This is a genomic window from Martinezella dioscoreae, from assembly GCF_009176305.1.
In the GTDB taxonomy this organism is placed as follows: Bacteria; Pseudomonadota; Alphaproteobacteria; order Rhizobiales; family Rhizobiaceae; genus Rhizobium; species Rhizobium dioscoreae.
In genome coordinates, this window is record NZ_BLAJ01000012.1 from 1 (window position 1) to 56,897 (window position 56,897).

Consider the following 56,897-nt stretch of genomic DNA (forward strand, 5'->3'; position numbering starts at 1 on the left):
CATAGTCAACACTCCAACTGTAAAAATTCTGACATTTTTGTAAGCTATTGAATTTAAAAGGGGATTTGTGGGGCGCGACGGAAAACAGGTGGTTTTTGCCTCAAAAGCTGCAAAAATCTTGTCCGGAAGGTCAAATTTTGCTCTGGCGTCAGAATCTGAAGACGTTCTCCCTATTATGCGCCCTACGCATCCATTAAAGCCCTTCCTTACAAGCAACCGAACGACAGATCGGGTTTCCGGGGCAAATCCCTCGACCGCAAGCCTCAGAAAAACCAAGATTTTCCCTAAGGTTTCTGCTATGGTTGAGGCTAGATATAAAGGGGAAGGGAGGAAACAATGCATACTACAAGACCGGAAAGCATTATCGAAGTCAGCTTCGACAGCGCTAACGGCCGCCGTGCGCTCGGTATTATGAGCATGCGCCAGGCATTGGATCTGCCCGACCTGCCGAGCTTCACCTATACGCATCCTGATCCGCAGAAGGCGGCGGCTGGCATTGTCTTGAGCCGGCAAGAGCTGCAGAGCTTCCTGACCTGCCATTGAGTGGGCCGCCTTGCATACCGCGTCGATCGTGCCCGGGCGCGATCGACGCTTAAGCGACGCCTGTCTTCAGGCCGCTCTTTTTTCCATTACCGCCAGCGGCAGCAGGACGACGGCATTCAGGCCGCCTCCTTCGCGGTCTTCCAGACAGAGTGTGCCGCCATGCGCATCGAGAATCTGGCGGACGATCGCCAAGCCGAGCCCGCTGCCGCCGAGATCGCGATTGCGCGATTCCTCCAGCCGCACGAAGGGTTCGAGGACCTCTTTGCGTCGCTCTTCCGGGATACCCGGTCCGCGATCGCCGACAACGATGGCGGCGTGGTCGCCACGACGCTCGATGACAATATCGGCCCGGCCACCATAGCGCAGCGCATTGTCGATAAGATTGTCGAGTACCCGTACCAGAGCGGTCTCGGTCATCGTCACCCCGATCGACTGCCCGATCGGCGCAAAACCCGCGAGGCCCTGCCCGTCCTGCCGCTCCGCAAGGTGACCTCGAATGGCCGCATCGAGATCGACGATGGTCTTGCCTTCCGAAACGACGGTGCTGCGGGCAAAGCCGAGCGCATCCTCCACCAGCCGCTGCATGGCCTCGACATCCGCGATCGCCCGCTCTCGATGCGGCGTGTCCGGCATCATTTCCATGCGCAGGCGGAAGCGGGTGAGATAGGTCCTCAGATCATGCGAGATCGCTCCGAGGATCAGGGTACGATTACTGACCAGGGCGGCGATGCGCAGCTGCATGGCGTTGATCGCCTTGATCAGCATGCGCAGCTCGCAGGCGCCTCTTTCAGGAATATGAACCGGCTGCAGACCATTGCCTATCGAGTTGACGGTTCGCGACAGGCGCGTCAAGGGCCGGGTTTCGCGCGCCACCGCGGCAATGGCGATGACTGCGACCAGCATGCCGAGAATGCCCGAGATAAGGCCGATGGGAATTCCGCGCAATCTCACGGTCGGGGTCTCGGGAAGATTGAAGACCGCAATCTTGCCGCCGGCGACGCCGATCGACACTTCCATGATCCGGTCCGGCGCACCGACCGAGAACCAGCCCTGCGGTCTTTCCGACAGCGAGCGCATGTTGAAGTAGCGGTTGCCGAAGGCGATGTTGACGAATTCACGCGCCAGCTTGCCGGTAAGCGTCAGATCCGAAGTCTCGCTCTTCTCACCGGCTGCCGGCGCATCGGCAAGCCGTATCGCCAAACCATTGGCATGCAGCGCCCGCACGGCGATCGGCTGCGCCTCAGGCGGAACGGCATCGAGAAGACGGACCGCCGTCTTGACCTGCATGGCCGGCGACAGTTCCGGATTGAATGGCGTATCCGGCTTGAGCTGCGCGGCAACGAAAGCCGCAAGCTGGATAATGAACAATGCCACGGCGACGATCATGATGATGCGGGCGACGAGACCGAGTTTCAGCATGGCTCAGACATCTTTCACGTCCATTGTGAGGAGATAGCCGGCGTTGCGCACGGTGGTGATGATATGGGCGCCATCGGGCAGACAATGGCCGAGCTTGGTGCGCAAGCGGGAGACCGTGACATCTATGGTGCGATCGAAAGGATCGGCACCGCGGCCGCGCGTCCAATCGAGCAGTTGCTCACGCGACAGCACACGGCGGGGCCTTTCGAGGAAGCAGACGAGCAGATCGAATTCGGCCGTCGTCAGATGCACGACGCGCTCACCGTCCATCTCGATCACCCGGCCATCAAGGTCGACCGTCAGCCCCGCAAAGCTCTTTCTCCTCGACGGACGGCTGATATCTTCCGGCCGCTCCGGGCCGGAACGGCGGAGGATGGCGCGGATGCGCGCCAGGAGCTCGCGCGGATTGAAAGGCTTGCCGAGATAATCGTCGGCCCCCATTTCGAGGCCGAAGATGCGGTCTATATCTTCCGTTTTCGCCGTCAGCATGAGGATCGGTACCTTGCTGCGGGCGCGGATACGACGGCATGCCGACAGGCCGTCTTCGCCGGGCAGCATCAGATCGAGGATAATCAGATCAGGAAAGCCCTTGGACAAAAGGCGATCCATGGCAGCGGCGCTGTCGGCCGCCTGCACGGAAAAACCCTCACGGCTCAGGAACTCTTCCAGGAGCGCCCTAATCTCGCGGTCGTCCTCGACCAGAAGCAGCGATGCGGAAACCATGGCTCTTCCATGCGGGGCGAGAGGCGGTCTTGGCAACAGGGAAACGGCCGGCGTTACAAACTGTAACAAATTTCCCCTCTTTTGAAAAATCCCAGCAAAAGAAGCAGTGCAGTTTCTCTGCAATCGCGATTCCTCCGGAGCGAATGGCGGCAGCCATGTTGCCGTCTACCGACCCCATCGCCCGCTCCGGTCCGCGACAGGGCTCGCATCCATGAAATGCGAGCCCTGTCTGCATTTCAGATCGGTCTTTCCGATCCTGCCTCGACAATGCGATTTGCGTCCGGTTCGCTGCCATGCGAAAGGATTGTGCTCCACCGGCTGCCATGCCGGGCCACGGCAACAAGCATATGAGGCAAGACGGGTGAGCCAACGGCAATCACCGCAGAGATCCGGCAGGGCGGCGAAAGGCAGGCCGGAGCCAGAGGGCAAGCGCGTGACCTTGCCGCGGGCGCTTTCCAAGCTCGGCTATTGCTCCCGCACCCAGGCAGAGGCGCTGATCGCTGCCGGCCGTGTGAGCGTGGACGGGCGCAAAGTGTCAGATCCCGCCGTCTGGGTCGATCTCGAACATTCGAAATTCGCGGTCGACGGCACGGAAATCGCTGCGGAGAAAAAACTCTATTTCATGCTGAACAAGCCGCGCGGGCTGGTGACCACCCGCGATGACCCTGAAGGGCGACCGACGGTTTATGACTGCCTGAAGGAGATCGATGCCCGCCACCTCGCTCCGGTCGGGCGACTGGACAAGGCGAGCGAGGGGTTGCTGCTCTTTACCAATGATACGGTGCTGGCGCAGGCCCTGCTCGATCCGGTCAGCCATGTCGGCAAGACCTATCATGTGCAGGTCGACCGGATCATGGATCACGAGCAGCTTTCGCGCATGGAACGCGGCATCATCGACGATGGCGAACTGCTGACCGCCAGTTCCGCCCGCCTCCTGCGCAGCGGCGATCGCAATGGCTGGATCGAGGTGGAGCTGAAGGAGGGTCGCAACCGTCAGATACGGCGCATGCTCGAGGCGCTCGGCATCGAATGCCTGCGGCTGGTGCGCGTCGCCTTCGGCGATATCGCGCTCGGCGATCTGCCGAAGGGGGCCGCTAGAGCCCTGACCGAGGCAGAGATCCTCGGGTTGCACCGGCGCGCAGGAATGAAGATCAACAGATAGAGGCAGGCTGCCATGCAACCCCATGACTTCTGGCAGGAGCTGCATGCGCCTGACACGTTCGATCCCATGGCGGAGCGCACGGATTTTCATGTCGCCGAATTGCCGGACGGGCGTCAGCTGCGTCTGCCGATCCGGGTCCTTGCCGATGGCGAACATGCGCTGGCATCGCTGATCGTCAACCAGGCAAGCTTCACCGTGCTGGAAGCTCTGGCGGAGGCGCTTGTGGAGCGGATAGCAGCTTATGATATCGATGTCGTCGCCGGCTTGCCGACCCTCGGTCTGACGCTGGCAGCAGCAGTTGCCCGCGCACGTGGCCATGCGCGTTACGTGCCGCTCGGGACATCGCGCAAGTTCTGGTATCGCGACGAACTGTCGGTCACGCTTTCCTCCATCACCACGCCGAACCAGGAAAAGCGTCTTTATATAGATCCGCGCATGTTGCCATTGCTGCAAGGCAAGCGCGTGGCACTCATTGACGACGTCATCTCCAGCGGCGCGTCGATCGTGTCCGGGCTTGCTCTCCTGGCATCCTGCAATATCGAGCCTGTCGTGATCGGCGCGGCCATGCTGCAATCCGATCGCTGGCGGGATCGTGTCGATCTCAACGGGAAGCGATGGAGCGAGAGGATCGTCGGCGTGTTTTCGACACCGATCCTCGAGCAAGGTGAAAACGGTTGCTGGCGCCGGCCGGGCTGACACTTTTCGCGCCCGCGCCCCGACGAATGGAGCCGTTTCCATATTATTATATGTGAAAACCGTTCCGATTCCGGCTGCAATGCGCTAAGGGTCCGCTCAAGAAGCATCCGCCGTGCGGATGCACGAGCCTGTTGGTGGACGCGTTGCGAATTCTCTCCGAAGCCCATTTCCCCGAATTGCCCAACTACTATCGCGGCAAGGTGCGCGAGAATTACGATCTGCCCGATGGCAGCCGCATTATCATCAGTACCGATCGGTTGAGTGCCTTCGACCGCATCCTTACCTGCATCCCCTACAAGGGTCAGGTGCTGACGCAGACGGCCCGCTACTGGTTCGAACAGACACGCGATATCTGCCCGAACCATGTCATCGACTATCCGGACCCGAACGTCGTCGTCGGAAAGCGGCTGAATATCCTGCCCGTCGAGGTCGTCGTTCGCGGCTATCTCGCCGGCACCACGGGCACATCGGTTCTGACGCTCTATAAAAAGGGTCAGCGCGAGATGTACGGCATCACGCTCCCGGATGGCATGCGCGACAACCAGATCCTGCCCGAGCCGATCATCACGCCGACGAGCAAGGAATTCGACGGCGGACACGATGAGCCGCTGACGCCGACCCAGATTGTCGAGCACGGGCTTCTGACAAAAGAGCAATGGCAGACGCTGACACATTATGCTTTTGCCCTGTTCGCACGCGGGCAGGACATCGCCCGCAAGCGCGGGCTGATCCTCGTCGATACCAAATATGAATTCGGAACCGACGAAAACGGCACCATCATCCTTGCCGACGAGATCCATACGCCCGACAGCAGCCGCTACTGGCTGGCCGACAGCTATGAGGACAGATTCGAAAAGGGGGCACGCCCGGAAAGCTTCGACAAGGATTTCGTCCGCGCCTGGGTCACCGAGCGCTGCGATCCTTACAAGGACGAGATTCCGGAGATTCCGAGCGACCTCATCGAACAGACGTCCAAAGTCTATATCCGCGCCTATGAAGCAATCACGGGCATGTCTTTCGTGCCTGACGATCGCGGCGCGACACCGCTTGACCGGGTTCGCGCAAGCCTCGCTCGCTACTTCCCGTAAGGACAGTCCGAACGGACTTTCGACTGGAGCGATTCTGCGAAGCAACTCCCTAGAGTTGCGGCGTTGGCCTATTTTTGGCTACGCTGCAGCCTTGAGTGGTGCGCAAAAGGGTATGTTTTTTGCAACACCTTAGATTTTTTTTAACGGCACGCTGATATTTCGGCCGATCCCACATATGTTCGCAGCCGAGAATTCGTAAAAGCCACTGTGCTATTGCAAAACTCATTGCTAGATTGACGCCGACCGCTTCGGGTCATTGTTTGTGTTGCGTAAGACTGGAGCGCCAGCATATGGGGTCACGCCGATCCCGAAAAAAAACTGATCAGTAAATTGAATTGTGGGACAATGTGATGGTTTCCATTCGTACTGCCGCCCCCGCCCTGCTGCTTGTTTTGGCAGGCTGCGTCAGCGGCCCAGACCATAAGCCACCGGAAATGCCTCTCCCGGCCAAATTCTCGGAGGGCGGTACGAAGGCGAACGGCGATATCGCCGGCTCGCAATGGTGGACTGCTTTCGGCGATTCCAAGCTGAATGCCTTCGCCGCACAGGGACTTGCCCAGAACCTTACCATCCAGCAGGCACTGGAACGTATCAACCAGGCAGAAGCTGCCGTCGTCACGGCAGGTGCAGGCGGCCTCCCGAGCCTTACTGTCTCCGGCGACAACACGACCAGCGGCCAGAAGGGTGGCTCGAGAGTATCAAGCTCAGCTGGACGACGGAACACGACGACGGGCACTGCTTCGGCTTCCTGGCTGCTCGACCTGTGGGGTCAGTATCGCCGCGCAACGGAAAGCGCCAACGCCTCGCTCGACGCCGCCTACTCGACCGTCGACGTCCAGCGCCTGACCTATCTGCAGGATCTCGCCAACAGCTACGTCAATGCCCGGTATTATCAGAGGCTCATCTCGATCGCGCAGGAGAACCTGAAATCGCGGCGCGATACTCTTTCGCTGACCAAGTTCCAGCTCGAAGCCGGTGCGGCATCACGTCTTGATGTGGTTCAGGCGGAAGGCCTCGTCAATCAGACGCTGGCTCTGGTGCCTGGTTATGAAATCAGCTATCGCCAGCAGGTGCATCATATTGCAACGCTGCTCAACGTTCCTTCATCGACGATCATCGCGCAGATGCAGGGTAGCGGCAGACAGCCGGTGTTCCGCGGCAGCGTCCGCAGCGGCGTTCCGGCAGACCTGATCCGTAACCGTCCGGATATTCGCGTGGCAGAGCGCACCCTCGCAGCTTCGACGGCCCAGATTGGCGTTGCCGAAGCCAAGCTCTTCCCGTCGATCACGCTTAGCGGCTCGATTTCGCCGACCTACATCCATACCTCATCGGCGAGCGGTGGTCTGACCACCTGGTCCTTCGGCCCGTCGCTGAACCTGCCGATCTTCGATGGCGGCGCCCTGCGCGCTGGTGTCAAGAGCGCTGAATCGACAAGCCGTGAGAACTATCTCGCCTGGCAGCAGACGGTGCGAGAAGCTGTTGAACAGGTTGAAAACGCGCTATCCGCAGTTGCGCGTGACGCACAGACGGTCGCCGCGCTGCAGGCTCAGGTCAAGTCCTATCAGGAAGCCCTGCAGCTCTCGACGGCAAGCTATAAGGACGGTGCATCCTCGCTGCTCGACGTTCTCGACGCACAGCGCAACGTGACCGCAGCCCAGCAGAGCCTGGCGCAAGCCATTCAGCAGAGCGCCCTCGACTATATCTCGCTGAACGTCGCGATCGGCGCAGGCTATGTGCCAGCCGGCAAGGCGACCATTGCCGCAGGGCCGACCAGAGCCAAAGCCGAGGCCATCAAGGTTGCGGCCAAGAAGACGAACTAAGCACATTGACCGGGCTACGCCTGGTCTTATCGCTTAAACCGAGAACCGCCGCGGGAATCTGTGGCGGTTTTCTTTTGAGCGCAAGGAAATGGCGAAAATGAAAATGGCGTGCTACGCTTGCGCGAACACGCCATAACCAAAAACAAAAAAGGCCGGAATGATCCGGCCTTTCGCCATCCGCCTTCGCATCAGTGCCAGTACATCCGTGGTCAAAGGCAAGGGCGGAACTGCAGCCAGATTGATTATGAAAGGTCAACGAAGAGTTAACGCTGCTTCCATGATATCGACGGACCAAACGGCTCGCTTTCCAGCGCGCCAGCGCCCATCGGCTGCATGACTGGATCGTATATCGGCGTCCAAGGTGTCAATTTCAAGGCCGCTTTTTAGTTTGTTCGAAAAAACCTTGAGGCAGCCGACGCTGCTACGCCGGTAATGCCGAGGAAGGCAAGTGAGCCTTGTCAAAAAGACTCGCAGCTTTTCAGTTTCGAACTGATGCCGTTCAAGCTGCATTCATGCAATTACTTCTACAACACATGTAAAGATTGAAGAGGCACCATGGAATCCTATCAGATTCCGTGCAGCGCCAGGCCTTTATCTTGCCGAAATTGGAAAGTCTTACCGAAGAGCGCCGGGGTAGGCGCACGACAGCGGAACAGGCACCAGCCGGCGATTTCGCGGCTTGGGTGCGCAAAGGGAGAGTAATCTATGAGGTTCAAGATTCTTGCGGCGGGCATTCTGGCGGCGCTCGTGGCGCTGCCAGCCATCGCGGAAGCGGCAGAAGGCTTTGCCACCGCGAACGTCAACATGCGGTCCGGTCCGAGTACCGCCTATCCGGCAGTGACGATGATCCCCGTCGGTGTGCCGCTTCAGATCAACGGCTGCCTTAACGATACGCCATGGTGCGATGTTTCCTTCTATGGCGGCCGCGGATGGGTTGCGGGTCGTTATATCCAGGCAACCTATCAGTCACGCCGCATCTATGTCGGTCCGCAATATTACCGCCCGCTTGGCATCCCGACGGTGGTCTTCAACTTCGACGACTACTGGGGTCGCTATTATCGCGGTCGCGACTTCTATCGTGACCGCGACCGCTGGCGGCGCGGCCCGGGCTGGGTCGATCGCCGCCCCGACAGCGGCTGGGACCGCAATCCTCCAGGCTGGGATAACGGGCCGGACCGCAATTGGGACCGTCGCCCGGATCGCAATCGCGATTGGGATCGCGGATCGGACTGGAATGACAGACCGGACCGCAACTGGGATCGCCGGCCCGACCGTGATCGCGACTGGGACAGGCAACGCGACGGCAATCGCGACTGGGGCAGACAGCGCCCGGACAACAACCAGGATTGGGGTAACCGGCCGGATCGCCAGCGCGACAACAATCGCCCTGACAATAATCGTCCGGACAACCGCCCGCGTCCGGAACCGCAGCAGGCTCAACCGCAACCACAGCCGCAGCAGCCGCCGCCGCAGGCCAATCCGCGGCCGAATGCAGGCGAGCCGGGGCCTTATAGCCCTGACCACAGGGATCCATGCCCCGCGTCGGAGCCCAATTGTCGGATGTCCGTGAGAGGCTCGAACCGCTGACGGCCAGCCCTGCGACCGCCTGAAAAACCAAAGGCCGGCGACTTCGAAAGTCGCCGGCCTTTTCATGAGATTGCATCGCCTCCGAGGAGAATGCGCTCACCATCATGGGGGAGCTGCATTCAAGAGATGCTTTCGTGGAGGAAACGCGCTCAAAACTCTCGCCTTCTGCCGCGCTTCCGCCGGTTCGCAAGATTTGGGCGGTTGATCCGCGGTGGTAGCGGCATGCTTCAATGCATCTTGAGATGCGCTTCCCGCGTCGCCGAGATGAACATTTCCCGTGCCTCTTCGGCGGACTTGCGGCCGTCGATGGCAGCCCGGCAAAGGCTTCTTGCCGCCACGTAGAGCGGACCGCGCCGGTCAGGCCAGAGATTGGCCATGCAATTGAGGGCCTCGGACGGGCCTGTCACGACCTGGAACGTACCCTGAGCAAAACCGATCTCAATTGGATTGCTCCATTTGATGTGTCGCATGAACACTCCTCCTCACGCGCTACCAATTGCTTGGAACCGCCCTGCAAGACGGCCACATGTCAATACTATAACCTTGATCAGCCCATTCGAAAATATGGAAGATTGCGTGCGCCGCGCGAAGTATCGACGCATTTGGATCGCAGCCTCGCTCCGTATGAAGGCAAGCGAAGCGCTGTCCTGAGATTTCAGGAGAACGGGCATGGTCGCGGATAACGGAAGCCGCACGGGCGATCTATTTTTCACGTGCGATCCGCCTTGCCTCATCCGGGGAAAAACCGGCGCGGCGTGCGAGCCGTTCGAGGCCAAATATCCGGTCAATCTGGTCGACCAGCCACAATTCGAAACGTTTCCACATCGGCATAGCCTCCTCCGCTGCGAATCGCTCGGTCGCAGCAGCCCACGAAACATCGCGCCGGCCTGCCAAATCCTTCAGCGACCCATCAACGGAATTGGGGCGGCCTTTGCGCGTTTGAGAGCAATTCCTGCTTTGTTGCGAAGTCGCCGAACAGCTTTTTCAGCCGGGCTTCCTCCTCCTTGCAAATCCGATGACGCCGGACGAAATCCTCGACGCTCCAGACCTCGCGCAACTTGCTCTCTTCAACTTCCTCTATCTTCAGCAATGAACTCATGGGTTCGCCCTCTATCGTTTTTGTGAGGGGATAATGCTCAGGATGGCGAAAAGTTCCCTGCACACGCTTGGCAGGCGCCGGGCGAAGGCAGCGGCAAGCGAATCGGAATGTTCTTAATCCCTCCTTAAATCGCCGCATTTACAGTTCAGGCGGGACTTGATGTCTTCACGAGCGGTGCGTGGACGAATAGCGGGTTGCTCCGCCTTGAAAGCCAATGAGGGTTTTCGAGGTCGCGCGCCGACCAGGCGACGGATCAAGCTTAAGGATTTCTACCGCTCCCGTAATCAGCCTGATAGAAGACATGGAATACAAGGGCACCGAGGTACGACCGGCCGGCAATGGCAGATAAGAAGAAATCACGCCAGAGGATAGAACCATCCTTTTCCAGCGGCCGAGAACGCATCGAGGACGGATTCAATGCCGGGGAGCGCATCGTCGGCAACAGGCGCTCGGCCAAGAAATATTCGTCTTCTTCCAAAACATACTATGAAGAGCCGGAACCCGACGAAGACGAGGATGAAGACGACGAGGATGAACCCGTGGTCGAAAAGCCTCGCCGCACCCGTGCCAGCAACCGCCGCAAACCGGCACGTCGTGCGCGGCCGCGGCGCGGCTTTTTCGGCTTCATCCGTTCGACGATCTACTGGGGCCTCGTGCTTTGCCTCTGGGCCGGCATCGGCCTTGCCGGTCTCGTCGCCTATTATGGCTCGCGCATGCCGAGCGCCAGCACGTGGTCGATCCCAGAGCGGCCACCGAACGTCAAGATCAACGATCTCGACGGCAGCCTGATCGCCAATCGTGGCACGACGGGCGGCGAAGCGGTCGCGCTCGGCGACATGTCCCCCTATATCCCGGAAGCCATCATCGCCATCGAGGATCGGCGCTTCTATTCGCATTTCGGCTTCGACCCGATCGGCCTTGCCCGCGCCGTCGTGACCAATGTGGTAACCGGGCATGCCGTCCAAGGCGGCTCGACGCTGACGCAGCAGCTCGCCAAGAACCTGTTCCTTTCGCCGGACCGCACGCTGGAACGCAAGGTGCAGGAAGTGCTGCTGGCGCTGTGGCTGGAGCACAAGTACACCAAGGATCAGATCCTGACGATGTACCTGAACCGCGTCTATTTCGGCTCCAACGCCTATGGCGTCGAGGCTGCCTCGCGGCGCTACTTCAACAAATCGGCAAAGGACGTCAATCTCGGCGAAGCCGCCATGCTCGCTGGTCTGGTCAAGGCCCCCTCGCGACTGTCGCCGGCCCGCGATCCGGCCGCCGCCGAGGCCCGCGCGCAGCTCGTGCTGCAGGCGATGCACGACCAGGGCTTCATCAGCGAATCCGACATCAAGACGGCGATGGCGCAGCCGCCGACCCGATCGAAGAGCTATTGGAGCGGTGCCGAGAATTACGTCGCCGACATGGTCATGGACCAGTTGCCGAAGCTGATCGGCGGCGACGTCAAGGAAGATCTGATCGTCGACACGACGCTCGACATGTCGCTGGAGGAAAAAGCCGAGAAGGCGCTGAGCGACGTGCTCGAAAAGGAAGGCAAGAAGCTCAACGCCTCGCAGGCCTCACTCGTCTCCGTCGATGCGACGGGTGCGATCCGCGCACTCGTCGGCGGCCGCGACTATGCGCAGAGCCAGTTCAACCGTGCCGTGACGGCTAAGCGCCAGCCCGGCTCCGCCTTCAAGCCCTTCGTCTATACCGCGGCGCTTGAGATGGGCCTGACGCCGAATTCGATCCGCAACGACATGCCGGTCAAGATCGGCAACTGGGCGCCTGAGAATTACGAGCAGCGCTACAGCGGCCCGGTGACGCTGGCAACTGCGGTGGCTAAATCGCTGAATACCGTTGCCGCGCAGCTCGTCGCCGAAGTCGGGCCGGACCAGGTCATCAAGGTTGCCCGCAGGCTCGGCATCGAATCCGACCTGCAGGCCAATGCCTCGATCGCGCTCGGCACCTCGGAAGTATCTCTGCTGGAGCTCACCTCCGCCTATGCCACCTTCATGAACGGCGGCTACAAAGTGGCTCCGCATGTCATCACCAAGGTGACGGCCGCTTCCGGCAAGGTGCTCTACCAGGCCAATACCGACAATCCGGAGCGCGTCCTGAACCCGGATATCGTCACGAACATGAACGCCATGATGGCGGGCGTCATCGCCAATGGCACCGGCAAGGCGGCGCGCATTCCCGGTTGGCAGGCGGCCGGCAAGTCAGGCACGACGCAATCCTTTCGCGACGCGCTCTTCGTCGGCTTCACCAGCCATCTGACCACGGGCGTCTGGTTCGGCAATGACGACGGCAAATCGATGCGCAAGGTGACTGGCGGCGGGCTGCCGGCGAAAGCGTGGAAGGAATTCATGGTCGCCGCCCACAAGGGCATTACGCCGACGCCGATCTTCGGCGGCGGCCAGATCATCGACAACGGCCTGCCAATGGCGCAGACGGCGCCGAACAGCGACCAGCCGACCACCATCGGCAACATCATCTCCGGCGTCGCCGATGGTGGACAGCCGGTGCAGCAGCCGACCTTGCAGCAAAGGCCGTCGCAGCAGCCGATCCAGCCGCAGATCGTCAACCAGACCGCCGCCAACGACGATCCGCAGGATTTGCCGCCTGCAAATCTTGCCGACGATACCAATCCCTACAGCTCCAACCCCTATGATAGCGATATACCGCCTGCCGATGTCGGCGACAGCGGCGCTCCGGTCGCCACCACACGGTCGCACCGCTCGTCGCTGCTCGACGTCATCCTCGGCCGATAAAATTGCAATTTTGCGCCTACAGCGCCGCGCGTCATATATCGCGCGCAAAGGCCGCCGCAGCCCTTCATATCTGCTGCATAATTTTTTCCCTAAATCGATCCCGATTTAAGGAATCATGCAGCAGACGCTTGCATGGCCGCGGCAAGGCTGCTCTGATACGCGGTCGTGTCAAATCCGCTGATCCCCGGCGCATACGGGACCACATGGAATTTGGGCGACAAACCATTTGTTTTGCTGGATTTCAGGCTATTTCCTGCCTTGCAGTCAGTAAAACCGCTACTTATATACGCGGCATCACCGCAGTCATGGCTGCGCAATCCTCAAGACCATCCCGTAAGGGGCTGTCAATGGAATGCCTGACAGGGGTTCCGATAGCTTGCTTCAAGGAGAGAATGACATGGCAAAAGTAATTGGTATCGACCTTGGAACGACAAATTCCTGCGTCGCCGTCATGGACGGTAAGGACGCAAAAGTGATCGAAAATGCCGAAGGCGCCCGGACCACCCCCTCCATGGTTGCCTTCACCGACGACGGTGAACGTCTCGTCGGCCAGCCGGCCAAGCGCCAGGCTGTCACCAACCCCACAAATACCCTCTTCGCTGTCAAGCGCCTCATCGGCCGCCGCTACGAAGATCCGACCGTCGAGAAGGACAAGCACCTTGTTCCCTTCAACATCGTTCGGGGCGACAATGGCGACGCCTGGGTCGAAGCCAACGGCAAGGGCTATTCGCCCGCTCAGATTTCCGCAATGATCCTTCAGAAGATGAAGGAAACCGCCGAATCCTACCTCGGCGAAAAGGTCGACAAGGCCGTTATAACCGTTCCCGCATACTTCAACGACGCTCAGCGCCAGGCAACCAAGGATGCCGGCAAGATCGCCGGTCTTGAAGTTCTGCGTATCATCAACGAGCCGACGGCTGCAGCACTCGCTTATGGCCTCGACAAGAAGGACGGCAAGACCATCGCCGTATACGACCTTGGCGGCGGCACCTTCGATATCTCCATCCTCGAAATCGGCGACGGCGTCTTCGAAGTGAAGTCGACCAACGGCGACACCTTCCTCGGCGGTGAAGACTTCGACATGCGTCTCGTCGAATACCTCGTTGCCGAGTTCAAGAAGGACAACGGCATCGACCTCAAGGGCGACAAGCTCGCTCTGCAGCGTCTGAAGGAAGCTGCCGAAAAGGCCAAGATCGAACTGTCTTCTTCGCAGCAGACCGAAATCAACCTGCCCTTCATCACGGCAGACGCAACCGGCCCGAAGCACCTGACGCTGAAGCTGACCCGCGCCAAGCTGGAAAGCTTAGTCGACGATCTCGTCCAGCGCACCATCGCTCCGTGCAAGGCAGCGCTCAAGGATGCCGGCGTTACCGCTGCCGAAATCGACGAAGTCGTTCTTGTCGGCGGCATGAGCCGCATGCCGAAGGTACAGGAAGTCGTCAAGCAGCTGTTCGGCAAGGAGCCGCACAAGGGCGTCAACCCGGATGAAGTCGTCGCACTCGGCGCCGCCATCCAGGCCGGCGTTCTGCAGGGCGATGTCAAGGACGTTCTGCTCCTCGACGTGACCCCGCTGTCTCTCGGCATCGAAACGCTGGGCGGCGTCTTCACCCGTCTGATCGAACGCAACACGACGATCCCGACGAAGAAGTCGCAGACCTTCTCGACCGCCGACGACAACCAGTCGGCCGTGACCATCCGCGTTTCGCAGGGCGAGCGTGAAATGGCTGCCGACAACAAGCTGCTCGGCCAGTTCGACCTCGTCGGCCTGCCGCCGGCACCGCGTGGTGTTCCGCAGATCGAAGTCACCTTCGATATCGACGCCAACGGCATTGTTCAGGTTTCGGCCAAGGACAAGGGCACCGGCAAGGAACAGCAGATCCGCATCCAGGCTTCCGGCGGTCTCTCCGATGCCGACATCGAGAAGATGGTCAAGGATGCGGAAGCCCATGCCGCTGAAGACAAGAAGCGTCGCGAAGGCGTTGAAGCCAAGAACCAGGCCGAAAGCCTGATCCACTCCAGCGAGAAGTCGCTGAAGGATTACGGCGACAAGGTCAGCGAAGCCGATCGCACCGCGATCTCCGACGCGATCGCAGCGCTGAAGACGGCGACCGAAGCTTCCGAGCCGGATGCCGAAGACATCAAGGCCAAGACCCAGACGCTCATGGAGGTTTCCATGAAGCTCGGCCAGGCGATCTATGAGGCCCAGCAGGCGGAAGCCGGTTCCGGTGATGCCTCGGCAGCAGGCGGCAAGGACGATGTCGTCGATGCCGATTACGAGGAAATCAAGGACGAAGACGACCGCAAGCGGTCTGCATAAGCGCGAACCGAAAGGTTTGAGGAAACTTAGATCCGGCTGCCTTTTGGCAGCCGGAAATCCATTTCCGGGGTTCTAATCCTTAATATGGCAAAAGCGGATTTTTACGAGACGTTGGGCGTCTCCAAGACGGCGGACGAGAAAGAGCTGAAGAGCGCCTTTCGCAAGCTGGCAATGCAATATCATCCGGACAAGAATCCGGGCGACAGCAATGCCGAGCGGAAGTTCAAGGAAATCAACGAAGCCTACGAAACGCTCAAGGACCCGCAGAAGCGCGCAGCCTATGACCGCTATGGCCACGCCGCTTTCGAGCATGGCGGCATGGGCAGCGGTGGCGGCTTCGGAGCCGGTTTCGGCGGCGGCGGTTTCTCCGATATTTTCGAGGACATTTTCGGCGAGATGATGGGTGGCGGCCGCTCGCGCGGGCGTTCTTCCGGCGGCCGCGAGCGCGGCGCCGATCTTCGCTACAATATGGAAATCTCGCTGGAGGAGGCCTTCAGCGGCAAGACGGCGCAGATCCGGGTTCCGACCTCGATCACCTGCGACGTCTGTTCCGGCTCGGGCGCCAAGCCCGGCACGCAGCCGAAGACATGCGGCACCTGCCAGGGTTCCGGCCGCGTGCGCGCTGCGCAGGGATTCTTTTCGGTCGAGCGCACCTGTCCGACCTGCCATGGCCGCGGCCAGATCATCCCCGATCCCTGCACCAAGTGCCACGGCCAGGGCCGCGTGACCGAGGAGCGCTCGCTCTCCGTCAACATTCCCTCCGGCATCGAAGATGGTACGCGCATTCGCCTGCAGGGCGAAGGCGAGGCTGGTCTGCGCGGTGGACCGGCGGGCGATCTCTACATCTTCCTCTCCGTCAAGCCGCATGAGTTCTTCCAGCGCGATGGCGCCGATCTTTATTGTGCGGTGCCTATATCGATGACGACCGCGGCACTTGGCGGCACCTTCGATGTCGCAACGCTCGACGGCACCAAATCGCGCGTCACCGTTCCCGAGGGGACGCAGGTCGGCAAGCAGTTCCGACTGAAGGGCAAGGGCATGCCGGTGCTGCGCTCCAGCCAGGTCGGCGATCTCTATATCCAGATCCAGATCGAGACGCCGCAGAAGCTGACCAAACGGCAGCGGGAACTGCTGCAGGAATTCGAGCAAATCTCCTCGAAGGACAACAATCCCGAATCGACAGGCTTCTTCGCCCGCATGAAGGATTTCTTCGACACGTTCAGCGACTGAGCCGCGAATCAAAATGTTTCACATGAATCCGGCCGATGATTCGGCCGGATTTTTTATTGGCATGCGCGAATCAGCCCCAGGTCAGCGGATCGAGCCGGAGGTAGAAGGCGAGACGTTCGCGGTCCGGCTCTGCGATTTCCAGGGTTTCGAACAGGATCGAAAAGGCTCGCTCTCGTTGTTCGGGCGTCACCCAGCTTTCCTCGGCATTGGCAATCATCAGCGAGAGATCGACATAACGATCGGCCTTGCCGACACGGCCTAGATCGATCAGCCCGGTACATTGCAGGCTATGCGGATCGATCATGAAATTGGGCATGCAGGCATCGCCATGGCAGAGAACCCTGTCGATGGCTTCCTGATCGAGCCGAACCGGCAGATCGCGCTCGACGCGATCAAGCAGTTCGCGGACCGGCCTATCCTGATTCTCCGGCGGCAGGAAATCTGGGTTTACGGCATTTCGCGAAACCACATCCGCTGCCTTTGCGAACATCAGCGACAGGCTGCGATCGAAGTGGCATCGATCAATCGGCAGCTCATGAAGAGATTTCAGCTGCCGCGCCATCGATGGCCAGGCCTTCAGCAGCGCATCTCCATCCAGCTCGGCTGCCGGTATGCCGGGAATTGTTGTCATGATCAGGCATGCACCCTCCTCCACCTCGCGCCAATCGATAACTCCTGGGACGGCGACACCCTTGCCCTGCAGCCAAAGCAGCCGATCGCGTTCGCCTGCAAGATCGGCCGACCGGGCTGACGACGCGATTTTCGCATAAGCAAGGCCATCTTCGCGGCGATAGACGAGATCGCCCGATTCGCCCGTTTTCACGCGCGCCCAATCGGCGCGCGTATGCACGAGCAGTGCTTTTGCAAATTCCAATTGATGCCCCCTTTCATCCCAAACCTCCCCGAGCATGGCGATATAGGTAGTGCCGTGCGTTAATGCCAATATCGGCAGGAATTCAAATAGATCTCCTCAAAAGACAAGGATGCCGAATGGCGGGCGAATCACCCGCCCTCGTGGTCCGAGACGGCCCCTTGGCCTCTCACCATGAGGGCTCATCCCCTCGCTTTGCCCACAGCTTCCCTCAGCCTGCGGCCTCACTCCAACCCTCATCCTGCGCCCGTCGAAGGACGAGGGTGGCCCGTGACGGCGCTTACATTTCAAACCATCGGCAAAAACCTTGCACTTGCGCGGGGTTCGGCATACCCCTCGGCCATCGATTGCGAATCTTAAAGACAGATGCCGAACAAGGTTTCCATCTCGCGCCTCAAGCTGACCGACTTCCGCAACTATGCGGCGGCGGCGCTGACGCTTGACGAGCGGCACGTGGTGCTGACCGGCGACAACGGCGCCGGCAAGACCAATCTCATGGAAGCGGTCTCCCTGCTATCGCCTGGCCGCGGCCTGCGTCGCGCCGCCTATACCGATGTCACCCGGGTCGATGCGCCAGGCGGCTTTTCCATCTTCGCGGAGCTCGAGGGCATGGATGGCAGCGTCGAAATCGGCACCGGCATCGATACGACCGACGAATCAGCCGCCCGTCGGCTGCGAATCAACGGCACTCCAGCCAAGACGGTCGACGAACTGACCGATCATCTGCGCGTTCTCTGGCTGACGCCGGCCATGGATGGCCTCTTTACCGGCGGCTCCTCGGAACGCCGCCGTTTCCTTGACCGACTAGTCCTGTCGCTTGACCCCGCCCATGGCCGCCGCGCCAGCGATTTCGAGCGCGCCATGCGCAGCCGCAACAAGCTTTTATCCGAAAGCCGGTTCGATCCATCCTGGCTCGGCGGCATCGAGGAACAGATGGCAAGCCTCGGCATCGCCATGGCGATCGCGCGGCAGGAAATGCTCGGCCTCCTTTCGCGACTGATCGCCGAAACGCGCGAGGCGACGCCGTTTCCATCGGCGGCACTGGAGCTTTCCGGCTTCCTCGACGGACAATTCGACCGGCCGGCCGTCGATCTCGAAGACACCTATGCCGATATGCTGCGCGAGGGGCGTTACCGCGACGCGGCCGCCGGTCGCACACTGGATGGGCCGCATCGGGCCGATCTTCTGGTGAGGCATCGCGAGAAGGATATGGAAGCGGAGCGGTGCTCGACCGGTGAGCAAAAGGCGCTTCTCGTCGGCCTCATCCTTGCCCATGCGCGTTTAGTTGGCAATCTCACAGGCTATGCGCCGATCCTGCTGCTCGACGAGATCGCCGCCCATCTTGATGAGGGACGGCGTGCTGCGCTTTTCGATCTCATCGACGGGCTCGGCGGCCAGGCCTTCATGACCGGCACGGACAAATCCATGTTCTCGGCTCTTGGCGAGCGCGCGCAATTCTTTACCGTGGCGCATGGCGGCATTACGAAATCCTAGCGCCTCCTCGCCCTCGATTGTGCTAGACTTTTGCCATGGATCCTTTGAGCTCAGACGAAATCGCCCGCTATCACCGCCATATCCTCCTGCCGGAGGTCGGTGGCACTGGCCAGCAAAAATTGAAGGCGGCGCGTGTGCTTGTCATCGGCGCCGGCGGCCTTAGTGCGCCGGTGTTGCAATATCTTGCGGCCGCCGGCGTCGGCACGCTCGGCATTGCCGATGATGACCGCGTTTCGCTGTCCAACCTGCAGCGGCAGGTGATTCACGATACGGGCACGATCGGCGAACTGAAAACCCAGAGCGCGGCAGACGCCATCACGCGGCTGAACCCGCATGTGCGCACCATCCGCTTCGAGGAACGGTTCAGTGCCGATACGGCTGCGCGGCACCTCGCCGGTTTCGATCTCGTCATCGACGGCTCCGACAATTTCGATACGCGCTATGCGGCTGCCGATGCCACCGAAGCAGCGCATTTGCCGCTGGTGACAGGTGCTGTCGGGCGCTTCGATGGATCTGTCACCACGTTGAAGCCTTACGAGAGCGATGCGGACGGTAACCTCAATCCTCGCTATCGCGATCTCTTCCCGGCGCCACCGCCGGAGGGTCTCATTCCGAGCTGCGCCGAGGCGGGCATCATTGGCGCCTTGACCGGCGTCATCGGCACGCTCATGGCGATGGAGGCGATCAAGCTCATCACAGGCATCGGCGAGCCGCTGATCGGTCGCCTGTTGCTTTATGACGGGCTTTCATCGCGCTTCGAAACCGTGCGCTATCGCCGCAAACGCGCCCGGGTTGCTGCTGAATGAGCGATATCACGCTTCGTCGCCTCGATGATGGCTTCGATCGCTGGGATGCGTTGCTGGATCTGATCCTGACGTCCTTCGCCTATATGAACGGACGCATCGATCCGCCCTCCTCGGCGCTGGCGCTGACATCCGAAACGCTGAAAGCGAAGGCACTTAGCGAGATCGCTTATGTGGCGCTCGATGGCGAACAGTTGGTCGGCTGCATTTTCTGCCGGCCGGAGGCAGAGAGCCTTTATGTCGGCAAGCTCGCCGTGGTGCCGGCGGCGCAAGGTAAAGGTATCGGCAAGCAACTGCTGGGCCTGGCCGAGACAGCGGCGCGAGAGCTTGGCCTCAAGGCGTTGCGGCTTGAAACGCGGATCGAGCTCACCGACAATCACGCCACCTTCGCAGCATGGGGCTTTCGGAAGACGGCCGAAAATCGCCACGCCGGGTTCGATCGGACGACGTCGATCGAGATGCGCAAGGCGATTGCCTAACGCATCCTCAGCCGGTGGATGGAGCCGTCACGCCTCGCGCGGCGGGATGCGGGTGATGCGGGCACCCAGGGCGTTCAGCCGCTCCTCGATGCGCTCATAACCGCGCTCGATCTGCTGGGCATTGTTGATGACGCTCGTGCCCTCGGCGCACATGGCCGCGATCAACATGGCCATGCCGGCACGAATGTCAGGGCTTTCGAGCTGAGCGGCGCGCAGCTTGGAGGGGCCGGCAACGATGGCGCGATGCGGATCACACAGCACGATGCGGGCGCCCATGGCGATCAGCTTGTCGACGAAGAACATGCGGCTTTCGAACATTTTCTCGAACATCAGCACGACGCCATCACATTGCGTGGCGGTGACGATGGCAATCGACATGGTATCGGCCGGAAAGGCGGGCCAGGGCTGGTCTTCTATCTTCGGAATATGACCGCCGAAATCCGGCTGGATCTTCATTTCCTGGCCGGAGCGGATGATGAGATCGTCACCGTCAATCTGGCAGCGGATGCCGAGGCGCTCGAAGGTCATCAGCGTGGAGCGCAGATGCTCGACGCCTGCACGGCGAATGGTGATTTCCGAACCGGTGACGGCGGCAAGGCCGATCAGCGAGCCAACCTCATTGTGATCGGGACCGATGCGATGCGATGCACCGTCCAGCCGCTGCCCGCCGTGAATGGTCATCATATTGGTGCCCACGCCTTCGATTCGGGCGCCCATGGCAATCAGGAAGCGGGCGAGATCCTGAACATGCGGCTCAGAGGCGCAATTGCGCAGGATCGTCGTCCCCTCGGCGAAAACGGCGGCGCAAAGAGCATTTTCCGTCGCCGTCACGGAGGGCTCGTCGAGAAAGACATCGGCGCCGCGCAATCCTTCCGTGCGGAAGCTATAGACGCTGTTGACCTCGATCTTCGCGCCGAGCTGTTCCAGCGCCAGGAAATGCGTATCGACACGCCGGCGACCAATGACATCGCCGCCAGGTGGCGGCAGGGTGATCTCGCCACAACGCGCCAACATCGGTCCGGCAAGCAGGATGGAGGCGCGGATGCGGGCGCAAAGATCGGGATCGAGATTGGCAGGACGAAGCTCCCGCGCTTCGATTTCGAGCTCGTTCTTACCCAGCCAACGCACTTTTGCACCGACCGATTGGATCAGCTCCACCAGCGCCTCGACATCGCGAATACGCGGCACGTTGCTGAGCTCGACACGTTGATCGGTCAGAAGCGATGCGGCGATGATCGGCAACGCAGCATTCTTGTTGCCGCTGGGTTCGATCTCGCCCGAGAGCTTGAAGCCGCCCTCGACCACATATTGCACCCGCTCATGCGGCAGCGCCCGCGCCATGATTTCCGCCCTTCCTGATTTATGTTTGTGGTCACCTCTGGGCCGGCTTTGTGACATGCACATGACCGGCGAGAGGGAAGTGAGATCAAATTTGCAGCCGGGTATTCAGCCGCGTTTCGGCGGGCGAATCAGCATGCTTCAGTCACCGAAACGGCAGAACGCGATTGGGCGGGCGATGGCCGTCGATGAAGGTGCGGATGTTGATGATGACCTTGTCACCCATGTCGATTCGGCCCTCGAGTGTGGCCGAGCTCATATGCGGCAGGATCACCACCTTGCCTTCGTTGGCGAGCTTCACCAGCTTCGGATTGACGGCGGGTTCGTTCTCGAACACGTCAAGGCCGGCGCCGGCAATCTTGCCCTCGCGCAGGATCTTGATCAGCGCCGTCTCGTCGATGACGTCGCCGCGCGCCGTGTTGACGATATAGCTCGTCGGCTGCAGCAGCGCCAGGCGGCGGGCCGAGATCAGATGATAGGTCGCCGGTGTCGACGGGCAATTGACCGAGACGATATCGACGCGAGCGAGCATCTGGTCGAGGCTGTCCCAATAGGTCGCCTCCAGTTCGTCCTCCGTCGCCGGATTGACGCGCTTGCGATTGTGATAATGGATTGAAAGGCCAAAAGCCTTGGCGCGGCGGGCAACGGCCGTGCCGATCCGCCCCATGCCGACGATGCCGATGCGCTTACCGTGGATGCGGCGGCCGAGCATCCAGGTGGGCGACCATCCGGCCCATTCGCCGGGGCTGTCCGTCAGCACGCGCGCACCTTCCGCTAGCCGCCGAGGCACGGCGAGGATGAGCGCCATGGTCATGTCGGCGGTATCTTCGGTCAGCACATTGGGCGTATTGGTGACGGTGATGCCGCGGCGGGCGGCGGCTTCGACATCGATATGATCCGTGCCGTTGGAGAAGCTGGCGATCAGCTTCATCTGCGGGCCGGCTTCTTCGATGATCTCGGCATCGATGCGGTCGGTGACTGTCGGCACGAGCACGTCGACAGAGCGGACGGCCTCAATCAATTCGTCTTTCGTGCGCGGGCGATCATCGATGTTGAGTTCGGCATCGAAGAGCTCGCGCATGCGCGTCTCCACCGCGTCAGGCAATTTGCGCGTGACATAGACCTTCGGTTTTTTCTTCGTCGTCATGGCGAGCGGCGATGCCTTGTTCAGATGTTCTTAACCAAGAAGCAGGATAATTTTCCCGTTCCGGGCATTTCTACCAGACCCGCAGGCGAAGACAAACAAAACTCGCTGACGCGATCCGAGGATTTGCCGCTCACCGGAGCGAAAGGTCGCCGGAATGGCGCGCCTTTGTGATGACGAACGAACGGAAATCCCATGCGTGGCAACGTCTTGAAGTCCTGCGCCATTTTCGCAATCGGCCTGATGATGGCCGCTGTGTCGGCCGATCTTGCCGCCGCCCAGGCCGCCAAGGGGCCGAGCGGCCTACCGCTGCCGCGCTTCGTCACACTGAAATCGAAGCGGGTCAATCTGCGCATCGGCCCGAGCGCGGATTACGCCGTATCGTGGCTCTATCTCAAGCAGGGTCTGCCGGTCGAAATCATCCAGGAATATGATAACTGGCGGCGCGTGCGCGATGCCGACGGCACCGAAGGCTGGGTCAACCAATCTCTGCTGTCGGGCCAGCGCTCGGCCATTGCCGCTCCCTGGATGAAAGGCAAGGGCAAGGCCGTCTTCGTCAACATGCGCCGCGAATCCCAACCGTCCGCCGCCGTCATTGCCAAGCTTCAGCCCGGCGTGATGATGAGCGTCAAGGAATGCACGGGCGATTGGTGCCTCGTCACCGCCGACGGCACCGAGGGATGGGTGGCGCAATCCGAGATCTGGGGCGCTTACCCCGGCGAAGCCTTCAAGTAACGACCGCTCGCTTGGCGCCGAACGCAGCCACGCGACTTTCGCTACGCAATGCTGTATCCGGGATCGGATAGGGAGACCGGCGATCTTGGGTTACGTGCTAGGCGTTTTCGGCGTTGCCATCGTCATGTTCGCATCGACGAACATAGACGACATATTCGTCCTTCTCGGCTTTTTCGCCGATCGGAAATTCCGCCTGAGACAGATCGTCATTGGCCAATATCTCGGCATCGGCGCGCTCTATGGCTTCAGTGCCCTCGCCTCGTTTCTGGTTCTCGTCATTCCCGCTGCCTATATTGGCCTGCTCGGCCTTGCGCCGATCTATTTTGGCCTCAGGCGACTATGGGAGCTCTGGAACGGCATCGAGACCGGCGAAGATCCGGAAGATCATGCGAAAGCTTCGGCGGGACATGGAAACATTGTGGCGGTCGCGCTGGTGACGATCGCCAATGGCGGCGACAATATCAGCATCTATACGCCGATCTTCGCAACACGTTCCGCCTATGAGATCCTCACCATCGGCTGCATGTTCGCGGTGCTGACGGCCATCTGGCTTGGTGCCGCGCACTCGCTCGTCAATCATCCGACCTTGGGTGCACCGATCCGTCGCCACGGCCACAGGATCGTGCCGTTCGTCCTGATCGCTCTCGGCATCCTCATCTTCTACGAGGGCGGGACCGCAACGCTCTTCTGGCACTAAAGTATCCGTTTCAATCAAGCGGGTTTTGGTGTCCATTTTTGCTGTTTTCGCAGGAGTGCGTTTGCAAGGACAACGAGCTTTCGCATGATAGCGGTGATGGCGACTTTGGGCGGTTTCCCAGCTTTTCTGAGCGTGTCGTATTTGGCCTTGAGATCAGGATTGAAGCGAGTGGCGACAAGGGCCGGCATGTAAAGAGCCTGCCGGACGATGGCGCGGCCACCAACGATGAAGGCGCGGCCGGTCCACACTCCGGACTGCCTGTCGCTTGGCGCGAGGCCCGCAAGCTTGCCGGCTGCCTTCTCATCGAGTTTCCCCAGTTCCGGCATTTCGATGAGAAGGGTAAAGGCTGTGATCTTCGACAGACCGGGGATGGAAACCAGGATATCAAAGCGCGCCTTGAGGCTCTCGTCGATTGCGATGTGGTCGGTGATGGCCTGCTCTACTTGGGCGAGTTGCGCTTCGATCTGCTTCAGGCGGGCGGTATTCTGCCGTTTGAGCAGCGGCTGGGTGATGTTCTTGCCTCGGTTCTTAGCAGCCGTCCTATCCTTCACCAGCGCCAGACGTGCGGCATGCAACTCCTTGAGCTCACTGAAAGAAGCGGCATCCGGCGACAGGAGGCGCGGGTTCAGCAGCATGCCGAATTGCGCCAGCATCCCGGCATCCGCACGGTCTGTCTTGGCCAGTTTTCCAATCGCCTCGGCAAACCGTCGCGCCTGACGCGGATTGACCTTGGAAACTGGCAGGCTACGGGTGAGCATGAAGCGTTCGAATGCCCTGTGATAGGCACCGGTCGGCTCATAGACCACACGCGCGACAGGCGTGTTGCCGATCCAGCCAAGGATGGCGGCAAATCCCTTGCCGTCGTTGCTCACGCGCAGCCTGTCGCCATCTGATAGTCGGTACAGATCGATATGATCTTTCGAGATATCGGCACCGATGATAATCTCAGTCATCTTTTCCGTCTCCCATGCTTGTCATCCGAGCCTAGAGCTCGGGTATCCGTTCAGGACGATTGGAAAAGATGGGGGCGATCAAACTTTAGTTCGGCCCGGCATTCATCAGAATGGCGGCCTGCGCGTCTCCGATCCATCCCCCATCGCCGGAAGAGGATGGCCGTCCTCTCCGGCGCTTCTTTTTCTCACAAGAAGCAGGCACAGTCATAAGACAAGCACGTCGCGATCTTCAGATTCGCTCCCTGTGCTTTAGGTCCTTGATTTTGCGCATGTCGTTCTCGCAAAACCGCTACACGCTTTTGCGCGACACTTTAGGCAGCCGTGTCAAACGTAAAAACCGCCCGGCGCTCTCGGCAGCGGGCGGCTGTTACGATCATGCGCGGACGGATTTCCGTCAGAGCAGGCCGAATTCCTTCGCGGCCTCCGAGAGTGACCGCATCGGCCGCGGGCCGATCTGTTCGATGACAATCGCTGCGGCGAGGTTGCCGAGCTTGGCGCAATCTTCCAGGCTGCGGCCCTGCGTATAGCCGAACAGGAAGCCGGCGGCGAAAAGATCGCCGGCGCCGGTCGTGTCGACACGTTCCTCGATCGGATGGGCGTCGACGACATAGCGTTCGCTGCCGCGCACGATGACGGCGCCGTCCTTGCCTGTCGTCACGGCGGCGATCTTGCAGTCGGCTGCAATGAGCTTCAGCGCCTTCTCGAAATCGTCGGTCTCGTAGAGCGAGAGGGCTTCGTCGCGATTGGCGAAGACGATATCGACGGTGCCGGAGCGCATGAGATCGAGAAATTCGTCGCGGTAGCGACCGACGCAGAAGCTGTCGGAGAGCGTCATCGACATTTCCCGGCCATTGGCATGGGCGATACGGGCGCATTCGAGGATAGCTTCCTTGGCGCGCGGCGGATCCCAGAGATAGCCTTCGAAATAGGTTACCTTGGCATCTGCGACGACCTGTTCCTCGACGTCTTCCGGACCGAGTTCGACGCAAGCGCCGAGATAGGTATTCATGGAGCGCTCCCCATCCTCGGTGACGAAGATCATCGAGCGGGCAGTCGGCGGGAACGTGCCCTTCGCCTTGGTCTCGTAATGCACGCCCTGGGCGCGGATATCATGGGCGAAAATCTCTCCGAGCTGATCCTCTGCGACCTTGCCGAAATAAGCTGCCCTGCCGCCGAAATTCGCAACACCCGCAGCCGTATTACCGGCGCTGCCGCCGGAGGCTTCGAGAGCCGGGCCCATACGCGAATAAAGGAGCTCGGCACGTTCGGCGTCGATGAGGTTCATCGCGGCTTTGGTGATCTTGTTGTCGATCAGGAACTGATCGTCGCAACGGGCGATAATGTCGACGATGGCATTGCCAACGGTCAGTACGTCGAAACGAGTCATCTATTGGAGGATCCCGGTATTGGTGATAGCCGGTATCCGGTAATATCGGTTTTTCCGAAGTTTGGAAGAAAAATCAGCGCCGAGGCTGCCAACTTAATTCCAATCAGTCATTTGCCTGTCACTTTCTATCTTTAAATGCTTATCAAGCGGCTGGGATGGGAAGCTCGAAAGACTTCCGAGCCAGTCTGGGAAGGAATGATGCCTTCCGCCTCACCGGTACGCGGGCCGACCACGGATGAACTGGCGGCATGTGCACCGGGGGGACTTTCCGGCGAGACCGGACACACAAGCGGGCAATGCCCGCTTTTTTGTTTTTGTGGGTTCTCACACGTCGGCGAACTGCTACAACTCCCGGATCACCCTCCAGAGTCACACTTTTTTCACGACCTCGCCCGGCATGTCCGAAATCCTCACCGATGTTCTTCCGGTCTTCCTGCTCATTCTTGTCGGCTGGATGATCGTTCGCACCGGCCTGTTGAAGGCCGAGGTCGGCGAGGCGATGAGCGAGTTCGTCTTCAAGATCGCCGTGCCGCTCCTGCTGTTCCAGACCATAGCGGAGGCGGATTTTCGCGGCGCATCGCCTTTTCGGCTCTGGATCGCCTATTTCTCCGGCGTCGCCATCACCTGGACCGCCGGCCATATTGTCGCGACCCGGTTCTTCGGGCGGGATGCTCGCATAGGCGTGCTTGCCGGCGTTTCCTCGGCCTTCGCCAACACGATCTTCATCGGCCTGCCGCTGGTCGGGCGCACCGTCGGGCCGGATGGCGTCATGGCGATGTCGATCCTGATCGCCGTGCACCTGCCGACCATGATGATCGCCGGCACGCTGCTGATGGAACAGGCCGAGCGCAAGGAAAATGCCGGCGCCGGCCGCAGCACCCCCGAGCTGCTGCGGCAGGTCGGCAGCAATCTCGTCCGCAATCCGCTCGTTATCGGCCTTTTCTGCGGCCTCGTCGTTCATCTGACCAGCCTTCCCATTCCCGCGACGCTCGGAACCGCTATCGACAGCATTGCCAATATCGCCGGCCCGGCGGCGTTGATCTCGCTCGGCATGGCGCTGCGTCAATACGGAATGTCAGGCAATCTCGGCATCACCAGTGTGATCGCCTCCTTCAAGCTATTCCTTCTGCCAGCCTGTGTGCTAGCAGCCGGCCACCTCCTTGGCCTTAGCGCGGAATGGCGCGCCGCACTCGTGCTGACTGCCGCAGTTCCTACAGGTGTGAACGCCTGGCTGATTGCCAATCGCTTCGGGGTCGGCCACAGTCTCGCGGCCTCGACGATTACCTTGACGACAGCGCTCGGGGCGTTCTCAGTGTCGCTTTGGGCCTATCTGCTCGGATAGCCGAAGCTCGACCCCGCCGACAACAATGGCATCTCTCCGCTTACGGAGAGGCAGGCAGGAAAATGGTCATATATTTTGCGCATCCCGGCCTTCCCACCCGGAGCGCAGCAAAGGATGGCACATGAATATTGCAGCTCCAGTCACCAACCCCGCGTCAGCCTATTCGCAGAAGGTCTTTGTGCTTCAAGGCGGCGGCGCGCTCGGCTCCTATCAGGCGGGTGCCTTCCAGGCACTCAGAGAACAGAATATCGAACCGGATTGGATCGCCGGCATCTCGATCGGCGCGATCAATGCCTCTATCATGGCCGGCAACGTGCCCGGCGAACGGCTTGAGGCTCTGCGTTCCTTTTGGAACAAGGTGACCGTGCATCTTCCCGTCGATCTGCTGATGGAAGATCGGCGCGAGACCAATCCCTTCTATCGCTCGGTCAGCAGTTGGTGGGTTTCGACCTTCGGCGTGCCCGGCTTCTTTTCCCCTTGGCAGATTCCGGCCTGGTTTCAGACACGCGGCTCGGCGGGCGCGACCAGCATCTATGATACGGAGCAGCTGCGCCAGACGCTGATCGATCACGTGGATTTCGACCGAATCAACCATGGCCCGGTGCGCTTAAGCCTCGGCGCCGTCAATGTGCGCACCGGCAATTTTGCCTTCTTCGACAATAGGGACATCAAGATCGGGCCTGAGCACGTGATGGCGAGCGGCGCCTTGCCGCCCGGTTTTCCGGCGGTCAAGATTGGCAACGAGCATTACTGGGACGGTGGCCTCGTCTCAAACACGCCGCTCAGCTACGTGCTGCGCAATGGTGCCGATATCGATACGGTCGTCTTTCAGGTCGATCTCTTCAGCGCCGTCGGCCCGCTGCCGCAGGATCTCGAGGAAGTCGAGGAGCGGCGCAAGGACATTACCTATTCCAGCCGCACCCGGCTCAACACCGACCTCTTTCTCGAGCGTCATCGCCTGCGGCGGACCATCTCAGATCTTTATGCCCGCCTTCCCGAAGAGGCCAAGGCCGATCCGGAAATCAAAAAACTGGAGCAGCATTGCTCCGATTACGGCGTGACGATCATCCACCTGATCTATCGCAACAAGCAGTTCCGCTCGCATTCGAAGGACTACGAATTTTCTGCGTTGTCCATGCGCGAACATTGGGAGGCCGGCCTGCGCGATGCGCGAAAGGCGCTGATCGCCGAGGATTGGCGCATGCCGCCAAGCGCCGAGGATGGATTGAAGGTCTTCGACCTCGATCAGCGGACGCGCTCACGCCGGCTTTCAATCTGAACGATCAATACAAAAACGCGGCCTGGCGACCGCGTTTTTCAATTGGTCCGAGAATTTGCCTCAGTTCGTCGCGGCCGGTGCGTTCGGATCCGGCAGCGGCACCTGGGTGTCGGCGAGCGTGCGCAGATAGGCGATCACGTTGGCGCGATCCTCTTCCTTCGGCAGGCCGGCAAAGCCCATCGCCGTTCCGGCGACAAATTTCTTCGGAGCGGCCAGGAAGTGATAGAGGTGGTCATAGGTCCACTTTTCCGAACCGCCCTTGGAGAAGTCCTTCATGCCAGCCGAATAGGCAAAGCCCTCGTGCTCTGCGACCGGGCGGTCGACAATGCCCCAGAGATCAGGGCCAACCTTGTTTGGCCCTCCCTTCTCTCCGGAATGACAGGCCTGACACTTCTTGAAGATCGCTTCGCCGGCCTTGGCATCCGCCTTCTGCAGCAGCTGAGCGATCGGCGTTTCCGCCTTGGCAGCAGCCCCCTTGTCACCGCCAGCAGCCGGCTCCTCGGTCGCGACGATGGCAAAACCGGGCTTTTCCGGTGCCTCTGAATGGAAAATAAATCCTGACGCGAGCGACACGGACTTCAACACGAACAGCGTGGCCAGAAGTGCCCCGACTCCCATGTTCACGTAGGATGAATTCATCTGCTATGCTCCCCTCGCCGCCAGCATCCTCCGCTGGCCCATCTTGAATTCGCGCGAAACCTATGTCTTTTGGCTGTTTCTTGCAACTCTGTAAACGGTCTCCACCATGAGACGTTTTGACACTTTTCCCTCGGGAATAGAAGGCCCAACAATGAGTGATTCAAATTTAGACAAGACGCTGGTCCTCATTCCCGCCCGCATGGCCTCCACGCGCCTGCCAGGCAAGCCGCTCGCAGATATTTGCGGTCTGCCCATGATCGTACAGGTTGCCAAGCGTGCGCGCGAGGCGGCGATCGGTCGCATCGTCGTCGCCGTCGACCATGCGGATACCTATGCCGCCGTCGCCAATGCCGGCTTCGAGGTCGTCATGACGCGCACCTACCATCAATCCGGCTCGGACCGCATCTACGAAGCCCTGCAGGCCGTCGATCCCGAAGGTCGCGCGGAGATCATCGTCAATGTACAGGGCGACCTGCCGACCATCGATCCTGAGACGATCCGCGCCTCGCTGCGCCCGCTCGAAAATCCGGCCGTCGACATCGCAACGCTGACGGTCGAGATCAAGGACGAGGAAGAAAAGACCGCGCCGAGCGTCGTCAAGGTCGTCGGCTCACCGATCTCGGACAGCCGTCTGCACGCGCTCTATTTTACCCGCACGACCGCACCGTATGGCAAAGGGCCGCTCTATCACCATATCGGCCTCTATGCCTACCGCCGCGCCGCCCTCGCGAAATTCGTGAGCCTCGGCCCATCGACGTTGGAGCGGCGCGAATCACTGGAACAGCTGAGGGCGCTGGAGGCCGGCATGCGCATCGATGTCGAGATCGTTGACACGATACCGCTCGGTGTCGATACTCCCGCCGACCTCGAAAAGGCCAGACGCATCCTCTCCGCCGCCTCTCTCTGACGGCATTCCCCCAAGGGCAGTCCCATGATTACCAAGACCAATAAGATCTCCTTCCAGGGCGAGTACGGCGCCAATTCCGACATGGCCAGCCGTGACATGTTCCCGACCATGGAGCCGCTGCCCTGCCAGACCTTCGAGGATGCCCTCACCGCCATCGATAATGGTGATGCGGATCTCGGCATGATCCCGATCGAGAACACGATCGCCGGGCGAGTCGCCGATATCCATCATCTGCTGCCGGAATCGCGACTGCATATCGTCGGCGAATATTTCATGCCGATCCGTTTCCAGTTGATGGTTCTGCCGGGCGTGAAGAAGGAAGAGATCCGCACGGTGCACAGCCACATCCATGCGCTCGGCCAATGCCGCAACATCGTGCGCCAGAACGGCTGGAAGCCTGTCATTGCAGGCGATACGGCGGGTGCTGCCAAGCTGGTGAAGGAAACCGGCGATCGCAGCATGGCGGCACTGGCGCCCCGGCTTGCGGCCGATCTCTACGGGCTGGAAATCATCGCCGAGAATGTCGAAGACACCGAAAACAACATGACGCGCTTCGTCATCCTGTCGCGCGACGAGGACTGGGCCGAGCGCAGTGCGCCGGACGAAAAAATCGTCACGACCTTCGTCTTCAACGTCCGCAACATTCCGGCCGCGCTCTACAAGGCACTCGGCGGCTTCGCCACCAACGGCATCAACATGACGAAGCTCGAAAGCTATCAGCTCGGCGGCCGTTTTGTGGCGACGCAATTCTATGCCGATATCGAAGGTCATCCTTCCGATCCACATGTGCGCCGAGCGCTGGAGGAACTGCGCTTCTTCTCCGAAAAGGTCCGCATCCTCGGCGTCTACAAGGGTCACCCGATGCGGGGCGATCTCTAGGTCTAGTGGCGCCAGAAGCCGGCTTGTCCTTCGAGGCTTCGCTCATCGAGCTCCGCTCCTCAGGATGAGGCGGAGCGAAGGTCGCTATTGACGTAGAAGGTTAGCCGTCATGGTGAGGTGCGGAAGTCCATAGAGGGCTGAGGCCTCGAACCACGAGGGCGGCCGAACCACCAGGACTTCTATCCGGCTGCTATCCTTCGACCTTGGTAACGACCTCGATTCGATGCCCGTCAGGATCGATGACGAAAGCTGCAAAGTAGCTCGGGCCATAATGAGGCCGAAGACCCGGCTGGCCATTGTCCCTTCCGCCGTGCGCGAGCGCGGCTTCGTGAAAAAGAGCGACTGCCTCGCGGTTTGCCGCGGCGAAGGCGAGGTGGAAGCCCGCGCCTGGCGCACGAGCCTCGCCAGCGCGCAATTTGATGGCGAACTTGTCACCCCCACCCGCGGGACCATATCCAATGGCTTGATCGGGATCGCCGGGGGTCAAGTCTTCCCAAACCCTGACATAGCCGAGCGGCGCGAAAGCCGCGTCGTAGAAGGCAGCGGCTTTCTCGATATCGGATACACCGAATGAAATATGATGGAGCAATTGGCCCTCCGGTGGCTTTGGGTGCATTGATCAGTGTCTTTTGCAAATGCTGGAAGTCAACACCAACGAAGGACGGGAGGCTCCGCAAGCTGCTATTATGAAATAGTCTTTGCCTATCAACTCAAGTCCCTCATCCGGCCTCTTGAGCTTGCCGAAGGCCGGTCCCCTTCTCCCCGCCTGCGGGGAGAAGCTGATAGACGCAGCTGCAGCCTACCTTCCATCATTGGGCTTGGCGAGGATCTGAAGTCGTCCCCTCTCCCCGCGAGCGGGGAGAGGGGTATCGCACATGAGCGGAGGTCGCCGCTGTCCTCCTTCTCCCCAGCGGGGAGAAGGTGCCGCCAGGCGGATGAGGGGGCTGCCAAGACCAAAAAATCCATGAATTCAAATCGATAAGCCCCTCATCCGACCCTTCTGGCCACCTTCTCCCCAAGGGGAGAAGGAGCTTATGGTGCTCGTCCGCCTCCATATGCGATAGCCCTGCCGCGAGCGGGGAGAGGGCTAGGGTGAGGGGCAAGCAGGGCAGAGAGTCACTTATCCGGCTCACAAACCCGAAGACGATGGCCGTCGGGATCGAGTACGACGAAAGTCGGGCCGAAATCCATCGTCGTCAGCTCCTGCGCGATCGGCAGGCCGCGTGCCTTCCAATCCCTATAGTGCTGCTCGACGGCGCCAGCGCCTTCGACCATGAAGCCCAGTTCGCCGCGATTGCCGATGGCGGAGGGCTGGGGTTCGACGCTGCTTCGGCGCCAGAGGCCGAGACTTAGACCGTTGTCGAGCGCGAAAGCCACGAAGTTCGGTGACGCGAATGCCGGCTCACGGCCGAAGAGATCGCGGTAGAACGGCGTACTTTCGCTGGGGTCCTTGACATAGAAGATGATGAGGTTGGGGCTGGTCATCTGAATAGTCCTCTTGTTTTGATGGATTTAGGGGCATGCGGCTGTAGCCCGGCGGACGGAGCTCAGCCCGCCGAGGATGGCTTTGTCTGTCATGATGAGTGCGTGCGAAGCCACGTTTCCGAAGCCTGCTGCAGCCTTCGGATCAGTGTCTTGCGCTTGAATTTCCGATTTTACCGATATCGTTATCGCAAAGTCGCGGCGAACTTCGCGTGGGATGCTCCGGGGCGGTTCAGTCTTTCGCGGAATCTCCGAACCGCCCTACCTCTTATTTCCCGCAATTCCTGACGGAAAACTGCCACGCAGTTTTCCTGGAGCTGCTCTAATACATCCGCTCTTCCTCACGGTAAGGTGCACGGCCATCGAGAAAACCGAGATCCCGCATCACGGAACTCGGCGCTTCCTCGATATCGAGACGATTCCAGCGGCGGCTGAAATAGCCAAGCGCGAGCTCAGAGAGACGAGCCGGCCATGACTGATGCTTGCCTTTAAGCGCCTCGACGCCGCCGCGATGCACATGTTGCGAAATGATGGAAACGTTGCCTGCCATGATCGGTCCTCCTTCCTGATTGGATGGACCCATCATAGCCGCATCTACTGACAGTTTCTGGCAGTAGCATCACACGGAAGCGGGTCGCGATCTTTCAGATTCGCCTCCTGTGCTTTGGGTCTTTGATTTTACGCATGTCGTTGTCGCAAAACGCTGCACACTTTTGCGCGGCATGCTTTGGCGGATCAATTGTGGACCATGCCTTCACGGGCATGCCATTCCCTGGCAAGCGCGACACGCCGGCGCGGATAGCGCGCCTCCAGCACCGCAAAATCGACGATGCGGTCGGCGCGGAAATGGCGGAAGTCCTGACGCAGCTCGCACCAGGCCATGATGATGCGGGCATTGTCGAAATAGCCGAGCGCGAAGGGCCAGATACGCCGGGTGGAAATGGCGCCGTTCACATCGCCATAGGTCAGCTGCACCATACGCTCCGTGCGGATCGCCTTGCGCATGAGGGAAAGATCGGCCTTGTCTTCGGTGACACGCCGCGTGGCAACGACCACTGCCGCCTGGTCGACCTCATCGCGAAGGTCGGCGGGCAGCACGGCGGCGATCTTGGCAAGCGCGTCGGCGCCGGCTGCTGCCAAGCGCGAATCGGTAGCGCGGGCTACCCATCGCGACCCCAGCACCAGCGCCTCGATCTCATCCTGCGAAAACATCATCGGCGGCAGCATGAAGCCGGGCTTCAGGACATAGCCGATGCCCGGCTCGCCCTCGATCATGGCGCCCTGCGACTGCAAGCTGGCGATATCGCGATAGAGCGTGCGCAGGCTGACGCCGGTCTCCTCCGCCAAAACGGCACCGCTGACCGGTCGGCGATAGCGCCGCAGCGTCTGCAACAGCGTCAGCAAGCGTTCCGAGCGGGCCATGGCACAATAGTCCTAGCGCTTCCATTCCACCCAGTCGCGCATCAGGCGATGGGCGATGGCGCCCTTGGGCGGAGATGTGTTGCCGGAGGCCGAGACGCGATCGAGCATGGCGAGCGTCTCCTCCGGAGTAAACCAGCGACAATCCTCAAGCTCGGCCTCATCCATATGGATTTCCATCGACTTGGCTTCAGCATAGCAGCCGATCATGAGGGAATGCGGCATGGGCCAGGGCTGCGAGGCGTGATAGCGCACGCGGCCGATATGAATACCGGATTCCTCGAGTGTTTCGCGGCGCACTGCATTCTCGATGGTTTCGCCCGGCTCGACGAAGCCGGCGAGACAGGAATACATGCCTGGCGCGAAGTGATGGCTGCGGCCAAGCAGGCAGCGATTCCGCTCCTCATCGATGCCGAGCATGATGACGACCGGATCAGTGCGCGGGAAGATCACATGTTCGCAGGCCGTGCAGACCCGCTTGTAGCCCCCGATGCGGCTTTCCATGACGGAACCGCACCGGCCGCAGAAACGGTTGTCACCATTCCAGCGAATGAGGCTCATGCCCTGCGCGGCTTCGCCGAGGATTTCGCCTTCCAGCAGAAGATCGCGCCAGAGCGCGCGCATGTCAGCCGGTTTGTACTGGCTGGCAAGCTCGTCTGGATTGACGCGCACAGGCACGGCAAGCCGAGGCTCGCCGGTCTTGCGATAGCCGAGGAGAACGGCCTCATCCCAATTCGGATCAAGGTCGTTCAACTCATAGCGGGCAAACAGCGGGTCCAGCACCTGGCCATCATGCTTCAGGACAAGCCGATCCTGGGCGAAGGCCAGGATGTGCGTGCCTTCCTTGGCGAGCGCCTGCTTGATCGATTCCTCGTCGCGATGCTCGGCATCCCGGTTGAGCTGGTTTTCCGCAAAAGCGGTGAGACTGCTGGCTTCCGGATGGGGCGCATCCGAGGAAAAGATGGAATGGCTCATTGTAAAAGCGTTTCCCGCAACTTGGCTATGAGGCTGTTCATGTCTTCGTCCGAATAGGGTTCCGCCTTGCCGTAGCCCCAGACGGGGCCTGGCCAGTTGGCATCACCTTCGAACCGCGCGATGACATGAACATGCAGCTGACGGACGATATTTCCAAGTGCCCCGACATTGATTTTTGTCGCAGCCGTCACCGTCTTCAGGGCGCTTGCGACCTTATCCGTTTCGAAGGTCAGCAAGATCCGGTCGAGCGGAGTCAGCTCGAAGACCTCCGATTTGCCGGGCCGGCGCGGGATGAGCACGAGCCATGGCCAGCGGCGATCCTTCATCAGCCTGACGTCGCACAGGCCAGTTATGGTGACGGAAACGCTGTCATTCGCCAGACGATCGTCGAGCGTAAACTCGTTCAAGGGGGCATCCTCCAATGTTTTATCAAATGTTTAGCAGTTTTTTTTGACCTTGGCTTGCTTTTGATGACGATATTGTCGATATGTGCATCCGGGAGGTTGGTGGTGGACGAGCCACTCGCCAACCGGGTCAGGTCCGGAAGGAAGCAGCCCTAACGAGCCCGGCACGGGTCATTCGTGCCAGCCTCCCACCCTTTCCGAAAGCAGGACCCGGCTTTCCGGGCGACAAGCAGGGCACCGGGCAATAAGCAGGGCGATGAGCGACACCGAGCGACAAGCAAAAGATGCCGCCTCGACCGGCACCGGTTACCGGGTGCTGGCCCGCAAATACAGACCCAAGGACTTCACGGACCTCATGGTCGGCCAGGAGCCGATGGTTCGCACGCTGACCAACGCATTCGAGACCGGCCGCATCGCCCAGGCCTATATGCTGACCGGCGTGCGCGGTGTCGGCAAGACCACGACCGCCCGCATCCTTGCCCGCGCGCTCAACTACAAGACCACTGACATCGATCGGCCCACCATCGACCTGCGTGAGCCTGGCGACCATTGCCAGGCGATCATGGAAGGCCGGCACGTCGACGTCATCGAGATGGACGCCGCCTCGCACACCGGTATCGACGATATAAGAGAAATCATCGAGCAGGTGCGCTACCGCCCGGTCTCGGCGCGCTACAAGGTCTATATCATCGATGAAGTGCACATGCTGTCGACGGCCGCCTTCAACGGGCTGTTGAAGACGCTCGAAGAGCCGCCCGAGCATGTGAAGTTCATTTTCGCCACCACCGAAATCCGTAAAGTGCCGATCACGGTGCTGTCGCGCTGTCAGCGCTTCGACTTGCGCCGTATCAGCGCCTCCGATCTCGTCGGGCTCTTCACCACCATTGCCGGCAAGGAAGGCATCGAGGCCGAGCCGGAAGCGCTCGCCATGATCGCGCGTGCCGCCGAAGGTTCGGCGCGCGACGGTCTGTCGCTGCTCGATCAAGCGATCGCCCATGGCAGCGGCTTCGTTGCCGCCGATGCCGTGCGCGCCATGCTCGGGCTTGCCGACCGCGCCCGCATCGTCGATCTCTTCGGCCATGTCGTCAAAGGCGATGTCTCGGCCGCACTTGCCGAATTCAACAGCCAGTACGAGGCCGGCGCCAATCCCGTCGTCGTGCTGACCGACCTTGCCGATTTCACTCATCTCGTGACCCGCCTCAAATATGTGCCCGATGCCGCCGACGATCCGTCGCTCAGCGAAGTCGAGCGCACGAAAGCGGCGGAATTCGCGCAAGGCGTGGCGGTGACGGCACTTTCCCGTATCTGGCAGATGCTGCTCAAGGGCATTGCCGAGACGGAAAATGCCTCGCGCACGGCCGGCGCCGCCGAAATGGTGCTGATCCGGCTGGCCCATGCCGCTCATCTGCCGGCACCGGAAGATGCCGCGCGCAGGCTTGCCGAATTTTCCGACGGTAATGGCGGCTCCCGCCCCTCGTCGTCTACGAGCGGCGGCAGTGGCGGCGGAGCAGTGTCCTATCAGGGCAATGCCATGGCGCGTGCCGTGGAAACGCCAGCGCCAAGACCTACGCCTTCCGCACCGGTCGCTATGCTGCGCTCCGTTCCGAATACACAGCCGGACGTGCAGCCTGTCGGCCGCATCGAGCAGAAACCGGTTGAAGCGCCGAAGCCGCTTGTGCCTGTTAATTCGATGGCCGATATCGCCGAACTTGCGAGCCAGAAGCGCGATCCGAAGATGAAGGCGCTGGTGCGTACCTTCGTGCGCCCCGTCAGGCTGGAGGCGGGAAGGCTCGATGTCAGCCTGGCACCGGGCGCTCCCGGCACGCTGCTGAATGAGCTTGCCGTCAAGCTGAAGGAATGGACCGGCATCCACTGGATCGTCAGCCTCAGCCGCGAGGAGGGCCAGCCGACGCTTGTCGAAGCAGAAGCGAACGCCCAGAAGCAGCGCGTCGCCGATGCACGGCAGGACCCCGATGTCGCGGCGATCCTGGCGCAATTTCCGGGCGCAAAGGTCATCGACGTGCGGGTGCGGGCACCCGAGACGGACGAAGAGGACGAAGCGGCTGCTCCGCCGGCAATCGCCGAATCCGTCGATGGCGATATTCTACCCGGCGACGACATCGAATTCTAAGGCTAGGATGAATGCCGACGGAACCGCTTCGGCTTGAAGCGGTTGACGACCATGACGACATATCCTGCCGCTCAAACAGAGACTTGGAGAAGAAGGACCAAAGACGATGCGCGACATCATGGGCATGATGGGCAAAGTGAAGGAAATGCAGGCGAAGATGGAGAAGATGCAGTCGGAGATCGCCGACATCCGCGTCGAAGGCAAGGCCGGCGGCGGCCTCGTCACCGTCACCGTCAACGGCAAGGGCCTGATGGTCGGCCTCAAGATCGATCCCTCGCTCTTCAAGGAAGACGATGTCGAAATCCTCGAAGACCTGATCGTCGCCGCCAACAAGGATGCTCAGGAAAAGGCTGAGGCGATCGCCGCCGAAAAGACCCGCGAGCTGACCGCCGGTCTGCCGATCCCGCCCGGTTTCAAGCTGCCGTTCTGAGGTTGGACTATTTCTTTCAGCGTGCGGCCGCCTTGCGAATGAGATCGCGGCCGATCGCCTTTATCGGTTCGTTCCGCAGCACCAGCGATGTCGTCACCACACCATGGCGGGCAATGGAATCGACGATGGTTTCAAGGTCAGCCGGTGTCGGCACGAGAACCTTGAGCAGGAAGCAATCCTCGCCAGTCAGCCTCAGGACCTCGATAATTTCGGGCATTTCCGAAAACTGCTTCAGATAGGGCCGAATATGCTCATGCGTCGTGCGCAGGCGGATGACTGCCATCATGCCGAGCCCAACGGCAGCGGGATCGATGACGGCACGATAGGCTGCAATCACGCCGCGTTCCTCCAGCCGCTTCAGCCGCTCCGATGCCGCCGGCTGCGAAAGGCCGACGCGGCGGCCGAGCTCCGATACCGAGATTCGCCCGTCCTGCTGCAGGATTTCGATGATCGATAGATCTGTCGGATCCAGTCCTCTTTCGATAGTATCCATTGCTCGCCTTCAATTCATCGGTTGGGACAAGTTTTATCCGATGGATTGCAATGTCAATCGGCATCCCGGCATGCCAGCTTTTCTCCGTGTAGAACCATGGAGAAAGGATAGAGATGCGCGACATCATCACGCTACCGGGACTGGGCGGTTCGGGAGAAAGTCACTGGCAGACATTGTGGGAACGGGACGATCCGACCATGCGGCGCTTCCAGCCGTCGAGCTGGGACAGACCGATCCTTTCGGATTGGATTGCCGCGCTCGAGCGCGAAATCTCCCTTTCGCAAACGCCGCCGATTCTGATCGCGCACAGCCTTGCGTGCCAGCTCATCGCCCATTGGGCGCCCATCAAGAAGACGGCGATCCTTGGCGCGTTCATGGTGGCCGCGCCTGATCCCAAGGGCGAAATCTATCTTGCCGAAGCCGGCAGCTTTGCCAATCCGCCACGGCAGCAGCTGCCTTTTCCGTCCCTTCTCGTAGCCAGCACCGACGATCCTTTCGGCTCCTTCGATCATGCACGTCGCAGCGCCGAAAGCTGGGGCAGCACCTTCGTCGATGTCGGGCCGCACGGGCATATCAACGCGGCATCCGGACTGGGCGACTGGCCGGAAGGCAAGGTGATCTTCGAGCGTTTTCGCGCCGAGCTTGGCTGAACATAAATCGCGTATTTGGAAAGGCCGCGCCGGAATGCTATCTCTGGCGCTCCTCTTCCAGATATCGTCTGGTCTGCCTGCTCGGAGGGAATGCGATGAGCCTGTCGACGCTGCTTGTTTTTGCCGGTGCCTTATTCATTGCGGCGGGATCGCCGGGACCGAACATAGCTGCACTTGTGGCGCGCGTGCTGACGAAGGGCGCGCGAAACGTGCTGCCCTTCCTCTCGGGCATGTGGCTCGGCGAGGCGATCTGGCTGACCTGCGCCGTTGCCGGCCTTGCGACCATCGCCGAAACCTTTCATTTGGCGTTCGTGGTCATCAAGTGGCTGGGCGTTGCCTATCTGCTCTATCTTGCCTGGAAGATGTGGTTTGCCTCCTCGGATACGACGGGAGAGGAACTGCCGGACGAGCAATCGGCAACGCGCCTTTTCCTCGCGGGCTTCACGGTTACCATGGGCAATCCGAAGATCATGGTGTTTTACGTAGCGCTGCTACCCTCGATCATCGATCTGCATGGCGTGACGATTTCGGGCTGGGCCGAGCTGGTGGCGACGATGTTTGCGGTGCTCGTCGTCATCGACCTCTCCTGGGCAATGCTGGCAGCCAAAGCCAGAACCTTCCTCAAGAGCCGCCGCGCCGTGCGTATCGCCAATCGCGCCAGCGCCGGCACCATGGCGGGCGCGGCCGTCGCGATTGCCATGCGGTGATTTTAGACTGCTGCGTCGCTTTCGATGAGCGCACGCAGCTTGTGATGAATGGGCGCCGCCAGATAGCGCGCCCGATCCTCCGGTGACAATCGCCTACCGAATGTCGCCATCATTTCCGGCATGGTCACCCTCTCGTCGGCATAGGGCAGGTAGGTGACCGGCATTTCAGCGCTCACTGTGCCGCTCGCAAGAATGCGGCAATAGATGCCGGGTCGCCTCGCCTGGATGTATCGCTTGACGAATTGCGGATCGCCCATCTTCGCCGCGAAGGTTGAGCAGGGAATGCGCGCCGAAGTCACTTCCAAAACAAGATCGCCGGCTATGAATCGATCGCCGGCGGCGACCTGGCAATTGTCCAGGCCATCGATGACGAGGTTTTCGCCGAAGGTGCCGGGCTCCAACGGCCGCCCAAGCTCGGCTGCCCACCAGTCCAGCGTCAGCGAGCCCTCGATATAAACGGCCTGATCACGGCCGCCATGATGCTTGCGATTGCAGATGGCATCACCGAGCAACCCGAGCTCATCGACCATGACGGCACCGCTGACGGCGTGCTTATTGATCCCCGTCTTCGCCTTCTTGCCCGGCAGCGTTTCAGGGGCGCCGCGGCACACGGCCAGAATTTTCATCGGTCAACCGTTCCTTCCGTGATTCCGTTCCTTGAGCATATGAGCTAAAAGCCTCCCATGGCAAAGCGAGTCACCGGCCCCGAAATCGAAAAACTCATCCAGCTCCTGGCGAAAGTACCAGGCCTCGGGCCGCGCTCTGCGCGCCGCGCGGCGCTGCATCTGATCAAGAAGAAGGACCAGCTGCTCGGCCCGCTGTCGCATGCGATGGCCGACGCTTACGACAAGGTGAAGATCTGCTCGCGCTGCGGCAATGTCGATACCGTCGACCCCTGCACTGTCTGCACCGACGATCGCCGCGACCAGTCCGTCATCATCGTCGTCGAGGACGTCTCCGATCTCTGGGCGCTGGAGCGATCAGGCGCGATGAACGCCGCCTACCATGTCCTCGGCGGCGTCCTGTCGCCGCTCGACGGCGTCGGGCCTGATGATCTCAACATTCGTGGGCTGATCGCGCGCGTCAGCGAAGGCGGCATCCGAGAGATCATCATCGCGGTCAATGCGACGGTCGAGGGGCAAACAACAGCACACTATATAACCGACCAGCTTGATGGCCTCGAGGTCAAGATCACCCGCCTTGCCCATGGCGTGCCCGTGGGCGGCGAGCTCGATTATCTCGACGAAGGCACGCTGGCGGCGGCGCTGAGGGCGCGGACGGCGATTTGATTGCTGCAATGAAGGACAGGTTCATGAGGAGAGTGCGCACCCCCCTCTGTCACTTCGTGACATCTCCCCCACAAGGGGGGAGATTGGTCGCTCGTAGCACCGTCTTCGACAAACAATTTCGCACTGCAATCGCAGAGACTTCAGACCTCCGGTATGGCGCAAAGCCCACCGTCAACAATCTCCCCCCTTGTGGGGGAGATGTCCCGAAAGGGACAGAGGGGGGTATCTCGCGGCACGTTCTGCGACTGCTCCTCCTCCTCGCCCTTCTCCCCCTCCCTGCGCTTGCCGCCTCGAAAGCCGATGTCGAAGCGCAGTTTCAAACCTGGATTCAGAAGGATCTCTGGCTGGAAGCGCGAAAGGCCGGGATTTCCGAAAAGACCTTCCAGGCCGCCTTTGCCGGCGTGATGCTGAACTGGGATCTGCCTGACCTCGAGCCGCCGGGTTTCCCGAAGCCGAAGGAGCAGGCACAGACACAGGCGGAATTCTCCTCGCCCGCCCCCTATTTCAATGAGGGACGGCTGCAGAAGCTCGCCGCGACCGGGCGGAGCCTCGCCTCGCAATATGGGCCGGTGCTGCGGCGGATCGAGAAGACCTATGGCGTTCCGGGACCGATCCTGCTTGCGATCTGGGGCCGAGAGACCGGCTTCGGCGCCGCCAAGCTGCCGAATTCGGCGGTCCAGGTGCTGGCGACCAAAGCCTTCATGTCGACGCGCAAGGACATGTTCCGCAATGAGCTGATCGCTGGGCTGCGCATCCTCGACCATGGCGATGTGACGCCGGATCAGTTCAAGGGCTCGTGGGCCGGCGCGCTCGGCCAGCCCCAGTTCATGCCGACCAACTATCTGAAATATGCCGTCGATTTCGATGGCGACGGCCATCGCAACATCTGGACCTCAGTGCCGGACACTTTGGCCTCCATAGCCAACTATATGGTTCAGAAGGGCTGGCAGCGCGGCCGTGGCTGGGGATACGAGGTGACCATTCCGCAGAATGTGTCCTGCGCGCAGGAAGGACCTGATCTAGCGAAGCCGATCTCGCAATGGGCTTCGCTTGGGATCAAGCCGGTTTCCGGCAAGGCCTTCCCGGCGGACGAAATGCGCGCCAGCGGCATGATGTTGGTCCCGGCCGGCCGCGATGGACCGGAATTCATTGTCACGCCGAATTTCTACGTGATCAAGGAATACAATAATTCCGATCTCTACGGCCTCTATATCGGCAATCTTGCCGACCGCATCGCCAATGGCAGCGGCGCTTTTCAGGAAAAATGGGGCGATGTCGGCAAGATGCTGCGCTCGGATGTCGCCAATATGCAGAAGGTTCTGGAGCACAAGGGCTACGATGTCGGCGGCACGGACGGCCTGCCCGGCTACAAAACCCGGCGCTCGATCGGTCAATGGCAGGAAAAGAGCGGCATGAAGCCCACCTGCTATCCCGATAGCTCCATGCTCGGCGTGCTGAAATAGCTGCGGAAAAGGCTTTCGGCGCGAATGCCTTGCAATTTGCCGGAAAGAGGCTTATATCCGCATCAAATTCTTGATCGTGTGATGAAGAGTGGGCCGCAAGGACCCGCTCTTTTTTATTAGCGCGATCTCCCAATGCATGAACAATGCGGAGTGAATGCTTGTCGGACGTGACAAACGCAGACAATACCAATGAACCCCGGCTGATCGTCGAAACCGGCCTTGATCAGCGCGTCGCCGCGATCATCGAGCCCGTGCTTGTGGGCATGGGCTTCCGTCTGGTGCGCGTGCGCCTCCTCAATCTGAACGGCCTGACACTGCAGATCATGACCGAGCGCAACGACGGCACCATGACCGTCGAGGACTGCGAAGAGGTCTCCATGGCCATTTCTCCGGTCCTGGATGTGGAAGATCCGATCGATAAGGCGTATCATCTCGAAGTGTCTTCGCCGGGTATCGACCGCCCGATGGTGCGAAAGTCGGATTTTCAGCGCTGGATCGGCCATATCGTCAAGTGCGAAACGTCGATCCTCGTCGATAACCGCAAGCGTTTCCGCGGCAAGATCGCCGCCGTCGACGATGACGGCTTCACGATCGAACGCGACCAGGTCGCCTATGGCGAGGAGCCCAAGGTGACCATTCCGTTCAGCACGCTGGCCGAGGCCAAGCTGATCCTGACGGACGATCTCATCCGCGACGCGCTGCGCGCCGATAAGCTGGCGAAAGCCGAGGCAGCGAACCAGAACGAAGCGGACGACCAGGAATAACCGATCAACGAACCGCCTGACGGAACGGGAAACCTAAAGGCAGGAAGACGGAGACTAAGAACAATGGCAGTCAGTGCGAACCGGCTAGAACTTCTGCAGATCGCAGATGCAGTGGCGCGCGAAAAGGTCATCGACCGCGAGATCGTGCTTGCCGCAATGGCGGATGCGATCCAGAAGGCCGCGCGCTCGCGTTATGGCACGGAATCGAATATCCGCGCCGATATCAATCCGAAGACGGGTGAAATCCGCCTCCAGCGTCTGCTCGAAGTGGTCGAAAAGGCCGAAGACTATTCCACGCAGATCCCGCTAGAACTGGCCCGCGACCGCAACCCGGACGCAGCCCTCGGCGATTTTATTGCCGATCCGCTGCCGCCGATGGATTTCGGCCGCATCGCCGCCCAGTCGGCCAAGCAGGTCATCGTGCAGAAGGTGCGCGAAGCCGAGCGTGACCGCCAGTTCGACGAATTCAAGGACCGTGTCGGCGAAATCGTCAACGGCACCGTCAAGCGCGTCGAATACGGCAACGTCATCGTCGACCTCGGCCGTGGCGAAGGCATCATCCGCCGCGACGAAATGATCCCGCGTGAAAACTTCCGCTATGGCGATCGCGTCCGCGCCTATGTCTACGACGTGCGCCGCGAGCAGCGCGGCCCGCAGATCTTCCTGTCGCGCACGCATCCGCAGTTCATGGTCAAGCTCTTCACCATGGAAGTGCCCGAAATCTACGACGGCATCATCCAGGTGAAGTCGGTCGCCCGCGATCCGGGTTCGCGCGCCAAGATCGCCGTCATCTCGAACGACTCGTCGATCGATCCGGTCGGCGCCTGCGTCGGTATGCGCGGTTCGCGCGTTCAGGCCGTCGTTGGCGAGCTGCAGGGCGAAAAGATCGACATCATTCCCTGGTCCAGCGAGCCGGCGAACTTCGTCGTCAACGCGCTGCAGCCGGCCGAAGTCGCCAAGGTCGTTCTCGACGAAGATGCGGAGCGCATCGAAGTCGTGGTGCCGGACGAGCAGCTTTCGCTCGCCATCGGCCGCCGCGGCCAGAATGTCCGCCTCGCCTCGCAGCTGACCGGTTGGGATATCGACATCATGACGGAAGCCGAGGAATCGGAACGCCGTCAGAAGGAATTCAACGAGCGTACGAACCTGTTCATGGACGCGCTCGACGTCGACGAGATGGTCGGCCAGGTTCTGGCCTCGGAAGGCTTTGCCGCCGTCGAGGAACTGGCTTACGTCGATCTGGACGAAATCTCCTCGATCGACGGCTTCGACGAAGATACCGCCCAGGAAATCCAGACGCGCGCCCGCGAATATCTCGAAAAGCTCGAAGCGGAGATGGACGAGAAGCGCAAGGCGCTCGGCGTTTCCGACGAGCTTCGCCAGATCAACGGCATGACTGCACAGATGATGGTCGCCCTCGGCGAAGACGGCATCAAGACGATCGAGGACTTCGCCGGCTGCGCCGCCGACGATCTCGTCGGCTGGAGCGAACGCAAGAACGGCGAAACGAAGAAGTTCGAAGGCCTGTTCTCCAAGCTCGAAGTCTCGCGCGTCGAAGCCGAACAGATGGTCGTGCAGGCCCGCCTGCTGGCCGGCTGGATCACCGAAGCCGATCTCGCCGCCGAAGCCGAAGAGGTATCGGAAGGTGAAGGCGAGGCCGAGCAGGAAGCATGATGAGCGCAGAGGGGCCGAAGGCCGCGCCCGAAGACGACGATCTTTCGGGTGACGGCGCAAATGGCCGTATGTGCATCGTAACACGCGAAAGCGGATCGCCGGATGAGCTGATCCGCTTCGTCGCCGCTCCGGACGGAACAGTCGTTCCGGATCTGAAGCGGCAGCTGCCGGGACGCGGATGCTGGGTCAAGATCGACCGGGCGCTCGTGGACAAGGCAGTGGCAAAGAAGTTGTTCTCCCGCGCTCTGAAGGCGGAGGTGACCGCGCCGAGCGATCTCGGCGCCACCGTCGACCGCCTTCTAGCGGCGCAACTGGCCGGGATGATGAACATGGCACGCAAGGCGGGCCAGTTCGTATCCGGCTCGTCGAAGGTGGATGGCGCCGTTCGCAACGGGTCGGCACTTGCCGTGTTCCATGCGATGAACGCCGCCGCCGATGGCGTGCGCAAGATCGATCAGGCAAGGAAGGCCTGGCATCTCGGCATGGAGACCGAAGCGGAAATACCGTCCTTCCGTGTCTTTACGGAGGCGGAAATGGACGAACTGATGGGCCAGAATGCTTTTATCCATGCCGCAGCGCTTGCAGGGCAGGCGGGTGAGGGTGTAGTGAAGCGCGCAAACCTGCTCGAACGGTACCGCAACGGCGGTCAGTCCCGGGCAACGGGCGGCGCTGGCCGGCGAAAACAATGACGCGGTCACCGGCCTTTGCCGGACGCCTCATTAAGGTACATGCATTGAACGACAGGGTCTGACGGACGTTTCCGTGCCCTGTCCGAAGGAACAGGAACGGAATGACCGACAATCAAGACGACAAGACGCTGAGTGTTTCGGGTAAGAAGACCCTCACCTTGAAGCCTTCAGGCGTAAACCAGGGCACCGTGCGCCAGGACATGGGCCGCGGTCGCACCAAGGCGGTCGTGGTTGAGACCCGTAAGCGCCGCCCGCTACGTCCTGAAGACGAAAAGCCAATCACGCCGGTAACGACATCGGCGCCCTCGGTGACGCGCGTCGCCGAACCGACGCCGCAGCCGCCGCGCCCGCCGCAGCCGGCTCCGCGCATTCATCAGCCTGGCGGCCAGCAGCAGCGGCCGGCACAATCCAACCAGGGCTATCAGCAGCGCCCGCAGCAGGAGCGCTCGTCGCGTCCGGTGGTTCTGAACCATCTGTCGGCCGACGAGATGGATGCTCGCCGCCGCGCGCTGGCTGACGCACAGGCCCGCGATGCGGCAGACGCCGTTCGTCGCGCCGAGGAAGAAGCTCGCCGCCGCCAGGAAGAAGAAGCACGCCGCGTCGCCGAACAGGCCGAAGCTGCCCGTCGCGCTGCAGAAGAGGCCGCTCGCGCCGCAGAAGCAGCCAAGGTCGCCGAACAGGCCCCGGCCGCTCCAGTCGAGGCGAAGGTTGACGCTCCGAAGCCGGCTACGCAGCCTGCTCCGGCGCCGGCCGTTGTACGCCGTCCGGATGCTTCCGCCCCCCAGTCCGCCCGCCCCGGCGCAGCCGCCGCGGAAGCGCCGGCCAATCGCCGTCGCCCGGGCAACGAGGATGAGGAAGGCCGTGGCCCGTCCCGTGGTGCTCCGGTCCGTGGCAAGATCACCCGGCCTGAGCCGGCAAAGCCGGTCACCACGCGTCCGAAGACCGACGAAGAACGCCGCCGCGGCAAGCTGACGGTCACGACCGCCGATGTCGACGAAGACGGCAACGCACGCGGCCGCTCGCTTTCGGCCATGCGCCGCCGCCAGGAAAAGTTCCGCCGCAGCCAGATGCAGGAAACACGCGAAAAGATCTCGCGTGAAGTCGTGCTGCCCGAGACCATTACCATTCAGGAACTGTCGCAGCGCATGTCCGAACGCGCCGTCGACGTCATCAAGTATCTGATGAAGGAAGGTCAGATGATGAAGCCGGGCGACGTCATCGACGCCGATCTGGCAGAACTCATCGCCGGCGAATTCGGCCACACGGTCAAGCGCGTTTCGGAATCCGACGTTGAACAGGGCATCTTCAATGTTGCCGACGAGGAAGGCGAACTGGTTTCGCGTCCGCCCGTCGTCACCATCATGGGCCACGTCGACCACGGCAAGACCTCGCTGCTCGACGCCATCCGCCATGCGAACGTGGTCGCCGGCGAAGCCGGTGGCATCACCCAGCATATCGGCGCCTATCAGGTCGAGCAGAACGGTCAGAAGATCACCTTCATCGACACGCCCGGCCACGCCGCCTTTACGGCGATGCGCGCGCGCGGCGCCCAGGCGACCGATATCGCGATCCTCGTGGTGGCGGCTGACGACAGCGTGATGCCGCAGACGATCGAATCGATCAACCACGCCAAGGCGGCCGGTGTTCCGATCATCGTGGCGATCAACAAGATCGATAAGCACGAAGCCAATCCGCAGAAGGTCCGCACGGAACTGCTGCAGCATGAAGTCTTCGTCGAATCGATGGGTGGTGAAGTGCTCGACGTGGAAGTCTCCGCGAAGAACCGCACCAACCTCGACAAGCTGCTCGAAGCCATCTTGCTGCAGGCGGAAATCCTTGATCTCAAGGCCAATCCGAACCGCACGGCCGAAGGCACGGTCATCGAAGCCCAGCTCGACCGTGGCCGCGGCTCCGTCGCCACCGTGCTCGTGCAAAAGGGTACGCTGCGTCCGGGCCAGATCGTCGTCGCCGGCGATCAGTGGGGCCGTGTTCGCGCGCTCGTCAACGACAAGGGCGAGCATGTGAAGGAAGCAGGGCCGGCCATGCCGGTCGAACTGCTCGGCCTTTCCGGTGCACCGCAGGCCGGTGACAAGTTCGCCGTCGTCGAAAGCGAAAGCCGCGCCCGCGAAATCTCGGAATACCGCCAGCGCCTCACCCGCGACAAGGCAGCCGCTCGCCAGTCCGGTCAGCGCGGCTCGCTGGAGCAGATGATGTCGCAGCTGCAGACCTCGGGCATCAAGGAATTCCCGCTGGTAATCAAGGGCGACGTGCAGGGCTCGATCGAGGCCATTGCCGGCGCGCTGGAAAAGCTCGGCACCGACGAAGTGCGCGCGCGCATCGTCCATTCGGGCGTCGGCGGCGTGACCGAATCCGATATCTCGCTCGCCGGTGCATCCGACGCAGCGATCATCGGCTTCAACGTCCGTGCCAATGCTCAGGCCCGCACGCTGGCGGAGCGCGAAGGCATCGAGATCCGCTACTACAACATCATCTACGATCTGGTGGATGACGTGAAGGCAGCGATGTCGGGCCTGCTCTCTCCGGAGCGCCGCGAAACCTTCCTCGGCAATGCCGAGATCCTCGAGGTGTTCAACATCACGAAGGTCGGCAAGGTCGCGGGTTGCCGCGTCACCGAAGGCAAGGTCGAGCGTGGTGTCGGCGTTCGCCTGGTTCGCGACAACGTCGTCATCCACGAAGGCAAGCTCAAGACGCTCAAGCGCTTCAAGGACGAAGTCTCCGAAGTCAACATGGGCCAGGAATGCGGTATGGCCTTCGAAAACTACGAAGACATCCGCGTCGGCGATACGATCGAATGCTTCCGCGTCGAGCACATCACCCGTACGCTGTAAGCAATCCTTCGATTTGCTAGATATCAAAACCGCCGGCCGAAACCGGCGGTTTTTTTAAATGCCGCTAAATGGGTACGCCATGGAGATCACGACAGAGCTTGCAGGCGATCAATCCCTCACCGTCTCCTTCGTTCGCCAGCCGGCGGAACATGTCGCCGTGATGCGCCAGGCAGGACAGCGTTTTGCCCTTCGCCGTCCAAGGAATGCACAGAGCGAGACGGCCTGGTTCTTCGTGTCGGCGATCGCGGTCGGCGTAGCGCTTCCCGTCTTTTTCCATCTTCTTCGGGAATATGTATTCATTCCCGTGTTCGGGCTGTCGCGATCGATCGGCCTGGGTGAGATGGCGATCATTTGGCTCGTACCGACACTGATCTGCTACGCACTGATCTTGCTCTATTTTAGGTGGCCACACGCCGACGCCTAAGGGTGATGCAATCGCGCCTGCGCCCTGATGTCACCGTCACTGTCACGATCACGCCCGAACGTGCCGCCTGGAATTCGGCGCAGACATCGATTTGGCTTGGCTGGAGCGAGATCTTGAATATCAGCCGCCGCCGCGGACGGATTGAATTCGATACCGAAACCTTTGTCACCTACATCCCGGCATCCGCCTTTGCCGATCAGGACGCTCAGGATGCCGCTTTCGAAAGGATTCTCGGCTTCTGGCAGGCCGCAAACCCTCTCCAGCCTTGACCTTTGCGCCGGATCGAGTCATTTGACCCGCTTTATCGCGTCCAAAGGACGCTGCTAACGGAACAACCATGACCAGACCAACTTCTTCCGCGCCTTCGCAGCGCATGCTTCGCGTCGGCGAGCAGGTGCGCTCAGCGATCACGCAGGTTCTGCAGCGCGGCGAAGTGCGCGACGACCTGATCGAGCGCACCGTGATCTCCATTTCCGAAGTGCGCATGTCGCCCGATCTGAAGATCGCGACCGCCTTCGTGACGCCGCTTGGCGTTACCGACCACGGCGCCGTCATCGAAGCGCTGAACCGCCATGCGAAATACATCCGCGGCCGTCTCGGCCCGCAGCTTCGCCAGATGAAGTACATGCCGGAAGTTCGCTTCCGCGACGATACGAGCTTCGACAATTACAAGAAGATCGACGCGCTTCTGCGCTCGCCCGAGGTCAGCCGTGATCTCGACGACGATAACGACCAAGATCAATAACAGAGACAGAGAATGTCCAAGCCACGCAAACCCAAGGGCCGTCCGATTTCGGGTTGGCTCATCCTCGACAAGCCGGTGGATTTCGGCTCGACCGAAGCCGTTTCCAAGATCAAGTGGCTGTTCAAGGCCCAGAAGGCGGGCCATGCCGGCACGCTCGATCCGCTCGCCTCCGGCATGCTGCCGATCGCACTTGGCGACGCCACCAAGACGGTTCCCTACGTCATGGACGGCCGCAAGATTTATGAGTTCACCGTGACCTGGGGCGAAGAACGCGCGTCCGACGACCTTGAAGGCGAAGTGACCGCCACCTCCGACAAGCGTCCGAGCGAAGAAGATATTCGCGCGCTTCTGCCGAAATATACCGGCGTCATTCAGCAAGTCCCGCCGCAGTTCTCCGCCATCAAGATATCAGGCGAACGCGCCTATGACCTTGCTCGCGAAGGCGAGACGGTCGAGATCCCCTCACGCGAAGTCGAGATTTTCCGCCTGACGCTGCTCGCTTGCCCGGACGCCAATACAGCGCATTTCGAGGTCGAGTGCGGCAAGGGCACCTATGTGCGCGCGCTTGCCCGCGATTTCGGCCGTGATCTCGGCTGCTACGGCCATATTTCCGGCCTGCGCCGCAGCTTCGTCGCTCCCTTCGCCGAAGAGACGATGGTGCCGCTTGCCGATCTCGTGGCGCTGGAAGAGATCGAAGATACGGACGAGCGGCTTGCAGCCCTCGATGCGCTGCTGATCGACACGGCCGAGGCGCTGTCTTCGCTGCCGCATCTCGTCATCAGCGACGACCAGGCACACCGCCTGAAGATGGGCAACCCGATCCTGGTGCGCGGCCGCGATGCGCCGGTTGCCGAAACCGAGGCCTATGCCACGGCACGCGGCAAGCTGATTGCGATCGGCGAGATCGGCCAGGGCGAGTTCCGTCCGAAGCGCGTGTTCGGCTGACCTCAATCAACCGCAAATAGCGGCTATTGCGGGCGATGGCTATACGATATGTTCCCCGACGGGCCATCATGGCCCATCCAAAGGGGGCAAACATGCGCAGCGTTGCATTCGGAATAGTTGCATTCCTTTCCCTGTTCCTGACGGTGACGAACGCCCAATCCGCCGAACGGTGGGCCGGGCTGCCGCCGTTCCCGCCAATGCCGCAGCCGAAGGCGAGCGGCATAGCCGATGTCAATGACATCAAGATGTATTATGCCGAATATGGCGAAGGTGACCCGATCCTCTTCATTCATGGCGGTCTCGGGAATGCCGATGTTTGGGGCGCTCAGGTTGCCGATTTTGCGAGAGATCATCTCGTCATCGTCGCCGACAGCCGCGGGCATGGCCGCTCGACGCGCAGCCAGCAGCCTTTCGGCTACGATCTGATGACCTCGGATTACGCCGCGTTGCTCGACTATCTGAAGGTCGGCAAGGTGACGCTGGTTGGATGGTCCGATGGCGGCATCATCGGCATCGACATGGCGATGAAACATCCCGAAAAGCTGACGCGCGTGGTCGCCCAGGCCGCCAATGTCACCATCGACGGCGTGAAACCCGATGTAATGAGCAACAAGACTTTCAACGACTACATCAACGTCGCTGGCGACTATTACCGGAAGCTGTCGCCGACCCCGAACGAATATGAGGCATTCGTCAAACAGATCTCGAAGATGTGGGAGACGCAGCCGGCATGGACCGCAGCCGACCTCGGCAAGATCACGGTGCCAGTGACACTTGCTATCGGCGACCATGACGAAGCGGTGAAGCTGGACCATACCGAGATGATGGCGAAGGAAATCCCGGGCGCCAAGCTCGTCATCCTGAAGGATGCCAGCCATTTCGCCATGCTGCAGGATCCGGAAGGCTACAATGCCATGATCCGGGATGCCATGGCGGGGCGCTGAAAGGCGCCCCGGGGAGAACCCTCTTTCCATTGGCGCTCATTTGGTTTATAGGCAGCGCCAGCATCAGGCATGCCTGATTGCATTCGCGGCCAATGCTGGACGACATCCCGGCGTTTGGCGACTTCAATCTCCTCTCATAGAAAGGACCATCCGATGTCGATCACTGCTGAGCGCAAGGCTGCGCTGATCAAGGAATACGCTACCGCCGAAGGCGACACCGGTTCTCCGGAAGTCCAGGTTGCGATCCTGACCGAGCGCATCAACAACCTCACGGAACACTTCAAGGACCACAAGAAGGACAACCACTCCCGTCGTGGCCTTCTGACGATGGTTTCCAGCCGACGCTCGCTTCTTGACTACCTCAAGAAGAAGGACGAAGGCCGTTATACCAAGCTGATCAACAGCCTCGGTATCCGCCGCTAACGGAATTTCCGGCGGGCGTTCACCTGGACGCCCGCCGGATGCTTATGAAGGGTATAAACCCTTGAGACCAGTTTCCCTCGCGCCTTACGCCGGTGCGATGCGAAACCGCCGGCAGGCCGGATGGGCCGGTGCTGCCAACAACAACCGTTGACCTGTCATGGGGCAGGATTGCCGGATGCTTTCAGCCGAAGCTTCACGCTTCGGCCGACCTTCGAAAGCCTCTCGTTGTCTTGCCCGTGATGCGTCACATTTCGTGCGGTTGAAGATGTGCCCTGCCGAATTCGTCGGCCTCGGCGCCTTTTCCCGCATAGTGCAAGGACAAGATATGTTCGATATCCATACCGTCGAAATCGAGTGGGCAGGCCGCCCGCTGAAGCTCGAAACCGGCAAGATTGCCCGCCAGGCCGACGGCGCCGTTGTCGCCACCTACGGCGAGACCGTCGTACTTGCGACCGTCGTTTCCGCCAAGGCGCCGAAGCCGGGCCAGGACTTCTTCCCGCTTACCGTCAACTATCAGGAAAAGACCTACGCAGCCGGCAAGATCCCCGGCGGTTACTTCAAGCGCGAGGGACGTCCGAGCGAAAACGAAACGCTCGTTTCCCGCCTGATCGACCGCCCGATCCGCCCGCTCTTCCCGGAAGGCTACAAGAACGACACGCAGGTTGTGGTCACCGTCATCCAGCATGACCTCGAAAACGATCCGGACATCCTGTCCATGGTCGCGACCTCCGCAGCCCTAACGCTCTCCGGCATCCCGTTCATGGGCCCGATCGGCGGCGCCCGCGTCGGCTACATCAACGGGGAATACGTGCTGAACCCGCATCTCGACGAGATGGATGAATCGAGCCTCGACCTCGTCGTCGCCGGCACGCAGGAAGCCGTTCTCATGGTTGAGTCCGAAGCCAAGGAACTGCCTGAAGACATCATGCTCGGCGCCGTCATGTTCGGTCACCGCGGCTTCCAGCCCGTCATCGACGCGATCATCAAGCTCGCCGAAGTCGCCGCCAAGGAGCCTCGCGACTTCCAGCCGGAAGACTATTCCGAGCTCGAAAAGGAAATGCTCGGTCTCGCCGAAGCGGAACTGCGCAACGCCTACAAGATCACGCAGAAGGCCGATCGCTACGCTGCCGTCGACGCCGTCAAGGCGAAGGTGAAGGCACACTTCCTGCCGGAAGAAGGCGAAGCCAAGTACACGGCCGAAGAAGTCGGCGCCATCTTCAAGCACCTGCAGGCGAAGATCGTTCGCTGGAACATCCTCGACACGTCGAGCCGCATCGACGGCCGCGATCTGCAGACGGTTCGCCCGATCCTCGCCGAAGTCGGCCTGCTGCCGCGCACGCACGGTTCTGCGCTCTTCACCCGCGGTGAGACGCAGGCGATCGTCGTTGCCACGCTCGGCACCGGCGAGGACGAGCAGTATGTCGACAGCCTGACCGGCATGTACAAAGAAAACTTCATGCTGCACTACAACTTCCCGCCCTACTCGGTCGGCGAAACCGGTCGCATGGGTTCTCCGGGCCGCCGCGAGATCGGCCATGGCAAGCTCGCATGGCGCGCCATCCACCCGATGCTGCCGTCGGCGGAACAGTTCCCCTACACGCTGCGTGTCGTCTCCGAGATCACCGAGTCCAACGGCTCCTCCTCGATGGCGACCGTCTGCGGCACCTCGCTGGCGCTGATGGATGCCGGCGTGCCGCTGGCAAAGCCGGTTGCCGGCATCGCCATGGGCCTGATCAAGGAAGAAGAGCGCTTTGCCGTTCTCTCCGACATCCTGGGTGACGAAGACCACCTCGGCGACATGGACTTCAAGGTTGCCGGCACGGAAGCAGGCATCACCTCGCTTCAGATGGACATCAAGATCGACGGCATCACCGAAGAGATCATGAAGGTCGCCCTGAACCAGGCGAAGGGCGGCCGTCTGCACATCCTCGGCGAAATGGCCAAGGCCATCTCCGAGAGCCGCGGCCAGCTCGGCGAATTCGCACCGCGCATCGAAGTCATGAACATTCCGGTCGACAAGATCCGCGAAGTCATCGGCTCCGGCGGCAAGGTCATCCGCGAAATCGTCGAAAAGACCGGCGCCAAGATCAACATCGAGGACGACGGCACCGTCAAGATCGCCTCCTCCTCCGGCAAGGAAATCGAAGCGGCCCGCAAGTGGATCCACTCGATCGTCGCTGAGCCGGAAGTCGGTCAGATCTACGAAGGTACGGTTGTGAAGACCGCCGACTTCGGCGCCTTCGTCAACTTCTTCGGCGCCCGTGACGGCCTCGTCCACATCTCGCAGCTCGCTTCCGAGCGCGTTGCCAAGACGCAGGACGTCGTCAAGGAAGGCGACAAGGTCTGGGTCAAGCTGCTCGGCTTCGACGAGCGCGGCAAGGTTCGCCTCTCCATGAAGGTCGTCGACCAGGCCACCGGCCAGGAAATCGTTGCCGAAAAGAAGAAGGACGACGCGGCCGAATAAGCCGGCGCCTTCATCCAAGCTCCGGGGCGCGGGATCTTTTCCGCGCCCTTTTTATATTGAACGCCCGTTGGTTTGGCTGGATCGTGGAAGCTGCGTGCCTGGCCCCTCACCCTAGCCCTCTCCCCGCACATTCGGGGCGAGGGGACATGACTGTGCTCGATAACGGCCTCCACACCAAGCGGCATGTTTTCCGGCTCTGTCGTCCCCTCTCCCCGTCCCAACGGGGAGAGGGTTAGGGTGAGGGACAAGCCCAGAATACGACGATGGCGCACATCCGACAGACGAAACCCATTCCCATAACGAGACCACGCCCATGAGCCGCGATGCCCTGAAGACCCTGTTTCATCCCTTTGCCTCCGGCACCGTCGACGCGCCCGGCGAGGGTCAGCGGATCCTGTTCCTCGGCGCCGAGGCGGGCTTTGCGCTGCCGGAGGGATTTGCTGCCGAGCTTTCCGCCGTCCAGGGCTTCCGTCCCTTTTATCGCCAGCTGCAGGCGCAGCGCATCAACGTGACGCCGGAGATCGAAGGCGAAGGCTATGACGGCGCGCTCGTGCTTTGCGGTAAGCACAAGGGCGAAAACGAGGATCATATCGCCGAAGCCCTGACGCGCGTGAGAGAAGGCGGCCTCATCGTCGTTGCCGGCGGCAAGGAAGATGGCATCCAGCCGTTGCGCAAGCGCGTTGAGGCCTTCGGTCTTGCGATCGAGCACATGCCGAAATATCACGGCGTTGCCTTCTGGTTTACCCGCCCTGCCGATATCAAGCTGCTGACGGCGCAGCTCGCGAAGCCGGCGACGCTCGTCGACGACAGCTTCACCACAGCGCCCGGCATGTTCTCCCACGACCGTATCGACGCCGGTTCGGAGCTGCTTGCCTCCCGCCTGCCAACCGATTTTACCGGCGATGCTGCCGATTTCGGCGCCGGCTGGGGTTACCTCTCCGTCGAGCTGGCAATGAAGTCGCCGAGGATCGAACGCATCGACCTCTACGAGGCCCATTACGGCTCTCTGGAGGCCGCACGCGCCAATCTGCTGTCGCACTGCCCCAAGGTTGCCCAGCGCTTCTTCTGGCACGATCTGGCGAGCGAGCCGGTCAAGGACAAGTACGACCTGATCATCATGAACCCGCCCTTCCATGAAGGCCATGCCGCCGAACCTTCGCTCGGCCAGGCGATGATCAAGACCGCCGCTTCGGCATTGCGCGGTGGCGGACGGCTAATGCTGGTCGCCAATCGCGGCCTGCCCTACGAACCAGTGCTGGCGGAGAATTTCAAGGAGTTCGGCGAGACCTGCCGCAACGCCCGCTACAAGGTGCTCTGGGCGAAGAAATAAGGAATGATGGCGGTCAGATGGCCGCCATTTTTTGAGCGGGGCTCAGGGGCTTCGTTTCGACGCTCTTGCGGCCCATTCGCGGTTCAGCACGGCGTAGATGCATTCGTCGCCCCATATACCGTTGAAGCGATCATTCTCGATCAGAAGCGCCTCGCGGCGCAGGCCGAGCCGTTCGACGACACCGACCGAGCCGGCATTTTTCGCATCCAGCCGTGCAAAGATCCGGTGGAAGCCGAATTTTTCGAAACCGAGGGTAATCATGGCTTCCGCCGCCTCGGTGGCATAACCCTTCCTGGCATAGGCTGGGTTGGAGGTATAGCCGAGCTCGGCCTGAAGTGCGACCTTGCTTGCGAATGTCAGGCTAACGTCACCCACCAAAGCGCCATCCTCCCGCCGTATGACAGCGCATAACAGCGTATCTCCGTCCTCGGAGAAAGGGGAGCTCAGGCGGATATCGAAACGCTCTCGCAAGACCTCAAGCGAAGGTGGATCGCGGTAGAGGAAACGATATATCTCCGGCAGGGAGCGGTAGGCGCTGTAGGCGGCAAAATCCTCCGGCACAAAGCGGCGAAGGATAAGACGACCGGTCGATGCCAAAGGTTCTGCGTCGTCGATGGACGTCATCGGGAATCCTCTGAAAGGATATCCGGAAATTGATCCTCCCGGCCAAAACCGGGAGGACACGACTGAGATCGAAGGCTTACTCCGTGTCTGCGCTTGACAGCGTTTCCAGCGTTGGCATCGAGGTGATGTTATAGCCGGCATCCACAAAATGGACTTCGCCAGTCACGCCTGCTGCCAGATCCGACAGGA

The 56,897-nt window shown here is 60.9% G+C and carries 55 protein-coding genes and 1 other RNA gene (1 of these 56 running past the window's edge); 37 read left to right on the plus strand and 19 right to left on the minus strand.

The genetic code is table 11. From position 1 onward, the window contains the following. Positions 1–336 precede the first annotated feature (336 nt). Positions 337–543 carry a hypothetical protein gene (locus tag GDN47_RS27580; protein WP_092720247.1) on the plus strand — a complete coding sequence of 69 codons (207 nt, stop codon included), beginning with the start codon at positions 337–339 and terminating at the stop codon, positions 541–543. 66 nt (positions 544–609) lie between these two features. Here the strand turns inward: GDN47_RS27580 and GDN47_RS27585 are convergent, their stop codons facing one another. Both GDN47_RS27585 and GDN47_RS27590 read right to left on the minus strand, forming a co-directional pair. After that, the gene (locus GDN47_RS27585; RefSeq protein WP_145324534.1) at positions 610–1,962 is read right to left on the minus strand and encodes an ATP-binding protein; all 1,353 of its coding nucleotides are present in this window, start codon (positions 1,960–1,962) and stop codon (positions 610–612) included. Positions 1,963–1,965: 3 nt separating this feature from the next. Continuing rightward, a complete protein-coding gene (locus tag GDN47_RS27590) occupies positions 1,966–2,685 on the minus strand; it encodes a response regulator (protein ID WP_152094668.1) in 720 nt (239 codons plus the stop codon). 361 nt (positions 2,686–3,046) lie between these two features. On the opposite strand from GDN47_RS27590, the gene GDN47_RS27595 reads away from it, so the two are divergent. From GDN47_RS27595 to GDN47_RS27615, 5 genes are all read left to right on the plus strand, one after another. After that, positions 3,047–3,847: a pseudouridine synthase gene (locus GDN47_RS27595; RefSeq protein ID WP_145324536.1), complete on the plus strand. Its 801-nt coding sequence runs from the start codon at positions 3,047–3,049 to the stop codon at positions 3,845–3,847. Between the two features lie 12 nt (positions 3,848–3,859). Continuing rightward, on the plus strand, positions 3,860–4,543 hold the full coding sequence (locus GDN47_RS27600; RefSeq protein ID WP_145324538.1) for a phosphoribosyltransferase: 684 nt from the start codon (positions 3,860–3,862) through the stop codon (positions 4,541–4,543). A gap of 143 nt (positions 4,544–4,686) precedes the next feature. After that, positions 4,687–5,631 carry a phosphoribosylaminoimidazolesuccinocarboxamide synthase gene (locus GDN47_RS27605; protein WP_152094695.1) on the plus strand — a complete coding sequence of 315 codons (945 nt, stop codon included), beginning with the start codon at positions 4,687–4,689 and terminating at the stop codon, positions 5,629–5,631. Between the two features lie 350 nt (positions 5,632–5,981). Next, positions 5,982–7,451, plus strand: coding sequence for an efflux transporter outer membrane subunit (locus GDN47_RS27610; protein WP_113354112.1), 1,470 nt, complete (start codon positions 5,982–5,984; stop codon positions 7,449–7,451). 705 nt (positions 7,452–8,156) lie between these two features. Further along, positions 8,157–9,038, plus strand: a complete 882-nt coding sequence (locus tag GDN47_RS27615) for an SH3 domain-containing protein (RefSeq protein WP_113330912.1) — start codon at positions 8,157–8,159, stop codon at positions 9,036–9,038. Positions 9,039–9,265: 227 nt separating this feature from the next. Here GDN47_RS27615 and GDN47_RS27620 read toward each other — a convergent pair whose 3' ends face one another. Beyond that, complete coding sequence (locus GDN47_RS27620) at positions 9,266–9,508, minus strand: DUF982 domain-containing protein (protein WP_095433530.1); 243 nt, start codon at positions 9,506–9,508, stop codon at positions 9,266–9,268. Between the two features lie 967 nt (positions 9,509–10,475). Here GDN47_RS27620 and GDN47_RS27630 point away from each other — a divergent pair. The 3 genes from GDN47_RS27630 (at position 10,476) to dnaJ (ending at position 16,443) form a co-directional block, all read left to right on the plus strand. After that, a complete protein-coding gene (locus GDN47_RS27630; RefSeq protein WP_152094669.1) occupies positions 10,476–12,896 on the plus strand; it encodes a transglycosylase domain-containing protein in 2,421 nt (806 codons plus the stop codon). A 397-nt stretch (positions 12,897–13,293) separates the two neighbouring features. Next, positions 13,294–15,213: a molecular chaperone DnaK gene (dnaK, locus tag GDN47_RS27635; protein WP_113354116.1), complete on the plus strand. Its 1,920-nt coding sequence runs from the start codon at positions 13,294–13,296 to the stop codon at positions 15,211–15,213. An 84-nt stretch (positions 15,214–15,297) separates the two neighbouring features. Beyond that, complete coding sequence (gene dnaJ / locus GDN47_RS27640; protein WP_152094670.1) at positions 15,298–16,443, plus strand: molecular chaperone DnaJ; 1,146 nt, start codon at positions 15,298–15,300, stop codon at positions 16,441–16,443. Positions 16,444–16,513: 70 nt separating this feature from the next. Here the strand turns inward: dnaJ and GDN47_RS27645 are convergent, their stop codons facing one another. Then, a complete protein-coding gene (locus GDN47_RS27645; protein WP_233790156.1) occupies positions 16,514–17,317 on the minus strand; it encodes an APH(3'') family aminoglycoside O-phosphotransferase in 804 nt (267 codons plus the stop codon). Between the two features lie 363 nt (positions 17,318–17,680). Between GDN47_RS27645 and recF the strand changes: the two genes are divergently transcribed. From recF to GDN47_RS27660, 3 genes are read left to right on the plus strand one after another with little or no spacing between them, the layout of a single operon-like run. Next, positions 17,681–18,808, plus strand: coding sequence for a DNA replication/repair protein RecF (recF, locus tag GDN47_RS27650; protein WP_152094671.1), 1,128 nt, complete (start codon positions 17,681–17,683; stop codon positions 18,806–18,808). A 35-nt stretch (positions 18,809–18,843) separates the two neighbouring features. Continuing rightward, on the plus strand, positions 18,844–19,614 hold the full coding sequence (locus GDN47_RS27655; protein WP_145324544.1) for a molybdopterin-synthase adenylyltransferase MoeB: 771 nt from the start codon (positions 18,844–18,846) through the stop codon (positions 19,612–19,614). Further along, entirely contained in the window at positions 19,611–20,090 is a 480-nt protein-coding gene (locus tag GDN47_RS27660; protein WP_145324545.1) for a GNAT family N-acetyltransferase, read from the plus strand. Before GDN47_RS27655 ends, GDN47_RS27660 begins: the two co-directional genes overlap by 4 nt. A 27-nt stretch (positions 20,091–20,117) precedes the next feature. Here GDN47_RS27660 and murA read toward each other — a convergent pair whose 3' ends face one another. Together murA and GDN47_RS27670 are read right to left on the minus strand one after the other, a co-directional pair. Further along, the gene (murA, locus tag GDN47_RS27665) at positions 20,118–21,431 is read right to left on the minus strand and encodes a UDP-N-acetylglucosamine 1-carboxyvinyltransferase (RefSeq protein ID WP_113397407.1); all 1,314 of its coding nucleotides are present in this window, start codon (positions 21,429–21,431) and stop codon (positions 20,118–20,120) included. Between the two features lie 142 nt (positions 21,432–21,573). After that, complete coding sequence (locus GDN47_RS27670; RefSeq protein ID WP_095433520.1) at positions 21,574–22,575, minus strand: 2-hydroxyacid dehydrogenase; 1,002 nt, start codon at positions 22,573–22,575, stop codon at positions 21,574–21,576. 192 nt (positions 22,576–22,767) lie between these two features. Between GDN47_RS27670 and GDN47_RS27675 the strand changes: the two genes are divergently transcribed. Continuing rightward, positions 22,768–23,307 (plus strand): SH3 domain-containing protein, encoded by a 540-nt coding sequence (locus tag GDN47_RS27675; protein WP_113330920.1) that lies wholly within the window; start codon positions 22,768–22,770, stop codon positions 23,305–23,307. A gap of 94 nt (positions 23,308–23,401) precedes the next feature. After that, positions 23,402–24,004: a cadmium resistance transporter gene (locus GDN47_RS27680; protein WP_233790165.1), complete on the plus strand. Its 603-nt coding sequence runs from the start codon at positions 23,402–23,404 to the stop codon at positions 24,002–24,004. 14 nt (positions 24,005–24,018) lie between these two features. Here GDN47_RS27680 and GDN47_RS27685 read toward each other — a convergent pair whose 3' ends face one another. Together GDN47_RS27685 and GDN47_RS27690 are read right to left on the minus strand one after the other, a co-directional pair. Further along, complete coding sequence (locus GDN47_RS27685; RefSeq protein WP_152094672.1) at positions 24,019–24,957, minus strand: IS110 family RNA-guided transposase; 939 nt, start codon at positions 24,955–24,957, stop codon at positions 24,019–24,021. Between the two features lie 394 nt (positions 24,958–25,351). Beyond that, positions 25,352–26,344 (minus strand): adenosine kinase, encoded by a 993-nt coding sequence (locus GDN47_RS27690; protein ID WP_145324186.1) that lies wholly within the window; start codon positions 26,342–26,344, stop codon positions 25,352–25,354. A 397-nt stretch (positions 26,345–26,741) separates the two neighbouring features. Here GDN47_RS27690 and GDN47_RS27695 point away from each other — a divergent pair, with 397 nt between their 5' ends. Next, complete coding sequence (locus GDN47_RS27695) at positions 26,742–27,686, plus strand: AEC family transporter (protein WP_113354125.1); 945 nt, start codon at positions 26,742–26,744, stop codon at positions 27,684–27,686. Positions 27,687–27,807: 121 nt separating this feature from the next. After that, entirely contained in the window at positions 27,808–28,965 is a 1,158-nt protein-coding gene (locus GDN47_RS27700; protein WP_113396127.1) for a patatin-like phospholipase family protein, read from the plus strand. 60 nt (positions 28,966–29,025) lie between these two features. Here the strand turns inward: GDN47_RS27700 and GDN47_RS27705 are convergent, their stop codons facing one another. Continuing rightward, positions 29,026–29,604 (minus strand): c-type cytochrome, encoded by a 579-nt coding sequence (locus tag GDN47_RS27705; RefSeq protein WP_113354127.1) that lies wholly within the window; start codon positions 29,602–29,604, stop codon positions 29,026–29,028. 151 nt (positions 29,605–29,755) lie between these two features. On the opposite strand from GDN47_RS27705, the gene GDN47_RS27710 reads away from it, so the two are divergent. Together GDN47_RS27710 and GDN47_RS27715 are read left to right on the plus strand one after the other, a co-directional pair. Continuing rightward, complete coding sequence (locus GDN47_RS27710; protein ID WP_152094673.1) at positions 29,756–30,511, plus strand: 3-deoxy-manno-octulosonate cytidylyltransferase; 756 nt, start codon at positions 29,756–29,758, stop codon at positions 30,509–30,511. 24 nt (positions 30,512–30,535) lie between these two features. Next, a complete protein-coding gene (locus GDN47_RS27715) occupies positions 30,536–31,390 on the plus strand; it encodes a prephenate dehydratase (RefSeq protein ID WP_113397404.1) in 855 nt (284 codons plus the stop codon). Positions 31,391–31,580: 190 nt separating this feature from the next. Here the strand turns inward: GDN47_RS27715 and GDN47_RS27720 are convergent, their stop codons facing one another. The 6 genes from GDN47_RS27720 to GDN47_RS27745 form a co-directional block, all read right to left on the minus strand. After that, complete coding sequence (locus GDN47_RS27720; protein WP_152094674.1) at positions 31,581–31,979, minus strand: VOC family protein; 399 nt, start codon at positions 31,977–31,979, stop codon at positions 31,581–31,583. A gap of 527 nt (positions 31,980–32,506) precedes the next feature. Continuing rightward, on the minus strand, positions 32,507–32,875 hold the full coding sequence (locus GDN47_RS27725) for a VOC family protein (RefSeq protein WP_069613607.1): 369 nt from the start codon (positions 32,873–32,875) through the stop codon (positions 32,507–32,509). Positions 32,876–33,194: 319 nt separating this feature from the next. After that, entirely contained in the window at positions 33,195–33,422 is a 228-nt protein-coding gene (locus tag GDN47_RS27730; protein WP_233790157.1) for a hypothetical protein, read from the minus strand. Between the two features lie 185 nt (positions 33,423–33,607). Next, complete coding sequence (locus GDN47_RS27735; RefSeq protein ID WP_069613605.1) at positions 33,608–34,294, minus strand: helix-turn-helix transcriptional regulator; 687 nt, start codon at positions 34,292–34,294, stop codon at positions 33,608–33,610. A 12-nt stretch (positions 34,295–34,306) separates the two neighbouring features. After that, positions 34,307–35,266, minus strand: coding sequence for an NAD(+) diphosphatase (nudC, locus tag GDN47_RS27740; RefSeq protein WP_152094675.1), 960 nt, complete (start codon positions 35,264–35,266; stop codon positions 34,307–34,309). Then, the gene (locus tag GDN47_RS27745; protein WP_113354183.1) at positions 35,263–35,673 is read right to left on the minus strand and encodes an HIT family protein; all 411 of its coding nucleotides are present in this window, start codon (positions 35,671–35,673) and stop codon (positions 35,263–35,265) included. The genes nudC and GDN47_RS27745 overlap by 4 nt, the downstream gene beginning before the upstream one ends. A gap of 91 nt (positions 35,674–35,764) precedes the next feature. On the opposite strand from GDN47_RS27745, the gene ffs reads away from it, so the two are divergent. The 3 genes from ffs (at position 35,765) to GDN47_RS27760 (ending at position 38,231) form a co-directional block, all read left to right on the plus strand. Then, positions 35,765–35,862: signal recognition particle sRNA small type (gene ffs, locus GDN47_RS27750), an RNA gene on the plus strand. 64 nt (positions 35,863–35,926) lie between these two features. After that, on the plus strand, positions 35,927–37,801 hold the full coding sequence (locus GDN47_RS27755) for a DNA polymerase III subunit gamma/tau (RefSeq protein WP_152094676.1): 1,875 nt from the start codon (positions 35,927–35,929) through the stop codon (positions 37,799–37,801). Positions 37,802–37,907: 106 nt separating this feature from the next. Then, positions 37,908–38,231 carry a YbaB/EbfC family nucleoid-associated protein gene (locus GDN47_RS27760; protein WP_037155519.1) on the plus strand — a complete coding sequence of 108 codons (324 nt, stop codon included), beginning with the start codon at positions 37,908–37,910 and terminating at the stop codon, positions 38,229–38,231. Between the two features lie 16 nt (positions 38,232–38,247). On the opposite strand, the gene GDN47_RS27765 is transcribed toward GDN47_RS27760, so the two are convergent. Next, complete coding sequence (locus GDN47_RS27765) at positions 38,248–38,724, minus strand: Lrp/AsnC family transcriptional regulator (protein ID WP_152094677.1); 477 nt, start codon at positions 38,722–38,724, stop codon at positions 38,248–38,250. A gap of 113 nt (positions 38,725–38,837) precedes the next feature. On the opposite strand from GDN47_RS27765, the gene GDN47_RS27770 reads away from it, so the two are divergent. Both GDN47_RS27770 and GDN47_RS27775 read left to right on the plus strand, forming a co-directional pair. After that, positions 38,838–39,374, plus strand: coding sequence for an RBBP9/YdeN family alpha/beta hydrolase (locus GDN47_RS27770; RefSeq protein ID WP_152094678.1), 537 nt, complete (start codon positions 38,838–38,840; stop codon positions 39,372–39,374). A 95-nt stretch (positions 39,375–39,469) separates the two neighbouring features. Next, complete coding sequence (locus tag GDN47_RS27775) at positions 39,470–40,081, plus strand: LysE family translocator (protein ID WP_152094679.1); 612 nt, start codon at positions 39,470–39,472, stop codon at positions 40,079–40,081. Between the two features lie 2 nt (positions 40,082–40,083). Here GDN47_RS27775 and GDN47_RS27780 read toward each other — a convergent pair whose 3' ends face one another. Further along, the gene (locus GDN47_RS27780) at positions 40,084–40,707 is read right to left on the minus strand and encodes an MOSC domain-containing protein (RefSeq protein WP_152094680.1); all 624 of its coding nucleotides are present in this window, start codon (positions 40,705–40,707) and stop codon (positions 40,084–40,086) included. Positions 40,708–40,764: 57 nt separating this feature from the next. On the opposite strand from GDN47_RS27780, the gene recR reads away from it, so the two are divergent. The 14 genes from recR to GDN47_RS27845 all read left to right on the plus strand — a co-directional run bounded on the left by recR (position 40,765) and on the right by GDN47_RS27845 (position 56,084). Beyond that, positions 40,765–41,370, plus strand: a complete 606-nt coding sequence (gene recR, locus GDN47_RS27785) for a recombination mediator RecR (RefSeq protein ID WP_113330933.1) — start codon at positions 40,765–40,767, stop codon at positions 41,368–41,370. A gap of 23 nt (positions 41,371–41,393) precedes the next feature. Beyond that, positions 41,394–42,833, plus strand: coding sequence for a lytic murein transglycosylase (locus GDN47_RS27790; RefSeq protein WP_371865538.1), 1,440 nt, complete (start codon positions 41,394–41,396; stop codon positions 42,831–42,833). Between the two features lie 158 nt (positions 42,834–42,991). Next, positions 42,992–43,597: a ribosome maturation factor RimP gene (rimP, locus tag GDN47_RS27795; RefSeq protein ID WP_152094681.1), complete on the plus strand. Its 606-nt coding sequence runs from the start codon at positions 42,992–42,994 to the stop codon at positions 43,595–43,597. A 63-nt stretch (positions 43,598–43,660) separates the two neighbouring features. Further along, a complete protein-coding gene (gene nusA, locus GDN47_RS27800; RefSeq protein WP_113389927.1) occupies positions 43,661–45,271 on the plus strand; it encodes a transcription termination factor NusA in 1,611 nt (536 codons plus the stop codon). Next, positions 45,268–45,960: an RNA-binding protein gene (locus GDN47_RS27805; protein ID WP_069613594.1), complete on the plus strand. Its 693-nt coding sequence runs from the start codon at positions 45,268–45,270 to the stop codon at positions 45,958–45,960. Before nusA ends, GDN47_RS27805 begins: the two co-directional genes overlap by 4 nt. A 101-nt stretch (positions 45,961–46,061) precedes the next feature. Next, positions 46,062–48,809, plus strand: a complete 2,748-nt coding sequence (infB, locus tag GDN47_RS27810; RefSeq protein ID WP_113354138.1) for a translation initiation factor IF-2 — start codon at positions 46,062–46,064, stop codon at positions 48,807–48,809. A gap of 79 nt (positions 48,810–48,888) precedes the next feature. Beyond that, the gene (locus tag GDN47_RS32455; protein ID WP_233790159.1) at positions 48,889–49,233 is read left to right on the plus strand and encodes a hypothetical protein; all 345 of its coding nucleotides are present in this window, start codon (positions 48,889–48,891) and stop codon (positions 49,231–49,233) included. A 5-nt stretch (positions 49,234–49,238) separates the two neighbouring features. Then, positions 49,239–49,502 carry a hypothetical protein gene (locus GDN47_RS32460; protein WP_233790161.1) on the plus strand — a complete coding sequence of 88 codons (264 nt, stop codon included), beginning with the start codon at positions 49,239–49,241 and terminating at the stop codon, positions 49,500–49,502. Between the two features lie 68 nt (positions 49,503–49,570). Then, positions 49,571–49,978: a 30S ribosome-binding factor RbfA gene (gene rbfA / locus GDN47_RS27820; protein WP_113354140.1), complete on the plus strand. Its 408-nt coding sequence runs from the start codon at positions 49,571–49,573 to the stop codon at positions 49,976–49,978. 12 nt (positions 49,979–49,990) lie between these two features. Next, positions 49,991–50,923 carry a tRNA pseudouridine(55) synthase TruB gene (gene truB / locus GDN47_RS27825; RefSeq protein WP_113389925.1) on the plus strand — a complete coding sequence of 311 codons (933 nt, stop codon included), beginning with the start codon at positions 49,991–49,993 and terminating at the stop codon, positions 50,921–50,923. Between the two features lie 92 nt (positions 50,924–51,015). Then, the gene (locus tag GDN47_RS27830; RefSeq protein ID WP_152094682.1) at positions 51,016–51,867 is read left to right on the plus strand and encodes an alpha/beta fold hydrolase; all 852 of its coding nucleotides are present in this window, start codon (positions 51,016–51,018) and stop codon (positions 51,865–51,867) included. A gap of 153 nt (positions 51,868–52,020) precedes the next feature. Continuing rightward, positions 52,021–52,290 carry a 30S ribosomal protein S15 gene (rpsO, locus tag GDN47_RS27835; protein WP_113354142.1) on the plus strand — a complete coding sequence of 90 codons (270 nt, stop codon included), beginning with the start codon at positions 52,021–52,023 and terminating at the stop codon, positions 52,288–52,290. Between the two features lie 325 nt (positions 52,291–52,615). Next, entirely contained in the window at positions 52,616–54,754 is a 2,139-nt protein-coding gene (pnp, locus tag GDN47_RS27840; protein WP_113354186.1) for a polyribonucleotide nucleotidyltransferase, read from the plus strand. Between the two features lie 313 nt (positions 54,755–55,067). After that, entirely contained in the window at positions 55,068–56,084 is a 1,017-nt protein-coding gene (locus GDN47_RS27845) for a class I SAM-dependent methyltransferase (protein ID WP_113396115.1), read from the plus strand. Positions 56,085–56,126: 42 nt separating this feature from the next. Here GDN47_RS27845 and GDN47_RS27850 read toward each other — a convergent pair whose 3' ends face one another. Both GDN47_RS27850 and fabI read right to left on the minus strand, forming a co-directional pair. Beyond that, positions 56,127–56,708, minus strand: a complete 582-nt coding sequence (locus GDN47_RS27850) for a GNAT family N-acetyltransferase (protein WP_113397395.1) — start codon at positions 56,706–56,708, stop codon at positions 56,127–56,129. A gap of 76 nt (positions 56,709–56,784) precedes the next feature. Continuing rightward, a protein-coding gene (gene fabI / locus GDN47_RS27855) for an enoyl-ACP reductase FabI (RefSeq protein WP_112722932.1) crosses the window boundary here: on the minus strand, positions 56,785–56,897 show its end. The gene runs 694 nt beyond the window's last position; only the last 113 of its 807 coding nucleotides appear in the window; its start codon lies beyond the right edge, outside the window — the gene reads right to left on this strand; its stop codon occupies positions 56,785–56,787.

Coding starts and splice junctions, on each gene's coding strand:
- GDN47_RS27735 (WP_069613605.1), bottom strand. CDS start 34,294: ATGGCCCGCTCGGAACGCTTGCTGACGCTGTTGCAGACGCTGCGGCGC.
- GDN47_RS27620 (WP_095433530.1), bottom strand. CDS start 9,508: ATGCGACACATCAAATGGAGCAATCCAATTGAGATCGGTTTTGCTCAG.
- GDN47_RS27805 (WP_069613594.1), top strand. CDS start 45,268: ATGATGAGCGCAGAGGGGCCGAAGGCCGCGCCCGAAGACGACGATCTT.
- GDN47_RS27770 (WP_152094678.1), top strand. CDS start 38,838: ATGCGCGACATCATCACGCTACCGGGACTGGGCGGTTCGGGAGAAAGT.
- GDN47_RS27690 (WP_145324186.1), bottom strand. CDS start 26,344: ATGACTCGTTTCGACGTACTGACCGTTGGCAATGCCATCGTCGACATT.
- rbfA (WP_113354140.1), top strand. CDS start 49,571: ATGACCAGACCAACTTCTTCCGCGCCTTCGCAGCGCATGCTTCGCGTC.
- GDN47_RS27600 (WP_145324538.1), top strand. CDS start 3,860: ATGCAACCCCATGACTTCTGGCAGGAGCTGCATGCGCCTGACACGTTC.
- GDN47_RS27585 (WP_145324534.1), bottom strand. CDS start 1,962: ATGCTGAAACTCGGTCTCGTCGCCCGCATCATCATGATCGTCGCCGTG.
- GDN47_RS27765 (WP_152094677.1), bottom strand. CDS start 38,724: ATGGATACTATCGAAAGAGGACTGGATCCGACAGATCTATCGATCATC.
- GDN47_RS27830 (WP_152094682.1), top strand. CDS start 51,016: ATGCGCAGCGTTGCATTCGGAATAGTTGCATTCCTTTCCCTGTTCCTG.
- GDN47_RS27660 (WP_145324545.1), top strand. CDS start 19,611: ATGAGCGATATCACGCTTCGTCGCCTCGATGATGGCTTCGATCGCTGG.
- GDN47_RS27685 (WP_152094672.1), bottom strand. CDS start 24,957: ATGACTGAGATTATCATCGGTGCCGATATCTCGAAAGATCATATCGAT.
- rpsO (WP_113354142.1), top strand. CDS start 52,021: ATGTCGATCACTGCTGAGCGCAAGGCTGCGCTGATCAAGGAATACGCT.
- nusA (WP_113389927.1), top strand. CDS start 43,661: ATGGCAGTCAGTGCGAACCGGCTAGAACTTCTGCAGATCGCAGATGCA.
- dnaK (WP_113354116.1), top strand. CDS start 13,294: ATGGCAAAAGTAATTGGTATCGACCTTGGAACGACAAATTCCTGCGTC.
- dnaJ (WP_152094670.1), top strand. CDS start 15,298: ATGGCAAAAGCGGATTTTTACGAGACGTTGGGCGTCTCCAAGACGGCG.
- GDN47_RS27590 (WP_152094668.1), bottom strand. CDS start 2,685: ATGGTTTCCGCATCGCTGCTTCTGGTCGAGGACGACCGCGAGATTAGG.
- truB (WP_113389925.1), top strand. CDS start 49,991: ATGTCCAAGCCACGCAAACCCAAGGGCCGTCCGATTTCGGGTTGGCTC.
- GDN47_RS27610 (WP_113354112.1), top strand. CDS start 5,982: ATGGTTTCCATTCGTACTGCCGCCCCCGCCCTGCTGCTTGTTTTGGCA.
- GDN47_RS27755 (WP_152094676.1), top strand. CDS start 35,927: ATGAGCGACACCGAGCGACAAGCAAAAGATGCCGCCTCGACCGGCACC.
- GDN47_RS27790 (WP_371865538.1), top strand. CDS start 41,394: ATGAGGAGAGTGCGCACCCCCCTCTGTCACTTCGTGACATCTCCCCCA.
- GDN47_RS27710 (WP_152094673.1), top strand. CDS start 29,756: ATGAGTGATTCAAATTTAGACAAGACGCTGGTCCTCATTCCCGCCCGC.
- GDN47_RS32455 (WP_233790159.1), top strand. CDS start 48,889: ATGGAGATCACGACAGAGCTTGCAGGCGATCAATCCCTCACCGTCTCC.
- GDN47_RS27760 (WP_037155519.1), top strand. CDS start 37,908: ATGCGCGACATCATGGGCATGATGGGCAAAGTGAAGGAAATGCAGGCG.
- GDN47_RS27780 (WP_152094680.1), bottom strand. CDS start 40,707: ATGAAAATTCTGGCCGTGTGCCGCGGCGCCCCTGAAACGCTGCCGGGC.
- GDN47_RS27775 (WP_152094679.1), top strand. CDS start 39,470: ATGAGCCTGTCGACGCTGCTTGTTTTTGCCGGTGCCTTATTCATTGCG.
- GDN47_RS27670 (WP_095433520.1), bottom strand. CDS start 22,575: ATGACGACGAAGAAAAAACCGAAGGTCTATGTCACGCGCAAATTGCCT.
- murA (WP_113397407.1), bottom strand. CDS start 21,431: ATGGCGCGGGCGCTGCCGCATGAGCGGGTGCAATATGTGGTCGAGGGC.
- infB (WP_113354138.1), top strand. CDS start 46,062: ATGACCGACAATCAAGACGACAAGACGCTGAGTGTTTCGGGTAAGAAG.
- GDN47_RS27695 (WP_113354125.1), top strand. CDS start 26,742: ATGTCCGAAATCCTCACCGATGTTCTTCCGGTCTTCCTGCTCATTCTT.
- recF (WP_152094671.1), top strand. CDS start 17,681: ATGCCGAACAAGGTTTCCATCTCGCGCCTCAAGCTGACCGACTTCCGC.
- GDN47_RS27615 (WP_113330912.1), top strand. CDS start 8,157: ATGAGGTTCAAGATTCTTGCGGCGGGCATTCTGGCGGCGCTCGTGGCG.
- GDN47_RS27730 (WP_233790157.1), bottom strand. CDS start 33,422: ATGGCAGGCAACGTTTCCATCATTTCGCAACATGTGCATCGCGGCGGC.
- GDN47_RS27725 (WP_069613607.1), bottom strand. CDS start 32,875: ATGACCAGCCCCAACCTCATCATCTTCTATGTCAAGGACCCCAGCGAA.
- GDN47_RS27700 (WP_113396127.1), top strand. CDS start 27,808: ATGAATATTGCAGCTCCAGTCACCAACCCCGCGTCAGCCTATTCGCAG.
- pnp (WP_113354186.1), top strand. CDS start 52,616: ATGTTCGATATCCATACCGTCGAAATCGAGTGGGCAGGCCGCCCGCTG.
- nudC (WP_152094675.1), bottom strand. CDS start 35,266: ATGAGCCATTCCATCTTTTCCTCGGATGCGCCCCATCCGGAAGCCAGC.
- GDN47_RS27845 (WP_113396115.1), top strand. CDS start 55,068: ATGAGCCGCGATGCCCTGAAGACCCTGTTTCATCCCTTTGCCTCCGGC.
- GDN47_RS27630 (WP_152094669.1), top strand. CDS start 10,476: ATGGCAGATAAGAAGAAATCACGCCAGAGGATAGAACCATCCTTTTCC.
- GDN47_RS27655 (WP_145324544.1), top strand. CDS start 18,844: ATGGATCCTTTGAGCTCAGACGAAATCGCCCGCTATCACCGCCATATC.
- GDN47_RS27705 (WP_113354127.1), bottom strand. CDS start 29,604: ATGAATTCATCCTACGTGAACATGGGAGTCGGGGCACTTCTGGCCACG.
- GDN47_RS27580 (WP_092720247.1), top strand. CDS start 337: ATGCATACTACAAGACCGGAAAGCATTATCGAAGTCAGCTTCGACAGC.
- GDN47_RS27715 (WP_113397404.1), top strand. CDS start 30,536: ATGATTACCAAGACCAATAAGATCTCCTTCCAGGGCGAGTACGGCGCC.
- GDN47_RS27675 (WP_113330920.1), top strand. CDS start 22,768: ATGCGTGGCAACGTCTTGAAGTCCTGCGCCATTTTCGCAATCGGCCTG.
- GDN47_RS27850 (WP_113397395.1), bottom strand. CDS start 56,708: ATGACGTCCATCGACGACGCAGAACCTTTGGCATCGACCGGTCGTCTT.
- GDN47_RS32460 (WP_233790161.1), top strand. CDS start 49,239: ATGCAATCGCGCCTGCGCCCTGATGTCACCGTCACTGTCACGATCACG.
- recR (WP_113330933.1), top strand. CDS start 40,765: ATGGCAAAGCGAGTCACCGGCCCCGAAATCGAAAAACTCATCCAGCTC.